48 protein-coding genes (2 of these 48 cut by a window edge) are annotated in these 57,671 nt (G+C 58.1%); 20 read left to right on the top strand and 28 right to left on the bottom strand.

Annotated elements, in window-relative coordinates:
- The 8 genes from QZ298_RS00500 to QZ298_RS00465 all read right to left on the bottom strand — a co-directional run.
- Positions 1 to 637, bottom strand: the start of a protein-coding gene (locus tag QZ298_RS00500) for a TonB-dependent receptor (protein ID WP_296004591.1). 2,522 nt of this gene lie to the left of the window's left edge; 637 of the gene's 3,159 nt are visible here — the first part of the coding sequence; the start codon lies at positions 635 to 637; the stop codon falls past the left edge of the window.
- Positions 638 to 667: 30 nt separating this feature from the next.
- Entirely contained in the window at positions 668 to 2,458 is a 1,791-nt protein-coding gene (locus tag QZ298_RS00495) for an L-fucose isomerase (protein WP_296004589.1), read from the bottom strand.
- Between the two features lie 27 nt (positions 2,459 to 2,485).
- Positions 2,486 to 3,931 (bottom strand): sulfatase, encoded by a 1,446-nt coding sequence (locus tag QZ298_RS00490; RefSeq protein ID WP_296004587.1) that lies wholly within the window; start codon positions 3,929 to 3,931, stop codon positions 2,486 to 2,488.
- Positions 3,928 to 5,415, bottom strand: coding sequence for a sodium:solute symporter (locus QZ298_RS00485; protein WP_296004585.1), 1,488 nt, complete (start codon positions 5,413 to 5,415; stop codon positions 3,928 to 3,930). The genes QZ298_RS00490 and QZ298_RS00485 overlap by 4 nt, the downstream gene beginning before the upstream one ends.
- 72 nt (positions 5,416 to 5,487) lie before the next feature.
- Entirely contained in the window at positions 5,488 to 6,399 is a 912-nt protein-coding gene (locus QZ298_RS00480) for a dihydrodipicolinate synthase family protein (protein WP_296004584.1), read from the bottom strand.
- A 9-nt stretch (positions 6,400 to 6,408) separates the two neighbouring features.
- Positions 6,409 to 7,290, bottom strand: a complete 882-nt coding sequence (locus tag QZ298_RS00475) for an alpha/beta hydrolase (protein WP_296004582.1) — start codon at positions 7,288 to 7,290, stop codon at positions 6,409 to 6,411.
- A 1-nt stretch (position 7,291) separates the two neighbouring features.
- The gene (locus QZ298_RS00470; protein ID WP_296004580.1) at positions 7,292 to 9,325 is read right to left on the bottom strand and encodes a VCBS repeat-containing protein; all 2,034 of its coding nucleotides are present in this window, start codon (positions 9,323 to 9,325) and stop codon (positions 7,292 to 7,294) included.
- A gap of 129 nt (positions 9,326 to 9,454) precedes the next feature.
- Positions 9,455 to 10,510 carry a LacI family DNA-binding transcriptional regulator gene (locus QZ298_RS00465; protein WP_296004578.1) on the bottom strand — a complete coding sequence of 352 codons (1,056 nt, stop codon included), beginning with the start codon at positions 10,508 to 10,510 and terminating at the stop codon, positions 9,455 to 9,457.
- Positions 10,511 to 10,624: 114 nt separating this feature from the next.
- On the opposite strand from QZ298_RS00465, the gene QZ298_RS00460 reads away from it, so the two are divergent.
- The 4 genes from QZ298_RS00460 (at position 10,625) to QZ298_RS00445 (ending at position 16,565) form a co-directional block, all read left to right on the top strand.
- Positions 10,625 to 11,755, top strand: coding sequence for a DUF6786 family protein (locus QZ298_RS00460; protein WP_296004577.1), 1,131 nt, complete (start codon positions 10,625 to 10,627; stop codon positions 11,753 to 11,755).
- A 14-nt stretch (positions 11,756 to 11,769) separates the two neighbouring features.
- Positions 11,770 to 13,392 (top strand): ribulokinase, encoded by a 1,623-nt coding sequence (locus QZ298_RS00455; protein ID WP_296004576.1) that lies wholly within the window; start codon positions 11,770 to 11,772, stop codon positions 13,390 to 13,392.
- Between the two features lie 2 nt (positions 13,393 to 13,394).
- Positions 13,395 to 16,244, top strand: coding sequence for an outer membrane beta-barrel protein (locus QZ298_RS00450; protein ID WP_296004575.1), 2,850 nt, complete (start codon positions 13,395 to 13,397; stop codon positions 16,242 to 16,244).
- Between the two features lie 147 nt (positions 16,245 to 16,391).
- Positions 16,392 to 16,565 carry a histone H1 gene (locus QZ298_RS00445; RefSeq protein ID WP_296004573.1) on the top strand — a complete coding sequence of 58 codons (174 nt, stop codon included), beginning with the start codon at positions 16,392 to 16,394 and terminating at the stop codon, positions 16,563 to 16,565.
- A 234-nt stretch (positions 16,566 to 16,799) separates the two neighbouring features.
- Here QZ298_RS00445 and QZ298_RS00440 read toward each other — a convergent pair whose 3' ends face one another.
- The 4 genes from QZ298_RS00440 to QZ298_RS00425 all read right to left on the bottom strand — a co-directional run bounded on the left by QZ298_RS00440 (position 16,800) and on the right by QZ298_RS00425 (position 20,784).
- Positions 16,800 to 18,509, bottom strand: coding sequence for a phosphoethanolamine transferase (locus tag QZ298_RS00440; protein ID WP_296004571.1), 1,710 nt, complete (start codon positions 18,507 to 18,509; stop codon positions 16,800 to 16,802).
- Positions 18,510 to 18,513: 4 nt separating this feature from the next.
- Entirely contained in the window at positions 18,514 to 19,731 is a 1,218-nt protein-coding gene (locus QZ298_RS00435; RefSeq protein WP_296004570.1) for a BamA/TamA family outer membrane protein, read from the bottom strand.
- A gap of 6 nt (positions 19,732 to 19,737) precedes the next feature.
- A complete protein-coding gene (locus QZ298_RS00430; RefSeq protein WP_296004568.1) occupies positions 19,738 to 20,259 on the bottom strand; it encodes a hypothetical protein in 522 nt (173 codons plus the stop codon).
- 111 nt (positions 20,260 to 20,370) lie between these two features.
- On the bottom strand, positions 20,371 to 20,784 hold the full coding sequence (locus tag QZ298_RS00425; RefSeq protein WP_296004566.1) for a DoxX family protein: 414 nt from the start codon (positions 20,782 to 20,784) through the stop codon (positions 20,371 to 20,373).
- Between the two features lie 158 nt (positions 20,785 to 20,942).
- Here QZ298_RS00425 and QZ298_RS00420 point away from each other — a divergent pair, with 158 nt between their 5' ends.
- Positions 20,943 to 21,431, top strand: coding sequence for a low molecular weight protein-tyrosine-phosphatase (locus tag QZ298_RS00420; protein WP_296004564.1), 489 nt, complete (start codon positions 20,943 to 20,945; stop codon positions 21,429 to 21,431).
- A 64-nt stretch (positions 21,432 to 21,495) separates the two neighbouring features.
- Here QZ298_RS00420 and QZ298_RS00415 read toward each other — a convergent pair whose 3' ends face one another.
- Both QZ298_RS00415 and fabG read right to left on the bottom strand, forming a co-directional pair.
- Complete coding sequence (locus QZ298_RS00415) at positions 21,496 to 22,368, bottom strand: PorV/PorQ family protein (RefSeq protein WP_296004562.1); 873 nt, start codon at positions 22,366 to 22,368, stop codon at positions 21,496 to 21,498.
- 492 nt (positions 22,369 to 22,860) lie between these two features.
- Positions 22,861 to 23,607 carry a 3-oxoacyl-[acyl-carrier-protein] reductase gene (fabG, locus tag QZ298_RS00410; protein ID WP_296004560.1) on the bottom strand — a complete coding sequence of 249 codons (747 nt, stop codon included), beginning with the start codon at positions 23,605 to 23,607 and terminating at the stop codon, positions 22,861 to 22,863.
- Between the two features lie 149 nt (positions 23,608 to 23,756).
- Here fabG and glyA point away from each other — a divergent pair, with 149 nt between their 5' ends.
- Positions 23,757 to 25,037, top strand: a complete 1,281-nt coding sequence (glyA, locus tag QZ298_RS00405) for a serine hydroxymethyltransferase (RefSeq protein ID WP_296004559.1) — start codon at positions 23,757 to 23,759, stop codon at positions 25,035 to 25,037.
- The gene (locus tag QZ298_RS00400) at positions 25,031 to 25,729 is read left to right on the top strand and encodes a DUF2461 domain-containing protein (protein ID WP_296004557.1); all 699 of its coding nucleotides are present in this window, start codon (positions 25,031 to 25,033) and stop codon (positions 25,727 to 25,729) included. The genes glyA and QZ298_RS00400 overlap by 7 nt, the downstream gene beginning before the upstream one ends.
- A 126-nt stretch (positions 25,730 to 25,855) precedes the next feature.
- Here the strand turns inward: QZ298_RS00400 and glmS are convergent, their stop codons facing one another.
- The 3 genes from glmS to glmM form a co-directional block, all read right to left on the bottom strand.
- The gene (gene glmS, locus QZ298_RS00395) at positions 25,856 to 27,700 is read right to left on the bottom strand and encodes a glutamine--fructose-6-phosphate transaminase (isomerizing) (RefSeq protein ID WP_296004556.1); all 1,845 of its coding nucleotides are present in this window, start codon (positions 27,698 to 27,700) and stop codon (positions 25,856 to 25,858) included.
- 86 nt (positions 27,701 to 27,786) lie between these two features.
- Entirely contained in the window at positions 27,787 to 29,148 is a 1,362-nt protein-coding gene (locus QZ298_RS00390) for a dipeptidase (protein WP_296004554.1), read from the bottom strand.
- A gap of 13 nt (positions 29,149 to 29,161) precedes the next feature.
- Positions 29,162 to 30,550 (bottom strand): phosphoglucosamine mutase, encoded by a 1,389-nt coding sequence (glmM, locus tag QZ298_RS00385; RefSeq protein ID WP_296004551.1) that lies wholly within the window; start codon positions 30,548 to 30,550, stop codon positions 29,162 to 29,164.
- 123 nt (positions 30,551 to 30,673) lie between these two features.
- On the opposite strand from glmM, the gene QZ298_RS00380 reads away from it, so the two are divergent.
- The 7 genes from QZ298_RS00380 (at position 30,674) to QZ298_RS00350 (ending at position 37,073) form a co-directional block, all read left to right on the top strand.
- Entirely contained in the window at positions 30,674 to 31,552 is an 879-nt protein-coding gene (locus QZ298_RS00380) for a nucleoside phosphorylase (RefSeq protein ID WP_296005123.1), read from the top strand.
- Between the two features lie 51 nt (positions 31,553 to 31,603).
- Positions 31,604 to 32,728 carry a DNA polymerase III subunit beta gene (dnaN, locus tag QZ298_RS00375; protein WP_296004550.1) on the top strand — a complete coding sequence of 375 codons (1,125 nt, stop codon included), beginning with the start codon at positions 31,604 to 31,606 and terminating at the stop codon, positions 32,726 to 32,728.
- 10 nt (positions 32,729 to 32,738) lie between these two features.
- Entirely contained in the window at positions 32,739 to 33,509 is a 771-nt protein-coding gene (locus QZ298_RS00370) for a 3'-5' exonuclease (RefSeq protein ID WP_296004548.1), read from the top strand.
- 2 nt (positions 33,510 to 33,511) lie between these two features.
- Positions 33,512 to 35,368, top strand: a complete 1,857-nt coding sequence (locus QZ298_RS00365; RefSeq protein ID WP_296004546.1) for a LysM peptidoglycan-binding domain-containing protein — start codon at positions 33,512 to 33,514, stop codon at positions 35,366 to 35,368.
- Between the two features lie 6 nt (positions 35,369 to 35,374).
- The gene (locus tag QZ298_RS00360) at positions 35,375 to 36,022 is read left to right on the top strand and encodes a redox-sensing transcriptional repressor Rex (protein ID WP_296004544.1); all 648 of its coding nucleotides are present in this window, start codon (positions 35,375 to 35,377) and stop codon (positions 36,020 to 36,022) included.
- A 4-nt stretch (positions 36,023 to 36,026) separates the two neighbouring features.
- Positions 36,027 to 36,587: an FAD synthetase family protein gene (locus tag QZ298_RS00355; protein WP_296004542.1), complete on the top strand. Its 561-nt coding sequence runs from the start codon at positions 36,027 to 36,029 to the stop codon at positions 36,585 to 36,587.
- A gap of 81 nt (positions 36,588 to 36,668) precedes the next feature.
- Positions 36,669 to 37,073 (top strand): thioesterase family protein, encoded by a 405-nt coding sequence (locus tag QZ298_RS00350; RefSeq protein ID WP_296004540.1) that lies wholly within the window; start codon positions 36,669 to 36,671, stop codon positions 37,071 to 37,073.
- A gap of 96 nt (positions 37,074 to 37,169) precedes the next feature.
- Here the strand turns inward: QZ298_RS00350 and htpG are convergent, their stop codons facing one another.
- The 4 genes from htpG to dnaE form a co-directional block, all read right to left on the bottom strand.
- A complete protein-coding gene (gene htpG / locus QZ298_RS00345; protein WP_296004538.1) occupies positions 37,170 to 39,230 on the bottom strand; it encodes a molecular chaperone HtpG in 2,061 nt (686 codons plus the stop codon).
- A gap of 327 nt (positions 39,231 to 39,557) precedes the next feature.
- The gene (locus QZ298_RS00340) at positions 39,558 to 40,550 is read right to left on the bottom strand and encodes an aldose 1-epimerase (RefSeq protein WP_296004535.1); all 993 of its coding nucleotides are present in this window, start codon (positions 40,548 to 40,550) and stop codon (positions 39,558 to 39,560) included.
- A 1-nt stretch (position 40,551) separates the two neighbouring features.
- Positions 40,552 to 40,866, bottom strand: a complete 315-nt coding sequence (gene trxA / locus QZ298_RS00335; protein ID WP_296004534.1) for a thioredoxin — start codon at positions 40,864 to 40,866, stop codon at positions 40,552 to 40,554.
- Positions 40,867 to 40,925: 59 nt separating this feature from the next.
- On the bottom strand, positions 40,926 to 44,582 hold the full coding sequence (dnaE, locus tag QZ298_RS00330) for a DNA polymerase III subunit alpha (RefSeq protein ID WP_296004532.1): 3,657 nt from the start codon (positions 44,580 to 44,582) through the stop codon (positions 40,926 to 40,928).
- Positions 44,583 to 44,724: 142 nt separating this feature from the next.
- Here dnaE and QZ298_RS00325 point away from each other — a divergent pair, with 142 nt between their 5' ends.
- Positions 44,725 to 44,934, top strand: coding sequence for a DUF2007 domain-containing protein (locus QZ298_RS00325; protein ID WP_363323904.1), 210 nt, complete (start codon positions 44,725 to 44,727; stop codon positions 44,932 to 44,934).
- Positions 44,935 to 44,979: 45 nt separating this feature from the next.
- Here the strand turns inward: QZ298_RS00325 and QZ298_RS00320 are convergent, their stop codons facing one another.
- Genes QZ298_RS00320 through QZ298_RS00310 form a run of 3 tightly spaced genes read right to left on the bottom strand, consistent with a single transcriptional unit; the run spans position 44,980 to position 47,410 of the window.
- Entirely contained in the window at positions 44,980 to 45,717 is a 738-nt protein-coding gene (locus tag QZ298_RS00320) for an energy transducer TonB (protein ID WP_296004529.1), read from the bottom strand.
- 14 nt (positions 45,718 to 45,731) lie between these two features.
- The gene (locus tag QZ298_RS00315; protein ID WP_296004527.1) at positions 45,732 to 46,469 is read right to left on the bottom strand and encodes a shikimate dehydrogenase; all 738 of its coding nucleotides are present in this window, start codon (positions 46,467 to 46,469) and stop codon (positions 45,732 to 45,734) included.
- A gap of 2 nt (positions 46,470 to 46,471) precedes the next feature.
- The gene (locus QZ298_RS00310; protein ID WP_296004525.1) at positions 46,472 to 47,410 is read right to left on the bottom strand and encodes a DUF368 domain-containing protein; all 939 of its coding nucleotides are present in this window, start codon (positions 47,408 to 47,410) and stop codon (positions 46,472 to 46,474) included.
- 240 nt (positions 47,411 to 47,650) lie between these two features.
- Here QZ298_RS00310 and QZ298_RS00305 point away from each other — a divergent pair, with 240 nt between their 5' ends.
- The 5 genes from QZ298_RS00305 to QZ298_RS00285 all read left to right on the top strand — a co-directional run bounded on the left by QZ298_RS00305 (position 47,651) and on the right by QZ298_RS00285 (position 54,075).
- Complete coding sequence (locus tag QZ298_RS00305; RefSeq protein WP_296004524.1) at positions 47,651 to 48,847, top strand: glycosyltransferase; 1,197 nt, start codon at positions 47,651 to 47,653, stop codon at positions 48,845 to 48,847.
- A gap of 119 nt (positions 48,848 to 48,966) precedes the next feature.
- A complete protein-coding gene (ettA, locus tag QZ298_RS00300; RefSeq protein ID WP_296004522.1) occupies positions 48,967 to 50,643 on the top strand; it encodes an energy-dependent translational throttle protein EttA in 1,677 nt (558 codons plus the stop codon).
- Positions 50,644 to 50,746: 103 nt separating this feature from the next.
- Complete coding sequence (hisS, locus tag QZ298_RS00295; protein WP_296004521.1) at positions 50,747 to 52,087, top strand: histidine--tRNA ligase; 1,341 nt, start codon at positions 50,747 to 50,749, stop codon at positions 52,085 to 52,087.
- Positions 52,088 to 52,271: 184 nt separating this feature from the next.
- A complete protein-coding gene (locus tag QZ298_RS00290) occupies positions 52,272 to 53,852 on the top strand; it encodes a S41 family peptidase (protein WP_296004520.1) in 1,581 nt (526 codons plus the stop codon).
- Positions 53,853 to 53,880: 28 nt separating this feature from the next.
- The gene (locus tag QZ298_RS00285; RefSeq protein WP_296004519.1) at positions 53,881 to 54,075 is read left to right on the top strand and encodes a hypothetical protein; all 195 of its coding nucleotides are present in this window, start codon (positions 53,881 to 53,883) and stop codon (positions 54,073 to 54,075) included.
- 113 nt (positions 54,076 to 54,188) lie between these two features.
- Here the strand turns inward: QZ298_RS00285 and rbr are convergent, their stop codons facing one another.
- The 4 genes from rbr to QZ298_RS00265 all read right to left on the bottom strand — a co-directional run.
- A complete protein-coding gene (rbr, locus tag QZ298_RS00280) occupies positions 54,189 to 54,767 on the bottom strand; it encodes a rubrerythrin (RefSeq protein ID WP_296004518.1) in 579 nt (192 codons plus the stop codon).
- 106 nt (positions 54,768 to 54,873) lie between these two features.
- Positions 54,874 to 55,956, bottom strand: coding sequence for a CapA family protein (locus tag QZ298_RS00275; RefSeq protein WP_296004516.1), 1,083 nt, complete (start codon positions 55,954 to 55,956; stop codon positions 54,874 to 54,876).
- 5 nt (positions 55,957 to 55,961) lie between these two features.
- Positions 55,962 to 56,264 carry a DUF4491 family protein gene (locus QZ298_RS00270; RefSeq protein WP_296004514.1) on the bottom strand — a complete coding sequence of 101 codons (303 nt, stop codon included), beginning with the start codon at positions 56,262 to 56,264 and terminating at the stop codon, positions 55,962 to 55,964.
- Positions 56,265 to 56,549: 285 nt separating this feature from the next.
- Positions 56,550 to 57,671: the 3' portion of a DcaP family trimeric outer membrane transporter gene (locus tag QZ298_RS00265; protein WP_296004512.1), read on the bottom strand. Its footprint extends 225 nt past the window's final position; only the last 1,122 of its 1,347 coding nucleotides appear in the window; its start codon lies beyond the right edge, outside the window; its stop codon occupies positions 56,550 to 56,552.

Raw genomic sequence — 57,671 nt, 5'->3', positions numbered from 1 at the left:
GCGAGGCGATGTCCGACGAGTTGATCGCCGCGCTCGAAAAGCTCTCCATCGGGAATCCGTCGATCACATAGAGCGGCGAGTTGCTTTGCGTCAGCGAGTTGGCTCCGCGGATCACAATATCCATCTCGGCTCCCGGCTGTCCGTCGGCCGACGACACCGAGACACCCGCCAGACGGCCCTGGAGCGCCTGGTCGAATCCCACCACGGGAGCCTTTACCAGATCATCCATCTTTACCGTGCTGAGCGTTCCCGTAATGTCTTTACGGGCCTGTTCGCCGTAGCCGATTTCGATTACCACGTCGTCGATCGAGTTTACCGCCTCCTCAAGCGTCACTTCGAAGCGGGTGCGGCTGCCTACCGCCACTTCCTTTTCCGTGTATCCCAGCAGCGAGAAAACCAGCACGTCGCCTGGTTTGGCTTGGATCAGAAAGCAGCCGTCGGCGCGTGTCGTCGTGCCCCGGGCCGTTCCTTTTACCAGCACCACGGCCCCCGCTATGGGTTGCCCGGCCGGGTCGATCACTTTGCCGCCGACTTCTCCGGTTCGTGCGGCCGGCTGCGCCGCCAGCTGGCCGCTTCCTGTCGAAAGCAGGAGGGCCAGCATGACGCAGCTCATTGCATTTTGTATTCTTCGTTTCATTTTGGTCAGGTTGGTTTTCAGGTTGTGCTTTTATCCGTAAATCGGCCCGTAGTTGCGGCAGGCGCGGTAGTCGGCGCCTTCGGGGTCGGAGCCGAACGCACCCCAGGCCGAGGGACGGAATAATTTCTCGGGCGCTACATTGTGCATCGCCACCGGAATGCGGAGCATCGAGGCCAGCGTCACAAGATCGGCGCCTACATGCCCGTAGCTGATGGCTCCATGGTTGGCGCCCCAGTTGTTCATGACCGAGTAGACGTCGCGGAACGCAGCATGGTCCGTCAGGCGGGGTGCGAACCACGTCGTCGGCCACGTGCGGTCGGTACGCCGATTGATAATGTCGAATATCTCTTCGTCCACATTCACGGCCCAGCCTTCCGCGATCTGAAGCACGGGGCCTAAGCCTTTTACCAGGTTGAGCCGGCACATCGTCATCGGCATTTCGCCGCGCGTCAGGAAGTGCGACGAGAAGCCGCCGCCGCGCATGTATTCGCGGCCCGCAGGATACCACGTCGTGGCTTTCAGACATGCCTCGGCTTCCTGCTCCGCAATTTCCCAGTAGGGTTTCATCGCCGGACTGCCCATCGCGTCCGACTGCCGCCCCGTAGCATCGAGCGTGCACGACCCCGAGTTGATCAGGTGGATGATGCCGCCCGCAGCCTTGCCCGTCAGTTTGCGGCCCGTCACGCGTTCCACCGCTTCGGGCGACCAGAACGTGCGCACGTCGGCAAAGAGCTGCGCCCGGTTGGTCAGCAGATGCAGCAGCAGCATCGAGGCACCGTTGAGCGTGTCGTTTTCCGTGGCGAATGTCACGGCTTCCCGGATTCCGTTCCAGTCGAACGACGAATTGAGGATCGCCTCTGCGAAGTCGCCGTCCGGACGGAAATCCGTCCATTGACGCTGGCCCTGGAATCCGCCCGCAAGGGCGTTGTGTCCCATCGCTTCTTCTTCGAAGCCCATTTCCGCCAGCTTCGGATTGCCGTGCATCAGGTCGCGGAAGATCATCGTCATCTTCACTACGTACTCCCACACCTCATCTTTCTTTTCGCGGCTGTATTTCAGGTGCTCCGGGTTGCAGTCGGCGCCTTCGTTGGGTTTGCAGTATTTTTCCACCCACTGCATCGCCCGCGCGAATTCCTCCTTGTCATAGATGCCCAGTTCCACACGGCGTTCGATTTCCGAACAGTCGACCGCTTCGTTGCGCATGCCTAAATAGTCCTGGAAGAAGTCCGGATCGGGCATCGACCCCGCGATCCCCATCGACACCGAGCCGATCGAGAGGTAGGATTTGCCGCGCATCTGCATGACAGCCAGCGCCGCACGTCCGAAGCGCAGCAGTTTCTCGCGCACGTCCTCCGGTATAGTCGTGTCCGTCATGTCCTGCACGTCGCGGCCGTAGATACCGAATGCCGGCAGTCCTTTCTGATTGTGGCCCGCCAGCGCCGAGGCTAAATAGACCGCCCCCGGGCGTTCCGTGCCATTGAAGCCCCATATGGCTTTGGGCATCAGCGGATCCATGTCTATGGTCTCCGCGCCGTAGCACCAGCAGGGCGTTACCGAAACGACGGCTCCCACATTGTTGTCGCGGAATTTCTCGGTCGCCGCAGCCGCTTCGGCTGCGCCGCCTATCGTCGTGTCGGCTATGACGCATTCCACCGGCGAGCCGTCCGCATAGCGAAGTTCTTCGCTGTACAGACGGGCCACACGCTCCGCCATGCCCATGGTCATGGCTTCGAGCGACTCGCGGATGCCGCCGCGCCGGCCGTCGATGATCGGTCGGATTCCGATTCTCGGATGCCGATCGGATTGGTTCAGGTCTTTCATTTGTCGAAGGTTTATAGGTTGGTTTTTCTATTCGTAAATTTTCGGGTGGGGCAGCGTGGCGAAATCTTCGTCTTCGATCATCTTGTAGGTCAGTTTCAGAATCAATTCGTCGCGTACGCTCCGCATTGCCGGGTCGTCGGCCAGATTGTGTTGTTCGAACGGGTCGTTTTCCAGATCGAAGAGTTCGAACATGGGGCGCGTGGGCGAGAAATAGAGTTTTCGAAACCGGGCTTCGAGTTCGCCGCTTTCATTCATGCGCGCCAGCTCCCGGAACATCGCCGTGCCCGAAAAATCCACCGGCACCCAGGGTTGCCCCGGCAGCAGGTTGTAGATCAGTTTGTAGCGTTCGCCCACGATACAGCGCATCTGGTCGAATACGGCCGTGCTCTTGGGCAGCGAGTTGGTCGCGTGGCAGCTGCGTATAGAATAGACATGGCGTTCGCCCGGCGTTTTGCCTTCCGTCAGCAGCGGCAGCAGGTTTTCGCCTTCGATCTCCTCCGGCACCGGCAAACCCGCCGCTGCCAGACACGTCGCCGCAAGGTCGACGTTCGAAACCAGCGCGTCGCTCACGGCTGCCGGAACACGTCCCGGCCAGCGGATCATCAGGGGCACCCGGATGCCGTTTTCGTAGAGCGTGCCCTTGGCCATGAATTGTGCGCCGCCGTTGTCGCCCATGAAAATGACGATCGTGTTTTCCGCCAGGCCATGTTCGTCCAGATAGCGCAGCACCTCGCCGAAATCCGAATCCAGCCGATGGATTTCATCATAGTAGGCAGCCAGGTATTCGCGCACCGCCCGCGTGTCCGGATAGAATTCGGGCAGCGTCAGCGTCGCCGGATCGTGCACCTCGGGCGCATCGTAGGGATGATGCGGATCGGAGTAGGAGAGTTGCAGGAAGAAGGGCTTCTCCTTGTCCCGGCGTTCCATGAACGTGCGGAACTGGGCGTTGATCCGTCCATGATAGGCCCCTTTGTTGGCGTTGGCCACCACCATGCAGGTGTCCAGCCGGTCGGGGAATGTTTTGTAGCCGTGTTCCCGGTAGTAGATTTCCACTTCCTTGATCTTGCCCACACGGCCGCTCACAGCGCCGTCCAGATGGTAGCCGCGGCCTGCCACACCCGTGTAGTAGCCCTTTTCGCGCAGATACTCCGGAAATGCCCGGAAACGACGGGCCAGCGTCACGTTGAAGCGTGTCATGTTTACCGCCACCGGCGAGCGGCCCGTCATGATCGAGGCGCGCGACGGCACGCTCTGCGGCGAGGTCGCATAGGCGCGGGTAAACCGCACGCCCTGCGATGCGAAACGGTCAAGATTCGGCGTCAGAATATCGTTGTTGTCATAGCACCCCACGGCAAAAGCACTCTGATCGTCGCTCAACACCAGCAAGATGTTGGGACGGTCGTCCGCCGCCATGACGGTGCTGCTCAACATGCTGCCGCAAAGCAGCATGCCGGTTTTGAATTGCGGTTTCATCGTTTTGTCGGTTTAGCTGTTGCAAATCGGGTCAGCAGGAAGCCGGTCAGGAAGATGACCGTAGTTCCGAATACGATCGTCAGATAAGTGTGCAGCGAGCTGCGCAGCACGTAGAAGGGCGATCCGTCGTTGATGAGCGGCGAGAGGCTCATCCAGGCGATCGTCAGCAGGCCAAGAATTACCGCCGCCACGGCATGCGGTCGCTTCACACGCTGGCACACCACGCCCAGCAGGAACAGCCCCAGCATGCCGCCGCTGAAGATCGACGCCAGCTTCCACCACGCATCCAAGATGCCGTCTATGCGCATCATCAGCAGGCCCACTACGATGCCGAGCGCTCCGATGACGAACGACGTTCCGTAGAGCGTCGTCATGCTCCGTTTTTCCGTGAATTCTTTCTTCGACAGCCGTTTCGCGAAGTCGGTCAGCACGATGGTCGCCGACGAGTTGATGCTCGTCGCTATGGTGCTCATTCCCGCCGAGAAGAGCGACGCCACCACCAGTCCCGTCAGCCCCGTCGGCAGTCCGTGTACGATGAACCACGGGAAAACCTGGTCCGACGGCACGCCTTCCGGCAGCAGTTCGGGCTGCGCCATGTAGTAGCTGAACAGCGCCGTTCCGATGTATACGAACACCAGCGACACCGGAATGTAGAGCAGGCCGCCGAACAGCGTCGATTTCACGGCTTCGGCCGTCGACTTGGTGGTCATGTAGCGTTGTACGTAGTTCTGATCGATGCCATAGTTCTGCATGTTCACAAAAAGGCCATAGATCAGCACCACCCAGAACGTCGGTTCGGTCAGCGACAGCGAGAAGCTGCCCAGGCTGAATTTCCCGTGCGCCGCCGCGATGTCGAACAGCTGCCCGGGGCCTTCGGGCATCGTGAACGTCAATATCGCCGCACATGCTATCGCTCCGAATATCAATATGATGCCTTGTATCGCATCCGTCCACACGACGGCCGCTATGCCGCCCAACAGCGTGTAGATCAGGGTCGCTATTCCCGTGCAGACTATGATCGTCTGAATGTCCCACCCGAACATCGTGTTCAGCGGCAGGGCCAGCAGCAGCAGAATCGAGCCGATGCGGGCCAGCTGCGTCAGCAGGTAGCACACCGCCACATAGCCGCGCGCCCAGTAGCCGAAGCGGAGTTCCAGGTAGTGGTAGGCCGATACGCTGTTCACGTTGCGGTAAAGCGGAATGAAGACCTTCGCCGCCAGCCACGTGGCGATGGGTATCGACAGGCTGAATACGAACGGATTCCAGTTGCCTTTATAGGCATCGCCCGGCAGCCCCAGGAAGCTGATGCTGCTCACGAACGTCGCGAATATCGACATGCCCACCACCCACGTGGGCAGCGAGCCTTCCGCCGCAGTGAATGCCGCGGCCCCTTTGCGGCTGCGGAAATAGAAGCTGCACCCGAAGAGGGCCACGCCGCCTACAAAGATGAAAAATACCAGATAGTCAAGTAATGTAATTTCCATAGTCGTTCTTTTTCATGCTGTTTTTCTCGTCTCGGCCTCGCTTTTCGCTCGGCTTTGCCGAAAATCTTCTCTCTATTCCGCGCATTTCGCGCCCAGCGCTTCGAGCGCCTGCCGGATGCGAGCACGTTCTTCGGTGCGGAATTTCCGATAGGGGTAGGAGAGGAAGTCGTCGCAGATGCCCAGGAGCGAAAGGGCGCACTTCACGCCTTTCAGATAGCTCGACCCATATTTCCCCACCGTGTAGATCGTCGTGCTGATCTGCATGATGCGGCGTTGCAGTTCCCGTACGCGGGCCACATCGTGTTTCGCCGCCGCTTCGTACATCTCTACATAGAGTTCCGGGAAAATGTTGGCTCCGCCGTTCACGCCGCCGTCGGCTCCCAGCAGTACGCTTTCGCCCGTCAGTTCCTCGGGGCCTACATAGAGCGAGAATTCGGGTTTGCCGCCCAGATGATAGAGCAGGGTCTGGAAATAGTTCATGTTGGCCGAGCTGTCTTTCAAACCCGCAATGTTCGGATGGTCGGCCAATCGCTTCACGGTCGCAGGCTCCAGGAACACCTTCACATGCGAGGGCATGTTGTAGAGGTAGAGCGGCAAGGGCAGTGCATCGGCCAGCGCCGTATAATACTCGATCAGCTCCTGCTGCGAGGGTGCAAAATAGTAGGGCGGAGCCGCCACCGCGCCCACCGCGCCGCATTGGGCCGCATGTCGAGCCAGCCGCACGCTCTCGTCGAAAGCCGTGTCCGTCACGCCCACCAGCACGGGTACGCGGCCTGCCACCTGCCCGCAGACGAGACTCACGAAATCGTAGCGCAGCCGATAGGTCAGGTTCTGCGCCTCGCCCGTCGTTCCCAGGATGAAAATCGCATGTACGCCGCCGGCTATCAGATGTTCCGTCAGACGGATCGTTCCTTCTCGGTCAAGTTCGTCGTTCCCCTTCAGCGGGGTAATCATCGGGGGGATGATGCCTTTGATTGGATTCATGTTCTTCGGTTATTTGGTTGTTCGTTTCGTTTTGTGTTGTTCGATCCATCGCAGGATCGTTCCGTAGGTCTCTTTGCCGTAGCGGTAGCGCTCCCGCATCCAGAAGCCGTGGCCTCCGGCAGGGTAGATGTGCATTTCGGCTTTTATGCCGTGTTGTTTCAGCGCTTTGTAGAACAGCAAGCTGTGCTCCGGCACCACCGTCTTGTCGTTGTCGCACAGCGCCAGCAGCACTTCGGGCATGTCTTCGTGCACTCGCTTGTGCGTCGAGTGTCGGTCGCAGCTCAGAATATCTTCGCTTGCTGCGCCCAGCAGATTCTCCCGCGAGCGGGCGCTCGAATAGTCCATCGAGATTACCGGATAGACCAGTACGGCGAAGTCGGGCCGCGTCTCCTTGTCCGGATAACCCGTGATGAGCGTCGACACGAAGTGGCCCCCGGCCGAGAAGCCCATCGCCCCGATATTCCGGGGATCGACATTCCATTGCGCTGCATTGCGGCGAATTACCCGCATCGCTTGCGCACCGTCTTCCAGCACCGTCTGCGGATGGCCGTTCGGCATCCGGTATTTCAGCACCATCGCCGCAATGCCCCGGGCGTTGAGCCATTCGGCCGTCTTGTAGCCTTCGTAGGTCACGCACACCTTTTCGTAGCCGCCGCCCGGCACCACCAGCACGGCCTGCCCCGTCGCGGTCGCCGCATCGGGCAGAAAGACTTCCAGTTCGGGATCGCTTACCGAGAAATAGTAGCCCCGCTCATCCACCGTCTCGGGCGTCGTCTCCAGCCCGTTGGACGAGGGCGTGCCTTCAGGGAACAGTTTTATCCGCAGCGGTTCGGCGGCAGGCAGCGACGTCCACACCATCGCCGCGCCTATGATCGATAGCAGTATCTTCATCTTATTTCGTGTTGTTGGGTACCAAATAGAAGTGCCCGTCTTCGGCGCCCAGCAGCAGTTCGGGCCGGCCATCGTTGTTCCAGTCCACGGGCGTCGGACAGGTCGTGTGTCCCGCCAGCACATGGTCGTTCACGTTGCCCATGTATTCGTACCGCACTTCGCCGTTTTCTTCACGGACATTGCGGAACCACGCCGCATTCTGACTGTCCACGATCAAATCCAGCCGGCCGTCGCCGTCCCAGTCCGTGAAGCAGATTTTGCGGCGTCCCGACTGACCGCCGATGCCGTCGTTCAGACGCAGCACCCCTTCCGAAGCGTCGAGCACCCCTTTTTTCGAGTTGTAGAGCGAGCAGTTGGTCGCATGGAATATGCGGCGGCCCGGTTTGAGCAGCAGTTCCCCGGTAGAAGCCCGGAAACGTTCGAAATAGGCCAAATAGCCTTCGTGGTCGAGTACGATCAGGTCGGTCAGTCCGTCGCCGTTCCAGTCCATCGCCACAGGCGTCGTGCGCCATTGCGTGGCCAGCGTGCCCGGTTCGGGATTCCACCAGTTCCACGCCGGCTTGGGTGCTTCGCCTTCCCAGGCCACGCGTACAGGTTGCGCCGGAGCGAGCGCCAGGCCATCTTTGGCCCCGAGGTTGCGGAACCATTCGATTTTGCCCCAGATCGAGTTGACGATGATGTCGGGAAGTCCGTCGCCGTCCCAGTCGGCCACCGAGAGTACCGTGTAGCCCCATTTGCGTTCGGCAGGCCCTTGTATCGAGCCGTTCTCGCCGGCTTGTATGCGGAGCGGCCGCCCCTCTGCCTTAAAGAGTTTCGGCGCGTCCCACACCGGATTTTCCCCGCCCGAAAGGTTGCGGATGAACGCTATTTCGCCGGCCGAATTTCCGGCTATGATGTCTTGTTTTCCATCGCCGTCCCAGTCGAATGCGCAGGGCGTGGACAGCGCGCCGAATTTTACCAGGTCGGCTTCCTGGCGGAAATAGCAGGGATCGTCGAACTGCGGCATGCCCCCACGGACTTTGCCCGTGTTGCGCACCCACGCCACACGGCCGTCTTCGTCGCCCACCACCAGATCGGGACGGCCGTCGCCGTCGAAGTCCGACACCACCGGCACGATCATCTCCAGATGGAGACGGATTTCGCCTTTTTTGTTTGCCAGACGCCGCCCTTCGGCAAAGCGCGGTTCGCTGCGGGTTCCCGTGTTCTCGAACCAAGTCAGTCCGTCGACGAATTCGCCGCAGATCAGGTCGAGGTCGCCGTCGCCGTCGAAATCGGCAATGCAGGGATTCGGCGCGCCGTATACGTCGATCGGCTTGCCTCCGGCTTCGATTTTACCGCGGTTCACATATTTTCCGTCTTTGTTTTCAAGCAGATATACATACCCGTGCAACGGGCCGCGCGTCCAGCGCCCTTGCTCATCGAACGCATTGTCCCAGCCGTAGTCGTCCCACGTGTCGATCCCCACCACGATATCCTTGTCGCCGTCGTTGTCCCAGTCGACATAGTTCCACATGTTGCTGCGCGACTTGTTGTAGGTGGCGCCCAGGACTTCGCCCGCATATTTGATCTTCCGTTTCCGAGCATAGGGAGCCTCGAAAAAACCGAGGTGTTCGGTCTCTTTCGACAGCACATGGGCTTTTCCGTCCACCTCCGAAAGGCGGATGTTGTTCATTCCTTTTCCGCTGATACGCACCGCCGGCGCAAAGAACGGTTTCTTCGCCGTGCCGATGTTCTTGAAGAAGTAAAGCCCTTTGTAGGGTCGGTCGGGGCACGAGACCAGCAGATCCTTCAGCCCGTCGCCGTCATAGTCGTAGGGGAGCGGAATGCCCCATAGACCGACTCCCAAGTCGACTGCCAGCCCCGGATTGTTGTAGCGAAGCGGCTCTACGCGCTCATCCGACCGGGGGGGGGATTGCAGGGCGGCGTTCGTGGCCGGGCGCTGCGATGTTTGCGCCGCCGCCGGCATCATGGGCTGCAAAAGCAGGGCGCCTGCCGCAAAAACGGCCGTGCGCAGAAAAGGGTTGCAAATTTTCATTTTATAATCGTATATATTATTTAAATCGTTTTAGCATCCTGACAAAAGTATCTCTTGCTCAATCTTTGAAGATTTCCTCTATTCGTATATTTTATATAAAACGTTTTAGCAATACGCTCGAAAAAATCGCTATACGGATTCTTTCGTTTCCTTGCGGGAAACCTCCGGCATACCGCATTCCACGATTTCTGGCGTCAATACGATCCGCGTGCAGTCGGCTGCCGGCCCGTCCTTCTGTTCGATCGCCTTGATAAGCAGGTCGAGCGCTTCTGTTCCGAAGCGTTCGATAGGCTGCCGCACATAGGCTACGGCCGTCTTGTAGATGTCGAACGTCTCGTTGCTGTCGAAACAGCCCATGGCGAAATCCTGCGGCACCTGCCAGCCGTTGCGGAAGATCGTCGTCAGACCGACGGTCGCCAGCGTGTTGGTCGCAAAGACGAAGGCTTCGACACCCCGGCTTTTCGCCTCCCGGATCACTTTTTCGATCCAGCCGAGCTTGTCGTGACGCAAATGGTGGATGCGGATATGATCCTCCAGCCCGGCCCGCGTCATGCTGGCCCGGTAACCGTCTTCGCGCTGTCGGATGTTCGACAGCGACATGGCGTAGGAGATCATCTCGATACGGGTAAAGCCCTGGCGAAGCAGCGCCGCCGTAGTTTGCAGACCGGCCCGACGGTTGTCGAGCACTACGCTGCTGAGTTCGGTGTCCGCCACCTCGCGGTCGAGCAGCACCAGCGGGATGTTCTGCTGCGCTATGTTGCGGATCACCTCGTCGGCGCCCTCGCAGGGCACCACGATCAGTCCGTCGATTCCCTTGTTGCGGAATACCTTGATGAGGTTCTCCAACTTTTGCGGATTCTCGTCCGTGCTGCCGAACAACACGGTATACTTATGCTTATATGCCCGATCCTCGATGCAGCGGGCGATGTCAGCGAAAAACTTGTTCGAGATGTCCGAGACGATCACACCGATCGTATTCGTCTTGCCGCTGCGCAGCGTGCGGGCCGCATTGTTGGGCTGATAGTTGAGCTTGGCCGCGATTTCCAGTATGCGTTGCGCAGTCTCCTTGTTGACCCGATAGTTTTCCTTTCCGCAGGCTTCGTTATTCATGACGAACGAGACCAAGGCGATCGAAACCCCTGCTTCCGTAGCAATATCTTTGATAGTAACCTTGCGTGTCCGCATATTTTTCGCTTTTTTTTGCAAAATCTGGAAATTCTCTTACCTTTGCAAAGGTAATTAAAACGTTTTAACCAACAAATTTTTTCCGATCTTTTTTTCATTCGGACTTTTCTTTCCATGAACGACTACGCGAGAGACCTCGATTTTTTGGCCGTCCACGCCATCGGAACGATCGAACTGACCGATCCGGCAGGCGAAGCGCGGGTGTGTCTCGTCCCTGCCTGGCAGGGACGCGTGATGACTTCGACAGCGGCCGGGCGGAGCGGAAGCAGCTTCGGCTGGCTCAACCGTCCGCTGATCGCATCCGGCGCCGTAAGGCCGCAGTTCAATCCGGTGGGCGGCGAAGAGCGCTTCTGGCTCGGCCCCGAAGGCGGCCCCTTCTCGCTCTATTTTGCACCGGGCGCGGCTCAGACCTATGCCGAATGGCAAGTTCCCGCAGCTCTGGACAGGGAGTCGTTCGAAGTGGCCGAGCAGAGTCGCAAGCATGTGCGCTTTACCCATAGGGCTGTTTTCCGAAATGCTTCCGGCTCCCGTTTCGATGCGGGCATCGACCGCCGCGTGACCCTTTTGCTGCCCGAAGAAACAAACATGGAATGGCCCGCCGAAGTGCATGCGGTAGGGTATCGGAGCGAAAACCGCATCATCAATCGAGGTGCGGAATCGTGGACGCCCCGAAGCGGCGCCCCCTCGATCTGGATGCTGGGCATGTTCCCGCCGTCGCCCGCGACGACTGTCTTCCTGCCCTACGACCCGACGGCCCCGGGCAAAACAATTGTCAACAGCGACTATTTCGGCGCGCTTCCCGCAGACCGGCTTGCCGTAGGAGACGGTTTGGTCTGCCTGCGCATCGACGGAGCTTTCCGCTCCAAAATCGGTCTGCCGTGCGGCCGGGATCGCGGCATCTGCGGCAGCTACGATGCGATGACCCGCACGCTGACTCTGATCCGCTACGAACGCTCGCGCCCTGGCGACCGCTATGTCGAAAGCCGATGGGGCGACCAAGCCGACCCGTTCGGCGGCGATGTGGTAAACGCCTACAACGACGGCCCGACCGAGACCGGCGAAGTGATGGGGCCGTTCTTCGAAATCGAGACCTCCTCGCCGGCCGCTTTCCTGCACCCGGGCGGCGAACTATGCCACACACAGGAGGTATTTCATTTCCAAGGCCCGGAGCAGGCGCTCGCAGAAATCGCACGGGAGCTGTTGTCCGCCAACCTGGGAAAGATTAAAAATTCGTTCAACTGCTAAAACGATATAACACCATGAAGAACGCAACTTACACCATAGGCGTCGACTTCGGAAGCGACTCCGTACGATGCCTTGTCGTAGACACGGCCGACGGCCGCGAAACGGCTTCGGCCGTCTGCGCCTATCCGCGCTGGAAAGCCGGACTCTACTGCGATTCCTCGCAGAACCGCTACCGTCAGCATCCGCTGGACTACATCGAATCGCTGGAACGGTGCGTGCGCGAAGCCTTGGCGATGTGCGACCGAACGGTCGTGGACAACATCTGCGGCATTTCGTTCGACACCACGGCCTCTACACCTGTGCTGACAGACAAACAAGGCACCCCGCTGGCCCTGCTTCCGGAAGAAGCCGAGAATCCAGACGCGATGTTCGTGCTGTGGAAAGACCACACGGCCCTGGCCGAAGCGGATGCGATCAATGCACTGGCCGCCCGCTGGGAAGTCGACTACACCCGCTACTGCGGCGGCACCTACTCCTGCGAATGGGTGTGGGCCAAGATGCTGCATTGCCTGCGCAACACCCCCTCGTTGCAGACGAAAGCCTACTCGTGGGTGGAGCATTGCGACTGGATCTGCGCCCTGCTGGCGGGAGACACGACCCCGGAGACGATCGCCCGCAGCCGCTGCGCGGCCGGGCACAAAGCCATGTGGCACGAAGCATGGGGCGGACTGCCCTCGTTCGAATTCCTCACGGCGGTCGATCCGTTGCTGGGCATCTTCCGAGGCCATCTGTACCGCCGCACGGTCACTGCCGACACGTGCATCGGCAACCTTTCCGCCGAATGGGCCGCACGGCTGGGACTGAAACCCGGCATAGCCATCGGCATGGGAGCCATAGACTGCCATGTAGGCGCCGTGGGAGCCGGCATCGTGCCGGGCACGATGGTAAAAGTAATGGGCACCTCGACCTGCGACATTCTGGTGGGCCGCCACGAAGAGATAGGCAACAAGGCCGTGCGGGGCATCTGCGGACAAGTCGACGGTTCGGTACTGCCCGGATACGAAGGGTTCGAAGCCGGGCAGGCCGCTTTCGGCGACATCTACGCATGGTTCCGCCGGCTGCTGGCATGGCCGCTGCAACGGATCGCGCAGAGCGACCCGGCACTGGAAGAACGCATTCTGGGAGAACTGACGACCGAAGCCGAACACCTTCCGCTGACGATCGACGATCCGGTAGCGCTCGACTGGCACAACGGACGCCGCACGCCCGATGCCGATCCCCGGGTGCGCGGGGCGCTCGACGGGCTGACGCTGGCCACTTCGGCGCCGGCGCTCTTCAAGGCGCTGGTCGAAGCCACGGCTTTCGGCTCGCGTGCCATAAACGAACGGATGCTCGAAGAAGGGGTGCCCATCGACAACATCATAGCCATAGGAGGCATCGCCCGCAAGTCGCCGTTCGTCATGCGGACGATGGCCGACGTCATCGGAGTGCCGATCCGGGTAACCGGCAGCGATCAGGCCTGCGCGCTGGGAGCCGCCATGTTCGCGGCGGTGGCCGCAGGCATCCATCCGTCGACAGCGGCCGCACAGCAGGCCATGTGTCCCGGATTCTCGGCCGAATACCGGCCCGATCCTGCACGACACGCCCTCTACGACCGGCTCTATGCGCGCTACCTGAAACTCGGAAGCTCCCGCTGACGATGGGACGGCACCTTTTTCTGTTACTGGCAGCCCTGGCAGGCATGCGGAACGCATCGGCCCAAAACGGCTCGCTGCGCCTGCGGCTCGTCGACAGCGAAAGGCAGGAACCGATCGTGGGAGCGGTAGTCGAATTGCGCTCGCAGAGCGACACCTTGCGGGCACCGCTCCACACGGCCTCCAACATCGACGGAGAGGCCCGGCTGCAACGGGTGGCGGCAGGGCCGTGGAGCATGCGCATCTCGTCGCTGGGCTACGATCCGCTGGAACGGCGGCTCGACATGGGCGGTGCGCCGCTCGATCTGGGCACGCTGGAGATGACGCCCGGAGCCGAAGCGATCGAAAGCGTGGTGCTGGAAGTTCCGGCGCTGCGCTCGTCGATCCGCGGCGACACGCTGAGCTATCGCGCCTCGGCCTACCAAGTGGCGTTCGGAGCCGACGCAGGAGCGCTGATCGGCAAGATGCCGGGACTGGAGATCGCCGACGGCGTGATCGAAGCACAAGGCCGCACGGTGCAACGCGTATTCGTGGACGGCCGCGAATTTTTCGGCAACGATGTGATGTCGGCCATCCGCAACATCCCGGCGGACATGATCGAAAGCATCAATGTCTACAACTCGCAAAGCGACCAATCGGAATTCACAGGCGTAGACTTGGGCGACGGCTACACGGCGATAAACATCGTGACGCAGCCCGACAAACGGCGCGGCGCATTCGGCCGTCTGTTCGCCGGATACGGCCTTACGGACAAATATATAGGCGGCGGAAACATGAATCTGTTCGACCAAACCCGGCGCTTGTCGGTCATCGGACTGGCGAACAACATCAATGTGCAGAACTTCTCGTTCGAAGACATTTTGGGCGCGACCGATCAAGGGCAGGAGAAAGCCCGCAGCGGCAACAACAACTTCATGGTGCGTCCGCTGGACGGCATATCGACGGTGCAGGCCGTAGGAGTGAATTACAGCGACGAATACGGCAAGAAAGCCAAGATCGCAGCGAGCTACTTCTTCAACCGGGCGGACAACCGCGACCTGACCGTTACCGACCGGCAGTCCTTTACCTCGTCGGACAAACTGGTGCTCTACAATGGAACGAGCGACGCGCATATGAAAAACACCAACCACCGGTTCAACCTGCGGTTCGACTACAAACTCGACGCGAACCATTCGCTGATGCTCCGTTCGGCCTTCACGATGCAGAATCATTGGCTCAACAGCAACACCTTCAGCCGCACGGACAACCGGCTTGCAACGGGCGAAGAACGGTTCGTCTACCGCCGCCGCAACTTCGCGCACAACGAAAACCTCGGCTACAACCTCTCCGGCACCCTGATCTACCGATACCGCCTGCCGGGAAAGACGATGCGCAACCTGACGTTCAGCATCGGAGGCCGATACAGCGACGGCGAGGCCCGCAACCGGCCGCGGCAATACACGTTCCGCGATCCGGACGACCTGCTGGCCGACACGGCCGATTACAGCTCGCGCAACATTACGCGCACCGACCGCCGGCAACCCGGCCATGCGGTCAACGGAAGCGCGACCTACACGCAAGCCCTCGGCCGCCGCTCGCGCATGAGCATCGAATACAGGCTCTCCCTTGCTGAAAACGACGTCGACCGCCGCACCCTGCAATTCGACAACAAACAAGAAGCGTTCGAACCCGAACCCGATCCCCGTCAATCGACGGTCTACGACTACTGCTACCTGACGCACCGGATCGGAGGAACCTATCAATATCTGTTCAAGAAAACCAAGGTCGCCGCATCGGTCTACTACCAACATGCAGGCTTCCGCGGCAACTACATGCTGCCCGTGCCGGCGCACACGTCGTCGTCGTTCGACAACTTGACCTACAACGTGACGGCCAACGTCCATTTCGACAACCGCAACCTACTGAAGATAGACGCATCGTCGCGCACGCGGCACCCGCGCGCGACCGACCTGCAAAACGTGGTAAACATGACCAACCGGCAAAACATCTTTGCGGGAAATCCAGGGCTGCAACCGGTCTACACCCATGACCTCGCGGCACAATACATTAGGACGAACGCGGCGAAAGGCCGGACATTCACTGTCGCCATGCGCTTCTCGGCGAGTCCCAACACCATAGCCGACTCGCTGGTGATCGACGTTCCGTCGTTCGTTGTCGACAAGGAGGGCACGCAACTGGGCGCGGGCAACCAATATGTAAGACCGATCAATCTATCGGGCTACTGGAACCTGCGGACGACGCTCAACTATGGATTCCCGGTGCGATGGCTGCGCAGCAATCTGAATGTCAAGGCAGGGATCACGACGGGGCAACTCCCGAGCATCATCAACGGCATGCGCAACCGGCTGAAAGGCAACTCCTACAATGCGGGGCTGACGCTCGGAAGCAACATTTCGGAAAAAACAGACTTCCGCATAAGCTACACGGCGTGCTACAACACCAGCCGCAACGACTCGCAGATCCGCACGACGGACAACGACTACTTCAACCAATATCTGAACGCGGAAGCGAACTTCATACTGGGACAGCGCATCATCCTGCGCGGAAGCGCGAACTACACCCACTACGAAGGCCTGACCGACCCCTTCCGCGAAGAACGGCTGATCTGCAACCTGCAAATCGGCTGCAAACTATTCCGCGGCCGGCTGGGCGAAGTGACGGCAGGAGTCAACGACCTGTTCGACCGGAACGGCACGACATTCCGCAGGACGATCACAGGCACCTACATCCGCAATGTGACCCATCTGGGACTGGGCCGCTGCTATCTTGTGCAATTTACCTACAATCTGCGCCTTTACCGCCGGCAAAGCAACGCGGTGGAACGGTTCCTGGAAAGGGGCGGAGCAAGCAGATAAAAAGCGTTTTTCGGAGGAAGAGGAAAGAAAAAACAACGTTTTTCTTGCATTTTTTTACATGAAAAACGCTATTTTTTTGCTTCGGGATTAGATATTTAGATAATTTTTATATCTTTGCGAAGAAAACAAACCCAAAAACCATTAGTCATGAAACAGTTGGTAGAAAAAATCAATGCCGAGTTCGAGGTATTCGCCGCTAACGCAACCGCTCAGGTAGAGAAAGGCAACAAGGCCGCAGGTACGCGCGCCCGCAAATCGGCCCTGGAACTCTCGAAGCTGATGAAGGAATTCCGCAAGGTTTCCGTAGAGGCTGCGAAATAATTCGCCCTCTCATCGACAAGCGACCAAAAAGGCCGTCCTTAGGGACGGCCTTTATTGATTGGGGTTTGTGCAAAACGCGGCGGGACTGCTTGCAGACAAGGCCCCATAAATGAGGATAGAAACGACCTGCATATCTCGGAAAGAACTGCAACCGACAAGCAAAATCCGGAAACGCAAGCGCTCTCCACGGGCCGCATGCGTTCGGCCCGGATTATCGGAGATGCGCGTCCGAAACTACAATTCGATGCCGCAACGCTCGAAATACTCCCTGTCCTGCCAACACAATCCGGTACTTAAGTAAGGCACGGCCTCGTTGTGGTCGTTCAGATAATAACGCGGCGCGGAACGGTCGAATTCGGCATCGACCAACGACACCGACCTCTTGATATAAGGACTGCGGATCGAAGCGATGCGGGCCATAGTGTGGAACAAGGCATGGGTGTTGGCCGGAGCGTCGGAATGGCTTCGGGCCATCTCGGCGACGCCGGGAAACGCGGCCTTGTAATCCTCGGAGAACCAAGCCAGCGAAGCGACCCACAACTGGTAGACGGTGGTCGTGGGGGAGGCATGGAGGAAACGCCCCCGCTCATCGTCCAACAAATCCTCGCCATGATCGGCGCAATAGAGAACGGCTGACGACACGCCGCTGAGCGAACGCAGATAAGAAATAGTCTCGGTAAGGAAATGATCGGTATACAAGACCGAATTGTCGTAGGCATTGCGCAAAATTTCGGCGTTCTGCTCGGCGATCGCCACGTTGTCGTCGGGCAAGAAACGAGCGAACGACCGAGGATAACGCTGATGGTAACAGAAATGCGAACCGTAGCAATGGAGGATGAAGAACAAGCGCGGCGAAGTGCTTTTTCGGATGGTCTTCTGCATCTCCTCCAACAACTGCATGTCGTGGCGCGGCGACCGGATATAGACCAGGTGCTGCGCATCGTGGGCCAGATGGTCGATCATCGCCCCCTGCTGCGACTGGTTGGAAATGAACCAGGTCTCGAACCCGACCTCATTGAAAAGCGCCGGCAACCCCTTGCGGCGAAAGAGTTCCTCGTGCTCGTCGGTAGCGACGGACGAAAGAATCAACGGCACGCTCTTATGAGTGGTGTTGCTCTGGGTAAGCATGTTGCGGAAAAGCACGACATCCTGCTCCTGCGACAGGCGCGGATTGGTAGGGCGGTCGTAGCCCCACAACTGCCAGCTCATCGCCCGGGACGCCTCGCCGATGACATATACGTAGATCTCCCGGGCGGGCAGCGTATCGGGCCGCACGGCCGAATAAGCAAAGTGCTCGGAGGTCTTGTCGAAATGGTAGGCCTTGCGGAACTCGGAACCGCACAATCCCATGTTATAAAGCACGTTGACCGGGAAAATCTCGTCGCGCAATACGTGTTTGCGCTCGCTGACGTGGTAAGCAGGCCACAACGCCAAGGCTCCCAGAACAAACAAAGACGCGCCGGTCAACCCGATGGTAACGCGGGCCGTGCGCGAAATGTAACGCTTATGCCCGATTTCGCGGGCGGCGAACCACAACAACGGCAAATAAATCGCCAATACCAGCACCACGGCAGGGTAGATGTTGCCCAACAACTCGCCGGCCTCGCCCGGATTGGTGGTAAGCAAGTTGGTAAACATGTCGGTGGCGATGATCGAATTGCCGAACAGATAAAGCAACACGATCTGGAACGTACAAAAGAAGATGAACGGGAATCCTGCCCAGATCATCACGCCCGAACGCCGCAACAACACGCTCCACATCATGTAGAACCCCAAAGGCATGAGGATCAGCGCCTCGACCGTCCATAGGGAATAAGGCTCCGTATTGGCCAGGACGCAATTGGGGATGATCAACGCGACGAAAAAATAGATGGTCAGCAAGGTCGTGAAACGACTGCGCTTATGGCGCCACACTTTTTTCCTTATGTTCGGATCGGCACTCATACCGTTAGAAAGCTTCGTTTATGTTCAGCAAAAAACCGCTTGTCTTGCGGCCGAAACCATAGTCGACACGCACGTTGACCCGCTTCTTCAACTCCCAACGCAACCCGATGCCGTAGTTGGGCAACGTATGCGCCCAATCGAAACGATCGTCGGTACGCTCGCTGAAGATGTTGCCTGCGCCGCCCCAGACCACGCAACCGATCCGCCGCCAGATCCGCTGCCGCAACTCGATCTGCGCGGAGAGCATGCAATTGTCCGTACAACGTCCCTGATAATACCCGCGCATGCGCTGGCTGCCGCCCATGCGGGCCAACATAGGCCACGGCATGTGGGAGGAATTGAATTCGCCGTAAAGATCGAACGCCAGGATGCAATCTTTCCACACGCGCCGATAGGCGTCGAACGTGAAAGTAGCCCGGTAGAGGTTATAGCCGCAATTGCCGAGTCCTTTGGGGAAAACGGTGCCTTGCAGACTGAGATAGATGCCGCGCCACGGATTGGGCACGAAGTCGCGCGAATCGTATTCGGCGATGAGGCCGACACCTGTCGCGGTATAACTATGTTTCTGGAAATCGATGTACTGCTCGCCCATGGCGTCGAACTTCTTGCCGTCGGTGTGCTCGAAGCTGAGGTTGGCGCCGAGAAAAGTGTTGGGCAGAATCCGATGCAGGTAACGGGTGTTGATCTTGTATTGCTTCTCCACGTAATCGACCTCCTTGTTGTAACGGCCCGCCATGTAACCGATGCCCCATAGATCGCGGGGCGCGGAAGAAAACACGGCCTTGTAGTCGAACTTGCTGCGTCCCCGGGAGAAATAGGTGTTGCCCTCGACGCCGACCGAATAAAACCCGGAAATGGCGACGCTGGCGAAGATGGAGATGTCGGAAGGGGGTGTGAGCGAATCGGTGCGGTCGACGCGGTAAAGCCCTGCGGCGAGCAAGCCGATCCCCAGGCTGGTGCTTTTCGAATAACTCGGGCCGCCGGCGAACGTGAAGTCGATCTTCTTCTCGAACGTGCGGTCGACGGTCGACTTGCCGAAATAGTCGATGACCCGCCGGAAGAACGACGGACGCGGTGCAACGACCGTATCGGCCGATACAACATGGGGGACGGCGCCCATCGCAGCAAGCGTATCGGAAAGTCCGCCGCGATCCGTTGTGCCGGCATATCCCTGCACGCAGCACCCCGACAACAACAAAAATACGACAACCTTACGGATCATCCGGACTTATCGGTACTGATCGACCGTCTTATAGAAAGCCTCCTTGTCCGCCTCGGAAAGCAGGCCCTTGCGCAAGAAGACCAATTCGCCCTCCTTGGAAACCAACATCAGCACGAACCGATTGTTGCAATCGCCCAAATCCCAGGCTGTGCTCAAGACATGCGCCTGGTCGGCCAGGACGGTAGCGCCGTTCTTGGCCGTGCGCTTCTTGGCCATGCTGCGGGCCATGCCGTTGGGGATCATAGGAGCATCCGCAAGGTTCATAACGCCGAACCCATAGAGATTGTCGCCCGAAGCACGATGATTTTCCTCCAACTCGATCGTAAAATCCTCGTTCTGCTTATGCCGGTCGGGATCAACGTAAAATATCATCAGATTCTTTTCGCCCCAATGCGGAAGCCGAGCAGGCGTGCCGTCGAGATCGAGCAACTCGACGTTCGGCACCTTGCGCGGCAATTCCTGGGCCGGAGCGAACGATGCGTGGAGCGAAAAAACCGCGGCAAGCATCATGATAAGTCTCATCTTCATGGTCTTCTGTCTTTCATACGTCATGCGGCACGCATGGCGGATATGGCAACAAAGGTACGATTTTTCCCTGAAAACAAGGATCATCCGAATCCGGAATATTGTTCTGAAAGTTCAATTTTCTCCTTCCCGAGCGGAATCCGTCCGATCGAAAGCATAGGTACCGCCGCCCGAAATGACCAAAAACAGGTAAACTCCGAGCCACACGAACCTTAATTCCCCGTCCTCGAAACCGCTCCATGCCAACAAGGCCAATATACCCGCCGCCATCCAGAAAGCAGCCGCACGCACCCACAAGCCCACGACGATCAACAACGCAAGCAAAACTTCGACCGTGGTAACGATGGCGAAAACCGCCTGCTGCTCGATGAAGAGAAACGATGGGTAAGAACCTATTATTTCGTTGTAATTCTGAATCTTGCCTATGTTATGCAATAACATCATACCCCCAGCAAAAAGCCGCATGAAAAGCACGGCGAAATCCATACTGCCGGAACGGGCGATACATTCGCGGAAAAACTTCATCATGATGCCCAATGCTGCAATTCGCATTCCAAAAAAAGAAAGCATCCGGCAACCGATATCCACGAACAACACAGCAAACCGGGCGCTCTTGAAAAGAACCGTACAAGTTTTGCTTTTACTCCCGGCCTTTCGTATCTTCGCATTCCGAAAACTTCATTGCCATGACCGATAAATACAAAATTCTATTCGTCTGCCTGGGCAACATCTGCCGTTCGCCGGCTGCCGAGGGGATCATGCGACATATGGCCGAAAGGGAAGGTATCGGCGACCGGCTCGAAATAGACTCGGCCGGCACCTATGCAGGACATCGGGGCGAACTGCCGGATGCACGGATGCGCCAAGCCGCAGCCCGCCGGGGAGTGACGCTCACGCACCGCTCGCGGCCCCTCTGCGAAGAAGATTTCGAACGCTTCGACCGGATTATCGTGATGGACGATATGAACTACGAAAACGTTCATCGGCTGGCCCCGTCGCGCGAACTGGCCGAACGGATTTACCGCATGACGGAATTCTGCCGCCGCCACCCGCACCGCAGCTACGTACCCGATCCCTACTACGAAGGACGCGAAGGCTTCGAACTGGTGCTCGACATGCTGGAAGACGGCTGCACGGGGCTGCTGGAAACACTGAAAAAAGAGGGGCGGATATGAATCCGTCCCTCTGAAGGTCTGTACATCGCAGCGCCCGACGTCGGGCGGAAGCACCGGCATCCGGTCAAAAATCGAACCCGAAACTGATGCTGTAAGTATTGTGCAAGAAAGTCTCTTTCCCGGCGAAAAGATAGGCGAAGTCGAGACGCAGATGCAAAATCCGTAAACCGGCACCGACGGACGCATAAGAAGGAACGACCTGCCGCTCGCCGTAGTGGTACCCGGCCCGGAACTGAACGAGCTGCATCAGATTGTACTCGGCGCCCAGGGCGACCTGGCATCCGCGCGCGGCCGAAGGAGAAAAACAATATCCGAAATCGGCACCGACGGTAATTTCATGCGCATCGGACAAATAAGTATCCAACGCAGCACCGACCGTGAAATTCATGGGCAACGAATAATCCTGCTTCTTGAAATAACCGCCCAAATTACTCAATTTGGCACCGGCTCGCACCGAGGAGAAAGCACCGAGCCGCACCGGCAGCATCCAACCGACGCTCAAATCGGCTGCGAGGGCATCGGACGAACCCTCCGGACGTTTGAGGTGCATATAACGGGTAATGGCGCCGACGGCCCACCGGTCGCCGATACGCCGCGAATAACCCAGATCGACAGCCATATCGTTGTTGCCCCGCTCGCGGAGAAACTGCCGCCAACCGATCTGCGTCAAGTTGAAATTATCGAAACGCCAATATCCGGTAACGGCATAATAATCGGCATCGCCGGCACCGCAATAAGAAGAAGCGATCTGCGCAGGTGTAGAAGAAAAAGCCGCCATCGCAGGGTTGTCGTAGATGGCATGCGCCCCGGAGAGAGTCGTCATGCTCAAACCGCCCATGCCGAGCGACTTGGCATCGGGCGAGGGGAGGAGTGCCACCTGCGCACGCCCCGGGACAAAAATCGAGACAAAGATCGAAAGGAGGAAAAAACGTTTCATGCGGAAGTTTTGAAGATACAAAGATAGTGCAAGGCGAGAGCAAAAGCAAACTTGTTTGCATTTTGCCGAGCCGCAGCCGATCTTCTGGAAAGATAGTGCAAGGCGAGAGCAATGCCAAATTTATTTGAGCATGGCCGAGCCGCAGCCGATCTAAACCGAAGTGCAGCTTCGGTAAAGTGCAAGGCGAGAGCAAAAGCAAACTAACGGTTCGATGCCGGCATGCTGCAAACGAAAATCCCCGAACCATCTACGGCCGGATATAAAAAAACACCCGCCCGAATAAATTCGCCAGGAGCTTTTCTCCAACAAGCAATTACCTCGCTTTGCTCCGTGTTTGCTGTCGTCGCGGCGGCAAAGAATCGGACACGGAAATTCCTTTCGGGAAACGCTTCGCACAAAAATACCTGCTCAAGTAAAACTTGGCAGGCATTTTTGCACGAATCAAAGCCTAACGGCTTCTTTCCGTGTCTGATTCTCTGTTCGTACCGCTCCTTAGCAATTCATCGCGCCGCAGCAGTGGATTACCTGGCCGCTGACATACGACGAAAGATCGGAAGCGAGGAACAGAGCGACCTTGGCAACATCTTCGGGCGTGCCGCCGCGACGCAGAGGAATCTGCTTATACCAGCCCTCCTTAACCTCGTCGGGCAACTTGTCGGTCATGTCGGTAATGATGAAGCCCGGAGCGATGGCGTTGGCTCGGATGCCGCGCGGCCCCATCTCCTTGGCGATCGACTTGGCCAAACCGATCATGCCGGCTTTCGAAGCCGAGTAGTTGCACTGGCCAGCATTGCCGCTGACGCCGACCACCGACGACATGTTGATGATCGAACCGCTCTTCTGACGCGCCATGACAGGCGTCACGGCATGGATGAAGTTGAAAGCCGACTTGAGGTTTACTGTCAGCACGGCATCCCACTGCGCCTCGGACATGCGCATCATCAGACCGTCCTTCGTGATGCCGGCATTGTTGACCAAAATATCGATGCGGCCGAAATCCTTGACGATCTCGTCGATCACTTTGTGGGTCTCCTCAAAATTGGCTGCATTCGACGCATAGCCCTTGGCCTTGACGCCCAGGGCGGCCAACTCGGCTTCGGTAGCCTTGCCGTTTTCGTCGATCGCCAAATCGGTAAAAGCCACGTCGGCGCCCTCGGCGGCGAACTTCAACGCGATGGCCTTGCCGATACCGCGTGCAGCGCCCGTCACGACAGCCACCTTTCCTTCGAGTAATTTCATAGTCTTCAATTTATTTTATCGTTGAATCATTTTGTTTCAGCGACACAAAGGTACGAAAAATATTTTAAATATGTTCGTCGGGGCTATTTTCGTCGAATTTGATTATCTTTACGCATCCGAAACGCCAACACTCAAAAAAACTTACGATAATGAAAAAAGATTCCCGGATTTTCGAGTTGATCGCCGCCGAGCGCAGCCGCCAAATGCACGGCATCGAACTGATCGCATCCGAAAACTTCGTGAGCGACCAGGTAATGGAAGCCATGGGGTCGGTGCTGACCAACAAATACGCCGAAGGCTATCCTGCGGCCCGCTACTACGGAGGCTGCGAAGTGGTCGACCAAGTGGAGAACCTGGCCATCGAACGGCTCTGCCAACTCTACGGTGCGGAATACGCCAATGTACAGCCCCACTCGGGCGCACAAGCCAACATGGCCGTATTCTTCGCCTGCATGCAGCCGGGCGACACTTTCATGGGGCTCGATCTGGCACATGGCGGCCATCTGTCGCACGGCTCGCCGGTAAACATGTCGGGCAAGTATTTCAAGGCCGTAGGGTATCGGCTGGACGAGGCGACCGGACGCATCGACTACGATGCGATGGAACGCCAGGCCATGGAATGCAAACCCAAACTTATCGTAGGCGGCGCCTCGGCCTACTCGCGCGAATGGGACTACAAGCGCATGCGCGAAATAGCCGACAAGGCTGGCGCGCTGCTGCTGGTCGACATGGCCCACACGGCCGGGCTGATCGCCGCCGGGCTGCTCGACAACCCGGTAAAATATGCCCACATCGTTACCTCGACGACCCACAAGACCTTGCGCGGCCCGCGCGGCGGCATCATCCTGATGGGCAAGGATTTCGAGAATCCGTGGGGTCTCACGACCCCTAAGGGCGCCGTCAAGATGATGTCGCAGATTCTCAACTCGGCCGTCTTCCCCGGCATTCAGGGCGGGCCGCTGGAGCATGTGATCGCGGCCAAGGCCGTGGCGTTCGGCGAAGCGCTCGATCCGAACTACAAGGAATACCAGAAACAAGTGCAGAAAAACGCCCGGGCGATGGCCGAAGCCTTCGCCAAGCGAGGCTACAAGATCGTTTCGGGCGGCACGGACAACCACCTGATGCTGGTCGACCTGCGCACGAAATTCCCCGAACTGACGGGCAAACAAGCCGAAAAATGCCTCGTGGCGGCCGACATCACGACCAATAAGAACATGGTGCCGTTCGACAGCCGGTCGCCGTTCCAGACTTCGGGTCTGCGCTTCGGCACGCCGGCCATCACGACCCGCGGTCTGAAAGAAGACAAGATGGGGTATATCGTCGAACTGATCGACCGCGTGTTGAGCGACCCCGAAAACGAGGAGAACATCGCTGCCGTACGCAGCGACGTCAATGCGCTGATGGCCGACTATCCGCTCTTTGCATGGTAATCCGTCCGGACATGGAGGAGATCATCGACTTTTTCCGCCGGCTGAGCGACAACAACGACCGCGACTGGTTCGATGCGCACCGCAGCGAATGGACTCATGTAAAAGCCCGTGCGGCGAAACTTACCGAAGAACTGATCGACGGCATAGCGTCGTTCGATCCCTCGGTGCAGGGCCTGCGCGTGCAAGACTGCACCTACCGGATCGCGCGCGACACGCGCTTCTCGAACGACAAAAGCCCTTACAAGAACTGGCTGGGCATCTTCGTGGCGCCGCATGGCAAGAAATCGGGATATGCGGGCTACTACCTGCATATCGCCCCGAAAGGCGACCGGCTGGTTGGCGAACACATGCTCATTTCGGGCATCTACTGCCCGGATGCCACGCTGCTGCGCTCCGTACGCGAGGAAATCCTCGACAATGGTGCAGAGTTCGCCAAGGCCATTCGTGCAGCCGAAGGGTTCCGGCTTAACACGGACAACAAGCTGAAGCGCATACCCCAGGGATTTCCGGCCGACAGCGAACATGCCGAACTGTTGAAGCAGAAAGACTGGTGCGTCGAACAACCGATCGATGAAAAATTCTTGCTGGCCGAGAATTTCGTGCAACGGGCCGTAGCGGAATTCCGAAAGACGCAAGAGTCCATCGGGATCATCAACCGTGCGGTGCAATATGCCTATGAAGAGATGATGTAAGAAGAAACACCGGTACTACCAAGAAATCGCCCCTGCGCATGATTGCGGCAGGGGCGATTCGTAATTTACAGACGACACCCGAACCCGTTTTCGGGGCGTGCCGGCGTTCAAGAACGGGGCAACCCGCTATTCCACCGTTACCGATTTGGCCAAGTTGCGCGGCTGGTCGACATTGCGCCCCTTGTAAACGGCGATGTAGTAAGCCAGCAACTGCAACGGAATCGACACCACGATCGGCATGAGACACTCGGTAATAACCGGCACCTCGATGCAGTAGTCGGCCGACTTGCGGACATGCTCGTCGCCGCGTGCCGTCACGGCGATGATCTTGCCGCCACGCGCCTTGATCTCCTCGATATTGGAAGCTGTCTTTTCATAGGTATGATCCGGCGTGGCAATCGCCACGGTCGGCATCTCGGCGTCGATCAGAGCGATGGGGCCGTGTTTCATCTCGGCGGCAGGGTAGCCCTCGGCATGGATGTAGGATATCTCCTTGAGCTTCAGTGCACCCTCCAAAGCCGTGGGGTAGTTGTAACCGCGCCCCAGGTAGATGAAATTATGGGCATAGGTAAAAATCTTCGCCAGATCCTTGACCTGGCCGCCCACCTCCAACACTTCGGTAAGCGTTGCGGGCAACTCCAGCAAGGCTTTGGAGACCTCGCGGTAGTAATCCTCCGAAACGGTGCCCTTCTCGCGGCCCACGGCCAAGGCGAGCATCGCCATGACGGTTACCTGTCCCGTGAACGCCTTGGTCGAAGCCACGCCGATTTCCGGCCCGACATGGATGTAGGCACCCGAATCGGTGGCGCGGGCGATCGACGAACCGACCACGTTGCAGATGCCGAAGACGAACGCTCCGGCCTTGCGGGCCAACTCCACGGCGGCCAGCGTGTCGGCCGTTTCGCCCGACTGCGACACGGCGATGACAATATCATCCTTGCGGATGATGGGATTGCGGTAGCGGAACTCCGAGGCATATTCCACCTCGACGGGAATGCGGCAGATCGACTCGATCAAGTGCTCGCCGATCAACGACGCGTGCCACGACGTGCCGCAAGCCACGAAGATGATGCGGCGCGCATCGACGAACTTGCTGCGGTTGTCGATCACGCCCGAGAGTTTGACCTCGTAGGTATCGGCATTGATGCGGCCGCGGATGCAGTCGATCAACGTACCGGGCTGCTCGTAGATCTCCTTGAGCATGAAATGGGGATAACCGCCCTTTTCGAGCTGGGAGATCGAAAGCTGCAACTTCTTGATGTCGACATGGCTTTCGTGGTTGTCGAGCGTGACGACCTTCAAAGGCTTATGCCGGTTGATGACGGCGATCTCGCCATCGTTGACGTAGACGAAATCCTCGGTATATTCGATGATCGAAGCAGCATCGGAACTCAAAAAATACTCGTCCTTGCCCAGACCGACGACCATCGGGCTGCTCTGACGCGCGGCAATGATTTCATCGGGGTTGCTCTTCTCGATGATGGCGATCGCATAGGCGCCGACCACCTGCTTGAGGGCCTGCTGCACGGCTTCGAGCAACGAACAATCGTTGGTCCGGCGCACGTACTCGATCAAATTGACCAACACCTCGGAATCGGTGCTGCTGCGGAACGTATAGCCGTTCTCGATCAAAGCGTCCTTCAACACCCGATAGTTCTCGATGATGCCGTTGTGGATCAACGCGATGCTTTCCGACTCGGAATAATGGGGATGGGCATTGACGTCGTTGGGCACGCCGTGCGTAGCCCAGCGCGTATGGGCGATGCCGATCGACCCGCACAGATCCTTACCTTCGAGGAAATGCTCCAGGTCGGTCACCTTGCCCTTGCACTTGTAGACGTTCAACGCGCCGTCGGCGCCGACCAACGCGACGCCGGCGCTGTCATAACCGCGATATTCGAGCCTGTGAAGCCCTTTGAGGAGGATCGGGCAAGCATCGCGCCCGCCCACATAACCGACAATTCCGCACATATGGTTTCAATAATTGGGGTGCTAAATTAAGAAAAAAATCCGAATTACCCTGCAAAAAGGCCCGAATTCGCATCGAACTCCGGACGCTATTGTGCGAAATATTTGTAAAACAGCGGAATAGTTTCCAAACCCTTATAAAACTGCTCCAGGCCGTAACTCTCGTTCGGCGAATGGATCGCATCTTCGGACAAGCCGAACCCCAAAAGCAACGACTTGATACCCAAAATGGACTCGAAACCGCTGATAATCGGAATCGAACCGCCTGAATAGAACGGCAAGGGCTTGCATCCGAAGCTCTCCTCGACGGCCCGTTCGGCCGCCTTGTAAGCCGCCATGTCGACGGGGGCGACGTAAGGCATGCCGCCATGCAGGAAGCGAACGTCGACCCGGACGCTCGCAGGCGCAATGCGGCGGAAATGCGCCTCGAAAAGCTCGGCGATCTTGCGGTAATCCTGGTGGGGCACCAAACGCATGGAGATCTTAGCCGTGGCTTTCGACGGAATCACGGTTTTCGTGCCCTCGCCGGTATAACCGCCCCAGATGCCGTTGACGTCGAGCGACGGACGCACGCCCGTACGCTCCAAGGTAGTGAAGCCGGCTTCGCCCTCGACGTCGCCGATCTGCAATGCACGCTTGTACTCTGCGATGTCGAACGGCGCCCGGTTGAAGGCGCGGCGCTCGTCGTCGGTCAATTCGCGCACGTCGTCATAGAACCCGGGGATCGTGACCCGGCCGTTTTCGTCGATCAAGCCTGCGACCAACCGGGCCAGCACATTGGCCGGATTGGCGACCGCACCGCCGAAGAGTCCGGAATGCAAATCCTTGTTGGGGCCGGAAACTTCGACCTCCATATAAGTTAATCCGCGCAACCCGCAGGTTATGGAGGGAGTATCCATCGACAACATCGAAGTATCCGACACCAGGATGATGTCGGCGGCGAGCAACTCCTTGTGCTCCTCGCAGAAGCCGTAAAGACTGGCCGAGCCGATCTCCTCCTCGCCCTCCAACATGAACTTGACGTTGCAAGGCAGCGAACCGGTGGCGCACATCGCCTCGAACGCCTTGGCGTGCATCCACAACTGCCCCTTGTCGTCGTCGGCACCGCGGCCCCGGATGCGGCCGTTCTCGATGACCGGCTCGAACGGCTCCGTACGCCACTCCTCGCGCGGGTCGACCGGCATCACGTCGTAATGACCGTAGACCAGGACGGTTTTCGCCTTGGGGTCGACGATCTTCTCGGCGTAGACCACCGGATTGCCGTCGGTAGGCATCACATCGGCCCGGTCGGCCCCCGCCTTGACCAGCGCGGCGGCCAACCATTCGGCACACCGCTGCATGTCGGGCTTGTGCTCCGACACGGCGCTGATCGACGGAATGCGGAGCAATTCGAACAATTCGCTAATAAAACGATCTTTATTCTGGTCTATATAAAGTTTTACTTTGTCCATATCGCACGAAGTTTCAGAGGTTGCAGATCGTTTTGATTTCGGCGATGAACCGCTGGGCCAACGCGTCGGCTTCGGCCATCGATTTCGCCTCGGTATAGATGCGGATGATCGGCTCGGTGTTGGACTTGCGCAAATGCACCCAACTATCCGCAAAATCGATCTTCACGCCGTCGATATCGTTCACATTTTCACTTGCATATTTAACCCTTACCTCATGCAACACTTTATCTACATCGATCGCCGGAGTCAGGGCGATTTTATTCTTCGAAGCGAAGTAGGCCGGATAGGTGGCCCGCAGTGCGGTCATGGTCGTATTTTTCGAAGCCAGCCAAGTCAAGAACAGCGCCGTGCCGACCAACGCATCGCGGCCATAGTGCAATTCGGGGTAGATCACGCCGCCGTTGCCCTCGCCGCCGATCACGGCGCCGACCTCCTTCATCTTGGCCACCACGTTTACCTCGCCGACGGCCGAGGCATGGTATCGGCCGCCGTGACGCTCCGTGACATCGCGCAAAGCACGCGACGAGGAAAGGTTAGACACCGTATTGCCGACCTTGTGCGACAAGATATAATCAGCCACAGCAACCAACGTATATTCCTCGACGAACATGCTGCCGTCCTCGCTGACGAACGCCAGGCGGTCGACATCGGGATCGACCACGATGCCCAAATCGGCTTTTTCACGCACGATGACCTCGGCGATTTCGGTAAGATTCTCGGGCAGCGGCTCGGGGTTGTGGGCGAATTCGCCGGTAGGGTCGCAATTCAGTTCGACCACCTCGCAACCCAACTCGCGCAACAAACGCGGCATGACGATGCCGCCGACCGAATTGACTGCATCGACGACGACCTTGAACCGCCGCCTGCGCACGGCCCCGACATCGACCGAGGGCAATGCCAACACACGCCGGATATGCTCGCCATTGAAATCCTCGCGCGAAACGACATGACCGATGCCATCGACAGCGGGGTAATCGAAATTCTCCTCCTCGGCCAAGGCCAGGACACACTTGCCCTCGGCATCGGAGAGGAACTCGCCCTCGGAATTGAGCAACTTCAAGGCGTTCCACTGCCGAGGATTGTGCGACGCCGTGATGATGATGCCCCCGTCGGCCTTGCGGTCGATGACCGCCATCTCGGTGCCCGGCGTAGTGCACAGACCGACGTCGATCACATCGACCCCGCATGCCAACAACGTGCCGATGACCAGATCGGCGACCATTTCGCCCGAAATCCGGGCATCGCGGCCTACGACTATGGTAAGTTTTTTGCCCGCATGGCCACGGGCGATGAATCGGGCATAGGCCGTAGTAAACTTCACAACATCGGGCGGCGTGAGATTTTCGCCCGTGCAGCCGCCTATGGTGCCGCGGATGCCCGAAATGGATTTGATAAGCGTCATATTCGAACGGTTTGCTGTTACAAAATCGGATACCTATAATAAATGAAAAATTCGCGTCGAAGTTTTGTTATTCGATGTAAATATATTACTTTTATGCCAATTATAAAAATCAAAAAACCGACAATTATGCGTACCATCCCCGCTTCCGAATTGATAATCAACGACGACGGATCGATTTTCCACCTCCACCTTCGCCCCGAGCAACTGGCCGACACCGTGATTCTGGTCGGCGATCCCGGCCGCGTGGCCCTCGTAGCCGAACATTTCGAAAACATCGAGTGCAACGTGTCGAACCGTGAGTTCAACACCGTGACCGGCACCTACAAGGGTAAACGCCTGACGGTGCTGTCGACCGGCATCGGCATCGGCAACATCGACATTTCGGTAACGGAACTGGATGCGCTGGCCAATGTGGATTTCGCCACGCGCCAGGAAAAAGCCGAGAAAAAACAACTTACGCTGGTGCGTCTGGGCACATCGGGCGCCATACAACCCGACATCAAAGTGGGCGACTTCCTTTTCTCGCGCACCTCGGTGGGCTTCGACGGTCTGCTGAGCTACTACAAGGGCCGCGACGCAGTTTGCGACCTGGAGCTGGAAGAAGCCTTTGTGAAACACACCGGCTGGTACGAGAAGATGCCGCGTCCCTATTTCATCGATGCGGACAAGACGCTTTTCGAACACTTCAAGGATTCGACGGTCGAGGGCATGACCATCGCGGCACCGGGATTCTATGCACCGCAAGGCCGCTGGGTGCGACTCGAACCCCATGACGCCCGGCTGAACGAGAAGATCGAATCGTTCGACTTCAACGGCCGCCGCATTACCAACTTCGAGATGGAAGGCTCGGCACTGGCCGGGCTGGCCGCCCTGATGGGCCACCGGGCTGCCACGATCTGCACCATCATCGCCCAACGCATCGCGCTGGACGCCTGCACGGACTACAAACCGTTCGTGCAGAAGATGATCGCCATGGCGCTGGACAAACTCGCGGCCCTGTAAAGAACACCCTGAACGAGAAAAAACCATAACAGAATAAACAGAAGAAAACGTATGAAATTTTCAGTATCCAGTTCTGCACTGCTTTCGCTGCTGGCCACCACCGGTAAAGTCATCAGCAACAAAAATACGCTGCCCATCCTCGACTATTTCTTGATGGAACTCCAAGGCGGCGAACTCAAAGTGACCACCTCCGACCTGGAGACGACGCTCGTCGGCTCGATTCAAGTCGACAGCGTAGAGAGCGAGGGCACCATCGCCGCACCGGCCAAACTGATGCTCGACTCGCTGAAAGAATTCCCCGAAATGCCGCTGACGATCGACGTGAACGACAAAAACTGGGAGATCAAGATCAACTGGAAAAGCGGCTCGCTCTCGATCCCGGGTGCCAGCGCTGTAAGCTATCCCGCCGTGCCGCAGCTCAGCGCCGAGAAGAAAGAATTGAAGCTGGATGTCGACACGCTCGTGGCCGGCATCAACAAGACGATCTTCGCGACGGCCGACGACGAGCTGCGCCCCGTGATGAACGGCATCTACATCAGCCTGACGCCTGGCGCCCTGACGTTCGTCGGCACCGACGCCCACAAGCTGGTAAAGTACGAATCGGAAATGGAGAACGAAGTGAACGCCTCGTTCATCCTGCCCAAGAAACCGGCCAACCTGCTCAAGTCGGTGCTGCTCAAGGAAGACGACGCCATCGAAGTGGCCTTCGACTCGAAAAACGCGCTCTTCAAGCTCAAGAGCCACACGCTGGTCTGCCGGCTCATCGAGGGCAACTATCCCAACTACAACGCCGTGATTCCGGACAATAACCCCAACAAGGTGCTGGTGGACCGCATCGAGCTGCTGAACGGCATCAAACGCGTGGCCGTCTGCTCGAACCCCACGACGAACCTTATCCGCATGGACATCGCCGACAACAAGATCGCACTCACGGCGCAGGACATCGACTTCTCGGTATCGGCCAACGAAACCATTTCGTGCAGCTACGACGGGCAGCCTATTTCGATCGGCTTCAAATCGACGTTCCTGGTCGAAATCCTGGCGAACATGGAGACCCCGACCGTGATGGTGGAACTGGCCGACTCGACCCGTGCGGGCGTGTTCAAGCCGGTATACGACGAGAAACAGACCAACTCGTCGCTGATGCTTCTCATGCCCATGATGATCAACGCTTAAGCGGGCGCATATGAAGCTCAACCTGAAGCGGCCGATCGTCTTCTTCGACCTCGAAACCACGGGCGTAGACGCCTCGAAAGATCGCATCGTCGAAATCTCGATGGTCAAAGTCATGCCCGACGGCGAAGAGATCGTGAAGACCCGGCGGATCAATCCGGGAATGCCCATTCCGCCCGAAGCGACAGCCATACACGGCATTACCGACGCCGACGTGGCCGGCGAACCCAAGTTCGCACAGATCGCCCGGTCATTGGAACAATTCATCCGGGGCTGCGACTTCGGCGGATTCAACTCCAACCGCTTCGACCTGCCGATGCTGGTCGAAGAATTCATGCGTGCAGGCGTCGAAGTCGACGACTTCAAGCGCCGCAAGTTCATCGACGTGCAAAACATCTTCCACAAGAAAGAACAGCGCACGCTGGTGGCGGCCTACAAATTCTACTGCGACAAGGAACTCGAAGACGCCCACTCGGCAGAAGCCGACACGCGCGCGACCTACGAAGTGCTCAAGGCGCAGCTGGAACGCTACGACGACCTCGAAAACGATGTCGATGCGCTGGCTGCTTACTCGTGCCGTGCAGAATCGGCAGACTATGCCGGGCGCATTCTCTATGACGAAAAGGGCCAGGAAGTATTCGGATTCGGGAAATACAAGGGGCGTTCGGTTGCCGAAGTGTTCCGCATCGAACCGAGCTATTATGCCTGGATGATGAACGGCGATTTTCCGCTCTACACGAAGAAAGTAATTACGGAAATACGCATGCGCGAGAAAATGCAATGACCATGAAACGATTCTGTGCGGCGATTCTGCTTACGATCGGATGGCTGTGCGCCGCCTTGGCGGCCGAGAAATCCGGTACGATCGTCTACATCAACGGTTCGAAATACTATATCCACACGGTACAGCCCGGCGAAACGCTCTACGGACTGGCCAAGACCTATGCTGTGGCCGAAAAGGCGATCGTGGCGAACAATCCGTCGGCGGCCGAAGGGTTGCAGGCCGGAGCAAGTCTGAAAATTCCGTTCGTTGCCGACGTTGCGGAACAACAATCCGAGAAGAAGCTCCGCAAAAAATTCGACATGCACTATGTAGCCAAGGGCGAAACCCTCTACGGCGTATCGCGCCAATATGAAATCCCGATTCCCACCATCATGGAGGACAACCCGTCGCTCGACCCGATCCACCTGCGGCCCGGCGAACGGATTCTGATCCGCAAGAAGCAGATCGGCTCCGAAGATGCGGCGGACATCCAGGCCCAATGGGAGCGCTACCGCGCCTCGCTCAACAGCGTGGCGGCTCCGGGCGATGCCTACCACATCACAGCACCGGGCGAGACGTTCTACTCGCTATCCCGGCGCTTCGGGATCAGCGAAGCCGAATTGTCGCAGCTCAACGACGGCCTGCAACCGGCCGACCTGAAAGCCGGGGCCATGCTTCGGGTTCCGGCCCAAGCCGCCGTAACGCAACACCCCGATGCCGACACGCTGGGCACCGACACTCCGCAGCCCCAGGCACCCGATCCGTTCGCCGACCGGCAGGTCGAGGAAGTCGAATTCCGCGCCCTGCACCCGTCCCAGACCCTGAACATCGCCCTGCTGCTGCCGCTGATCAAAGAAGACAGCACGGTAAACAACAATTACATCGAATTCTACCAAGGGTTCCTCCTGGGGCTGGACAGCGTAAAGCTGCGGCACGGTCGGTCGGTCGACCTGACGCTTTTCAACACGGGCCGCAATCCGAAGAAGATCGAAGAAATCGTGGAAACCGACGAATTCCGAAAAGCCGACCTGATCGTCGGGCCGATTTACGAAGAAGGCATCTACCCGGTAGTGCGGTTCGCCGAGCAGAAAGGGATTCCGGTGGTATCGCCCCTGGCTCATATCGAACGCATGAACAGCGACGTGCTGTTCCAGCTGGCGCCCGACCCGACGACCAAATATGAAAAGGCGGCGGAACTGCTCTGCGGAGACCGCAAGGTAACGCTAATCTACACGGACAACACCGATGAAGAGTATGAAGCGGAAATTCTGGCCCTGCTGGGCGACAAGGAATACCGCACGCACAAATACAGATACGAACACCCCAACGACATCGCCCGCCGCGGCCCCTATTCGGTCAGCCCGGCCGACCTGACGCGTCTGCTGCACAACGACAAGCAGAACGTGTTCGTCATCATGGCGGACAACGAAATCGACGTGGATCGGATTCTGGCGGCGATCGCTTCGGCCGACACCAGCATTACCACCCGCACGAACACGGTGCCCGACTTCGTAGTGCTGGGCAATGCGCGCTGGAACCGCTACAACAGCATCGACCGGACGATGTTCTTCAAGGACAGGGTAGTATTCATCCCGACCTACCACGCCAAGCGCGACACCGAAAAGGTGGTCATGTTCGACGGAGCCTACATCCGTGCGTTCGGCGCCCTGCCTACGCTCTATTCCTACCGCGGCTACGACACGGCCATGATCTTTGCCCCGGCGATGTACAACGACATCGAATACGATCTGGAAGGCCGCCGCTACACGCCGCTGCAAACCTCCTACATTTTCCGCCAGGGAGAAGGGCGCCATACCCACATCAACAGCAACTGGACTCGGGTGGACTATCGATCCGACTTTACCATAACCATCGAATAGAACGACATGGGAACTTTGAACAACGGAATTCCCGAAAAAACCATCGAACGCCTGAGCGAATACCGCCGTACGCTGCTGGCGAGCCACCGCCAGGGCATCACGCACATCTTCTCGCATGTGCTGGCCGGCATCCACGGAATCACGGCCGTGCAGGTGCGTCGCGACCTGATGCTGATCGGATTTTCGAGCGACACGAAGAAAGGCTACGACGTCCAGGTGCTGATCGACTACATCGGCAAGATCCTGGACAGCCCGACCCCGATGAACATCGCCGTACTGGGCATGGGACACCTGGGCCAGGCCATTACGAAATATTTCAACGGCAAGGGACTGAATCTGAAGATCACGGCGGCGTTCGACATCGACCCCGAAAAAGTGGGCAAGACCATCGACGGCATTCCGTGCTACCACATGAATGCGTTCGAAAGCATGGTCGAGAACAAGGACATTTCGATCGTGATCGTCTCGTCGCCGACGAAAGTCGCGCCCCAGCTGGTCGTGCCGATCATCAATGCGGGCATCAAGGGGGTGCTGAACTTTACCTCCACGCCGCTGAACTTCCCGCAAGGCATCGTGGTGGAGAACTACGACATCACGACCCTGCTGGAAAAAGTCGCCTACCTGGTCAAGGAAAACGACAACTCGAATCCTTGATCCGATGCGCATCTTCCAAGGCTTCGCCTCGCTTCCGGACTTCGGACGCGCCGCCGCGACGATCGGGTCGTTCGACGGCGTGCACGCGGGACATCGCGCCCTGCTGGAACGGCTGACGGACGAAGCCCGTGCGACCGGCGGCGAAAGCGTGGTGCTGACATTCGAACCCCATCCGCGCATAGCGCTGGGCCGCGCCTACGGGCTGCGTCTGCTGACGCCGCTCGACGAAAAGATCGAACTGCTGGCCCAAATCGGCGTGGATAACTTGATCGTGATCCCATTCGACCGCTCGTTCAGCGCACTTTCGGGCCGCGAATTCATCGAACGCTACATTTGCGGGACGGTGGGGGCCGAGACGCTGATCGTAGGCTACAACCACCGGTTCGGCCACGACCGGATCGGCGCAGACGAAATCGAAGCCCAAGGCATCATCCGGGTCGTACGGGTAGCCGAATGCCGCGTCGACGACCGCCATGTCAGCTCCACGGTCATCCGCCGCCTGCTCGACGAAGGCAGAGCCGAGGAAGCCGAACGGCTGCTGGGGCACAGCATAAGAAAATCATAATCGGAGACTCAAGACGGCAGCGATGCCCCCGGGCTGCCAAAAACAAATTCCGGATCGGAGCAATCGTGAATAAAAAAAGATATGAATTCTTTCGACTGTCATATCCGCGTGTGGTACAAACACACAGACCAGATGGGTATCTGCCATCACTCGAACTACATCTGCTACTATGAAGCGGCACGGAGCGAATGGATGCGCGCCCTGGGACTGCCGTTCGCGGAAGTCGAACGCCGCGGCATCATGATGCCGATTCTGGAAGTGCGATCCAAGTATCTGCGCCCTGCGCACTACGACGAACTGCTGACCGTACGCATCATGCTTGAAGAACGTCCTACGGCCCGCATCACGTTCAACTATGAGATCTACAACGAACGCGGCGAACTGCTGAACACGGGCATGACGCAACTGGGGTTCATCCACAGCGACACGCGCCGTCCCTGCCGCTGCCCGGAATGGTTTCTGGAACTGCTCGACGCAAAAAAATAGCCGTCTCGACAGTCATGCCGCTTCCCTTCGACAAAAAAAAGAGAGGCGGAAATATTCGCCCCTCTTTTCAGTACTTTTCAAGACTCCGGCAGCGGGTTATTTCTCGATCAGAGTGATCGACCGCTGGATGAAGTCCGTCAGGTTCTTGCCCTTGAGCATGCCGTTGGTCAGCAGCGCCAAGTCGATGATCTGCCGCACCAGCCGGTTGTCGCTGCCGATCTCCTTCAAACGCTCGTTACGTTCGTCGCGCAAGGTAACGATCTTCTTGGAAAGATCTTCGCGCGTCGACTTCTCCTCGGCGCTCAACTCCTCCTCCTTTTTGCCTTTGACCACTTCGTCGAAGCGCTTCTCCTCGTTCACGGCCGCGTCGATCTTCTTCGTGATGGTCTTGAGCTTGTCGCCGTAGGCTTTCTCCACGTCGGACAAAATATCGATGACGATCGGGTGATTGGCATTCACGGCAATGGTAAAATTGTCGGGCATCTGACCATAGAACTGGCTCATACCGCCGCCTCCGACCTGGGCCATCTCTTTCATGCGGCGCATGAACTCGTTTTGAGTGATGACAACCGGAGCTTCCTCGGGCGCCATGGCCTCGAACGAAATGTTGTAACGGATTTTCTCGTCGACGGGCATCTGGCTTTCGAACACGGGCATGAGAATCTCCTGCTGCGCCTCGGTAAGCGCCATTTTGAGCTGCTCGTCTTTCTGAATCAACTTGTCCACCACGTCGCTGTCGACCCGCACGAAACGAGTACCTTGGTTCTTCGACTCGTACCAATTGATGTAGTGATTGTCCAGCTGGCCGTTCATTTCGAGCACGTCGTAACCCTTGTTGCGGGCCGCCTCCAAAAACGTATGCTTCTCCTCGGCATCGTCCACATAAAGGAACACCAGATTCTTGTTCTTGTCGGTCTGGTTCTCCTTGACCAGATCGGTGTACTCCTTGGGCGTGAAATACTTGCCCTCGACGTTCTTCCATAACATGAAGTCCGTGGCTTTCTCCGCGAACTTTTCGTCGGTAAGGATGCCATACTGGATGAAGATTTTCAGATCGTCCCACTTGGCCTCGTAATCAGCCCGCATGGTGGAAAACAACTCCTGCAAACGGTCGGCAACCTTGCGGGTAATATAACTGGAAATCTTCTTCACGTTGCTGTCGCTCTGAAGATAACTGCGCGAGACGTTCAACGGAATGTCGGGCGAGTCGATCACGCCGTGCAACAGCGTGAGGTACTCGGGCACGATGCCCTCGACCTGATCCGTGACGTAGACCTGGTTGGAATAGAGCTGGATCTTGTTTTTCTGAATCTCGAAATTGTTGCGGATTTTCGGGAAATAGAGGATACCCGTCAAGTGGAACGGGTAGTCGATGTTCAGATGGATATAGAACAACGGATCGTCGCTCATGGGGTAGAGTTCGCGGTAGAACTCCTTGTACTGCTCCTCGGTAATCTCGGTAGGCTTGCGCGTCCAGAGCGGATCGATATTGTTGATGACGTTGTCCTTGTCGGTGTCGACATACTTGCCGTCTTTCCACTCCTTGACCTTGCCCGAAACGATGGGCACAGGCAAGAAACGGCAATACTTACGCAACAAATCGTCGACTTTCGACTGCTCGGCGTATTCGAGCGCATCCTCGGAGAGGTGCAGCACGATCGTCGTGCCGCGGTCGCGCCGCTCGTCCAACTCCTCCATGTCGAACTCGGGCGTACCCTCGCAACTCCAATGCACAGCCTTGGCACCCTCCCGGAACGACTGCGTAAAAATCTCTACCCGGTCGGCGACCATGAACGAAGAATAGAAACCCAAACCGAAATGGCCGATGATAGGCTGGTTCTGGTATTTGGCCATGAACTCCTCGGCTCCCGAAAAAGCGATCTGATTGATGTATTTGTCCACCTCGTCGGCCGTCATGCCGATGCCGCGGTCGGTTACCGTCAGCGTTTTTTTCTCCTTGTCGACCGCGACTCTCACGGCCAGGTCGCCCAACTCGCCCTTCATTTCGCCGATCGACGAAAGGGTCTTCAACTTCTGGGTAGCGTCGACAGCATTGGAAATCAACTCACGCAGGAAGATTTCATGGTCTGAGTAAAGGAATTTCTTGATCACGGGAAAGATATTCTCCGTCGTAACTCCGATTTTTCCGTTTTTCATAGTTTTATCGTTCGTTTTCAAGCACTTTAACATCCAGGCTGTCCCCTTTGGGAACTCGGAGGCGCATATCCGGCACACCAGGGCAACCCCATGCGGCAGATGCGCCCGTCTCTATTTCTTTTGCACAAACGGTGTGCCAACGCCCGCAGTCTGCCAGAATGGCAGAAGGGACTGACAAAGAGCACGAAAATCAACCGTTCCGCCCCCTATTATGACCGATCCGACGAGGGACGAAGCAAGGAGCACACGAGAAAGCGAAGCGATCGGGAACAAAAAGACCGCCCGAAAACGGACGGTCTCCTATAATGACCTTGCGTCGTACAGGGGTTACTTTACGTACAACCGGAACTTCATCCGCCATTTGTCGCCGGGAGCGACGGCCTGGAATCCGGCAGCCGCAGGATCGGCGGCATTGGGGGCATTGGTCGTCCACGACTGCGGCTCGGGACAGCAATAGGGCACCTGTCCGCCATTGTTCCAGATCGTCCAATAAGTCGTCTGCCCATCGACCTCGTAGAACGTGCGGACGCCGGTCTGCAAGTTCTCGACCAAGGCCCCGCGGAACGGCTTGCCGTCGACGTCGATCTCGTGCAATGTGAACCCGGCCTCGATGGCCTCGCAACCGGTCACACGCAAACCGCCGTCGCGCAACTTGGCGAACTGCCCGGACAAGGGCAGCGTCTTGCCGGTCGGCAGATTACGGTCGTTCAACTCAACCTGCTCGCCGACCGCGACACGCATCACGTAATCGGCATCGCTGCCGCCGGCGAACGGAATGCGCAACGGCGTATGGAACCCGACGCCGACGGGCATCGGCGTGCGGCTGCGGTTGGCCAACACGACCTCCTGCTCCAACCCCTCGGCCGTGAGCCGATAGATGATCTTGCACTTGAACTCGTGGGGAAAATCGCGGAAAATAGCGTCGCAAGCGGCGTTCGAATAGAACCGGCACTCGATCAACACCTCGCTATCGGTCTCGACGGCTTTCGACACCACGAACGGCTGGCTCTTAAGGATGCCGTGGTGGTAGTTGTGCTCTTTCTCCACCGTGATGGGGTAGCGGTATGTGCGCCCGTCGAACGTATAGCACCCGTCCTCGATCCGGTTAGGCGGAAAGAGGATCGGAAGCCCGAAAATCTGGGGCCGGCTGCAAAAGGTCTCCACCTCGTCGGCCGCGGGCGTACGCAACATCTCGACCCCCAACCGGATATTGGCCAGACGCACCAGATTGGCGCCGACCGACGGAACGAGCAGCGCCTCGTAATCTCCTTTGGAGAACTCCACGGCCCGCAAACCGTGGAAATCGACACAACGGATCATCCTACAAGAGATTTTCGATCTTGGACTTCAAAACATCCTTGGACACGGCGCCGACCTGCTTGTCGACCACCTCGCCGCCCTTGAGGAAGACGATCGTGGGGATGTTGCGCACACCGTATTTCATGGTGATGTCGTCGTTGTCCTCCACGTCGCATTTGCCGATGACGACCTTACCCTCGTACTCGGCGGCCAATTCGTCGACGATGGGGGCGATCATACGGCAAGGGCCGCACCATTCGGCCCAGAAATCGATGACCACAGGCTTCTCCTGCGAAACGATCTGCTGGTAATTGTCTTTGTTGATTGCTAAAGCCATAATTAAAAAAATTAAAACGTATGTTTGAATCCGACCCCGGCAAAGGGGTTCTGTTATTTTTATGCTATCGAATACTTGATATCGTTCTCGTCCAGAAAACCGATCAGCGACTGCGTAAGGCTTACCTTATAGCTTTTCGAAAAAAAACGGCTCGAAACCCCTGTCGCCGGATCGTAGAGGTTGACCCGGAAAACGGTATCGCCCTTGGCCTCGCGCACCTTTTGTGTCAAGTCGTGTACCAAATCCTGCGTCACGTCGCCGACAGACAACCGAACGCTCATCTCCTTGATCATCGTATCGCGCAACTCCTGGAGCTGCACCATGGAAATGATCTTGAACTCCAACTCCTGGTCGTTGTAGGGACGCGGCTGCACCTTGCCGCGGATGAAGAGGAAATAATCGGGGAAGAGGTATTTGCGGAAATTCTCGTAATCCTTGCTGAAAAGCGTGAATTCGTGCGTGCCGTTGTAATCCTCCAACAGGAACTTGCCCCATGGCCTGCCGCTCTTGGAAATCAAGTTCTGCACGCTCACGACCATACCGGCCACGGCGATCTCCTGCCCGCGCAGCGATTCGAGGTTTTCGAGATCGGAAAGCTGCGTCTTGCACATGTGGTCGATGATGACCTTGTAGTCGTCCAGAGGGTGGGCCGAGAGGTAAAGACCGATCATCTCGCGCTCCTTGGCGAGGGTCTCCAACTGGGTCCAGTCGGCGCAGGCCGGCAACACGGGGCGCTGGATGTCGACCTGCCCGCCGCCCCCGAAAAGGCTCTGCTGGGCGTTGTTCTTCTCGGCCTGGAAACGTTGGCCGTAACGAATCAACAGCTCGATGAAAGTCAAGCTGTTGGCATCGCGCAGATCGGCCCCGAAAAACTTGCCGCGATGAAACCCTGAAATCGAATCGAACGCTCCGGCATAAGCCAGATTTTCGAAACATTTGCGGTTGATGACCGTGAAGTTGACCCGCTCCATCAAGTCGTAGATATCCTTGAAACGCCCGTTCTCCGCACGCTCGGCGATCAGACTGTCGACAGCCGCCTCGCCCACGCCCTTGACCGCAGCCAGACCGAAACGCACGTCGCCGGCCTCGTTGGCCGAGAATGTCCGCATCGACTCGTTGATATCGGGACCTAAAACTCGGATACCCATGCGCTTGCACTCGTTCATGTAGAGTGTCAGCTGCTTGATGTCGGCCAAGTTTCGGCTGAGCAACGCGGCCATGAACTCCGACGGGTAATGCGCCTTCAGATAACCGGTCTGGTAGGCAACGTAGGCATAGCATGTCGAATGCGACTTGTTGAACGCATAAGATGCGAACGCCTCCCAGTCGCCCCAAATCTTCTCGCAGACGGCCATGTCGTGCCCGCGCTCACGGCATCCGGACAAAAACTTGGGCTTCATCTTGTCCAGCACGTCGCGCTTCTTCTTACCCATGGCCTTGCGCAGGGTGTCGGCCTCGCCGCCCGTGAATCCGGCGAGCTTCTGCGACAACAACATGACCTGCTCCTGGTAGACGGTAATGCCGTAAGTGTCGCTCAAATACTCCTCCATGTCGGCAATGGGGTAGGTTACCGGCTCGTAACCCTGCTTGCGGGCGATGAAGCTGGGGATATACTCCATCGGGCCGGGCCGGTAGAGGGCATTCATGGCGATCAAGTCCTCGAAGCGGTTGGGCTTCAAGTTCTTGAGGTGCTTCTTCATACCGGGGGACTCGAACTGAAACAACCCGGTGGTCTCGCCGCGGGCGAAGACCTCGTAGGTCGGGGCGTCGTCGAGGGGAATTTCGTCGATATCCACCTCCTCGCCGCGCACGGACTTGACATTGGCGACGGCATCCTTGATGATCGAGAGGGTACGCAGCCCCAGGAAGTCCATCTTGATCAGGCCGACGCTCTCGACCTCCTTACCCTCGAACTCCACCACGTTCAGATCGGCATCCTTGGCGATGGCCATAGGCGCGAACTTCTCCAAGTCGTCCTGGCCGATGATGACGCCGCAGGCATGCACGCCGGTCTGGCGGATCGAACCTTCGAGTTTCTCGGCATACATCAACGTATTGCGGATCAACTGGTTCGGCGACTCGCGCTCGGCGGCCAGCTCGGGCGACTCCTTATAGACGAAATCGAACGGCGTTTCGCCGTGCTTCTTGTCGGGTGTGATCTTATCGGGCACCAACTTGGAGAGGCGGTCGCTCTCCGAAAGGGCCAGCTTCTGCACGCGGGCCACGTCCTTGATGGCCATCTTGGGAGCCATGGTGCCGAACGTGACGATCTGGGCGACACGCTTCTGACCGTATTTTTCCACACAATAACGCAACACGTCGGCACGGCCGTCCTCATCGAAGTCGACGTCGACATCGGGCAGCGAGATACGCTCGGGATTCAAGAAACGCTCGAACAGCAGGTCGTACTGCAAAGGATCGATGTTGGTAATCTTCAAACAATAAGCCACGACCGAACCGGCGGCCGAACCGCGGCCCGGCCCGACCGAGACGCCCATTTCGCGCGCGGCACGGATGTAATCCCACACGATGAGGAAGTAACCCGGGAATCCCATCCACTCGATGGTCTCCAACTCGTATTTCAAACGCGCCTCGACCTTCTCGCCCAACACCTCGCCGTAACGGCGGTGCGCCCCCTTGTAGGTAATGTCCTTGAGGTAGCAGAACTGCTTGGCGATCATCAATTTGTCGGCCAAATCCTTATCGTCGGACACGAACCGCTCCAACTCCCCGACCGAAGCGCAGGCATCGATCTTGCCCAATAACTCCTTGTCCTCCAATTTCTTGACGAACGAAGCGCGCAACTCGTCCAGCACCAAGGGAAAATCGTCGGGCGGCGGAAAGTTGGGCATCAACGGAGCATGGGCCAACGAATAGGTTTCGCACTTGTCGGCGATCTCCACCGTGGTGGCCAGCGCCTCGGGATGATCCGGAAAGAGCGCCGCCATCTCGTCGGGCGACTTGAGGAACTCCTGGAACGTATAGCGCATCCGCTTGGGGTCGTCGAGGTCGCGGCCCGTATTGAGACAGATCAGATGGTCGTGCGCCACGGCATCCTCGGCGAGGATGAAATGCACGTCGTTGGAACAAATGTATTTCACGCCGTACTTGGCCGCCAACTCCAACAACGCCTTGTTGACCCGCACCTGGTTCTCGTAGACGTCGGCATCCTTCTGCGGATCGCCGGAGGGGTGGAGCTGCATTTCGAGGTAGTAATCGTCGCCGAAAATCCCTTTGAACCACTCCACGACCCGCTCGGCCTCGGCCATGTCGTTGCGCATGATGGCCTGCGGCAACTCGCCGCCCAAGCAAGCCGAACAACAGATCAACCCCTCGTGGTACTGCTCCAACAACTGCTTGTCGACGCGGGGCTTATAATAGAAACCCTCGGTAAAGGAGTAGGAGACCATTTTGCAGAGGTTATGATAACCTTCGAGGTTCTTGGCCAACAAAATGAGGTGGTCGCCCGCCTTTTCGTCTTTGTCCTTCTCGAAACGGTTCTTTACCACGTAGACCTCGCATCCGAGGATGGGCTTGATCTCGTTGTCGGTGGCCGTGTCGTGGAAGTTCTTGACGCCGTACATATTGCCGTGGTCGGTAATCGCCAGAGCCTTCATACCTAACGCCTTGGCCCGCTTGATGAGCGGCTTGATGGCTGCGGCGCCGTCGAGAATCGAATACTGGGTATGTACGTGCAGATGAACGAAATCGGGCATAAGTCAAAAAAAATAAAGGCAGAAAAGCTGCCGGGGCTAACTTTTGCAAATATACGGAAATTTATACGAGAATCCTTGGCAAGAGTCTTGCAATTTATCAACAAAATGCTTAACTTCAAGTAACCAATCGAACCCCACCGACATGCAAGACGAAACTATGGTTGTATTGGCGGAATACAACACCCCCACCGAAGCCGAAATCGCCAAGTCGATGCTCGACAGCGCCGGCATCTGGTCTACGATCCGCAACGAATACATGGCGTCGATCTATCCCCTGGGCACGATGCCCGCACAAGTGGTCGTGCGCTCCGAAGACTACGAAAAAGCGCAGGCCATGCTGCGCCACCGATAAGCCGCCGAACGCCGCGTCGCCCGCCTATATCCCCGCACCGGCGGATTACCAGGCCGCGAAATCGACCAGCATCTCGTAGGGCATTCGGGCCGCTATGCCGTCGACCTTGCGGGGCGTCCATTTGCCGCGGCTGTTGCGAATGACGCGCACCACTTCCTTAGCAAGTTTTTCGTCGGGCGTTTCGACCACCTCGTCGATCGTAATGCCGCCGTCGGATTCGATGAAAAAACGGACATGCACCCGGCCGCCGGCATTGTTGCGGAAACGGTCGTTGTAGCGGATATGTTTCCGCAGCCAAGGATGAAAACTCTCGCGCGGATCTTTACCCATGAAAAGCAGCGGATCGGGATTCAGCGCCTGCTCGATCCGCTCCAGCGGCAGCCGCAGCCGCAACCGCACCTGGTAGGGCACCTTGCGATCGCCTTGCCGGGCCGGCTGCCACTCGCCCTCCAGACTTTCGAACGCATCGGCCACCAGTGCACGCGTCGCGGCGCTCGCCGGCTCGATGTCGATATGATCGCGCCCCTGGCTCGTGCTGTCGGCGAACCGCCAACAAGAGATGCCTCCCGCCGTATCGACCCGGAACGCCACAGCCACATGCTCGGACAGCTCGGCATAGGGGTAGCGCTTCTCCACGGCCAGATTCTTGATCCGGGCAGCCAGCCGAGCACGAAAAAACCGCACCTCGCCGCCATTGAAAGTAGGTGGCACAACATCTTCATTTTGTGCATATCCTACTCCACTCAAAAGCAATGCGATGATAAGAGTTGCGATGCGTTTCATACGGATTCTGTTTTTCATGCGTTCCATATTTCCCACGCCGCTTCGGCCTGGGCGCGGAACATCGTTTCGCCGTTCAAAATCCGGGCCTGACGCTGCCGCCCGTAATCCAGAAACTGCGTAAGCGGCGGATTATAGACCAGGTCGAGCAGTCGATGCGCCGGCGTGACATAAGCATAGGGAATGCGCGGCGCCTCGCCGACGGCAGGGTAGGTGCCCACGGGCGTGGCGTTGACAATCAAAGGACTTTGCTCCACGACCTCGCACGGGAGGTTGTCGTAAGTATAATTGCCTTTGCCCGCATCGCGCGAGACCAGAAAAAACGGGATGTTCCGCTCCGTCAAGGCATATTGCACCGCTTGCGAAGCACCGCCCGTACCCAACACGAGGGCCTGCCCGGGCAATTCGTCGCCCAACAACTCGTCGAGCGCGGCACGCAATCCGACAATATCCGTATTGTGCCCGACCAACCGCCCGCCGGTCTCGCGCCGCACGCAATTGACTGCGCCGATCATACGGGCGTCGAACGAAAGGTCGTCGAGGTAGCGCATCACTTCGCGCTTGTAAGGAATCGTCACATTGAAGCCCTCCAATTCCGGCATCGCCTGCAACAACTCGGGCAGCGCATCGATGGAAGGCAGCTCGTGGAGCGCGAAAACGCAATCGGCGATCCCCTCGCGCCCGAATTTCGCCGTAAAATAGGCAGCAGAAGCCGAATGGCCCAGCGGCCTGCCGATCAAACCGAAACGCCGCATCGTCATTGCTGTTTCTTCGCCATCGCGCGGGCCGCCGCCTCGATTCCATAGATGGCAAGGAATCCGACGACGCACAACGCCGCAGCTACGGCGACCGACGCCGGACGATCGTAGAGCGCCTCGAAGCGCCCGGGCCAGATGTTGGCCTCGACCAAAGGCTGCACCTTGCCGTGGCTGTCGACATAAGTTTCGAGCACCTCTTTCCACGGCCACACCTTGTTGAGCGAACCGATCATGAAACCCATCAATGTAGCGACCGTCATGTCGTGCCAATGCTTGAGCAACCAAGCCAACAAATGCGAGAACGAAACGATGCCGATCACGGCGCCGACCAGAAAAACAGCGATCACGGGAAGATTCAAATCGCCGACAGCCTGCAATATATATTGGTATTTGCCCAACAACAAGAGGATGAATGCACCCGAAATACCCGGCAGGATCATAGCGCAAATGGCTATGGCCCCGGCCAGCATCACGAACCACCAAGTGTCGGGCGTCTCGGCCGGCGTGGCGACCGTGATCCACCAAGCGACGGCAGCCCCCACGATCAACGCGGCAACGCTCCGCCAGTCCCACTTCCCGATCTGCCGGGACACCAGCCAGGCCGAGGCGACGATCAACCCGAAGAAGAACGACCACACGGCGATGGGATGGTGGGCAAGCAGATAAGTCATCAACCGGGCCAACGAAAAGACTGCGACACCGATCCCGAGCAGAACGGGCAACAGAAACGGCCCGTTGATATGGCGCCAAAAGTCGCCCAACCGCAATTTAGCCAACAACCGCAGCGCAGTGGCGTCGACGCGGCGGATCGAGCCGATCAACTCCTCGTAGATGCCCGAAATGAAAGCGATCGTGCCGCCGGAGACGCCCGGCACGACATCGGCCATCCCCATGGCGCACCCCTTGAGCGCCAAAACGATGAAACGGGAAAAATTCATGATACAACGTAATTTAAAACATACAAAGATAATGATAAGCGAGGGCAAAAGCAAGCTCGCTTGCATTTTGCCGAGCGAGAGTATCTTTTAAAAACCGAGAACAGAAGACGGGGGAGGTTCGTTTCTTGGGCAAAATAAGATCAATAATTAAGCATCGTTTTTTGAAGCCTTGCTTTAAGTTTTTTTGCGTATTCTGCACATTTTTCGTACTTTCGCAATTTCGGAACTCCGAATCTGTCTATGAAGAATATCGCATTTATCCACAGCACGTTCCCCATGGGCGGTGCCGAACGCGTCAGCGCCGACATCGCGGCGGCCCTTTGCGGGGGAGGGTACAAGGTATATCTGCTGGCGGAAAAGATCGACGAAGCGATTCTGCGTCCGATAGACCGGCGCTCCATGACATTCGTCGAGCTGCCGGACAAAAAGTCATGCAGCAAAAAGACCTGGGCACGTACCGTGGCCGAACGTCTGCGCGACCTGCACATCGACTGCTGCATCATTCCGATCGACCCGATGCCCTGCATGACGCTCGTGCGCCGCATCGTCGGGCCGCACTGCAAATTCATCTTCCACGACCACGGCATGCCGTTCTGGTGGGTCGACTGCAAAATGGCCCGGCAAGAGAGAAAAGCTCTCGAAAACGGATCGTTGTGGGAGCGCTTCATGTGGTATTGCATAAAACGTCCCAAAGAACGGGTTTTCAAAATCTACACGCGCCGGTTCGAACGGATGTACCGCCGAGTCTATGCGCAAACCGACCGTTTCGTCGTGCTCTGCGAAGGCTACCGCCGTACCCTCGAATCGGTCGTGGGCGCCGAACACGCCCGCTCGAAAATCCGCGCCATGCTCAACCCGCTTTCCGAAGTTGCGGAGTCCGATCCCGAAAAGCGGCACGAAGTTCTTTACGTGGGCCGCATGAGCTACGAAGACAAACGCATCGACCGGCTGCTGCGCATATGGGCACGGGTGCAAGATCGCTTTCCGGACTGGGAACTCAAACTCGTCGGCGACGGCCCCGAACGTGGAAACCTGGAGCGCATGGCCTCGGAACTCGCATTGCAGCGGGTGCAGTTCTGCGGATTCTCGACTTGTCCGAGCGAGCACTACGACACGGCCGCCATTCTGTGCATGACTTCGACGTTCGAAGGATGGGGGCTGGTTCTGGCCGAAGCGCAGGCTTCGGGCGTCGTGCCGATCGCTTACGGCTGTTCGGACGGCGTGCGCGAACTGCTGGGCGAAGACGGCACGACGGGCATCGTGATCGAGCCGTTCGACGAAGAAGCCTACGTCCGTGAACTCGCGGCCCTGATGGAGGATTCCGAACGGCGCCGGCGCATGCAGCCCGCCATGAAAGCCCGGGCCGCCGAATTTTCGCCCGAAGCATGCGGACGCCGCTGGATCGGATTGTTACAGGAACTGGCAACCGAAGCATAGGCCTCGCCACGCCGGCGGAATGCAGTTTTTCCGGTTTCGTGCGGATTTTTCGTTATTCCGTCGTATATTTGCAGAATATGCAAAGCTATTCCATCTGACAAAACAACGACCTCAGTTATATGGCAGACGAAAAAATCATCTTCTCGATGGTGGGCGTTTCCAAGATGTTCACCAACCAGAAAAAAGTACTCAACAACATCTACCTCTCGTTTTTCTATGGCGCCAAGATCGGCATCATCGGTCTGAACGGCTCGGGAAAATCGACTCTGATGAAGATCATCGCCGGCGTGGACAAAAACTTCCAGGGCGAAGTGGTCTTCTCGCCGGGCTACTCGGTGGGCTACCTGGAGCAGGAGCCGCAGCTCGACCCCGAAAAGACGGTGCGCGAAGCGGTCGAAGAAGGCTGCGCCGAGACGATCGCACTGCTGAAAGAATACGAAGAGATCAACATGAAGTTGTGCGAGCCGATCTCGGACGACGAAATGGCCCGCATGATCGAACGCCAGGGCGAACTCTACGAAAAGATCGACCACGCCAACGGCTGGGAGATCGACAGCGTGCTGGATCGCGCGATGGACGCCCTGCGGTGCCCGGAGGCCGACCAGAAGATCGCCGTGCTGTCGGGCGGCGAACGGCGCCGCGTGGCCTTGTGCCGCCTGCTGTTGCAGCAGCCCGACGTATTGCTGCTGGACGAGCCGACCAACCACCTCGACGCCGAGTCGATCGACTGGCTCGAACAACACCTTCAACAATACAAAGGCACGGTCATCGCCGTGACGCACGACCGCTACTTCCTGGACAACGTGGCCGGGTGGATCCTCGAACTCGACCGCGGCGAAGGCATCCCCTGGAAAGGCAACTACTCGGGCTGGCTCGAACAGAAGACCGCCCGCATGGCCATGGAAGAGAAGCAGGAGTCGAAGCGTCGCAAAACCCTGGAACGCGAGCTGGAGTGGGTGCGCATGTCGCCCTCGGGCCGTCATGCCAAGTCGAAGGCCCGACTTTCGGCCTACGACAAGATGATGAACGAAGACACGAAGCAGAAGGAGGAGAAACTCGAAATCTTCATTCCCAACGGCCCGCGTCTGGGCGACGTGGTAATCGAAGCCCAGGGTGTGAAAAAAGCGTTCGGCGACCGGGTGTTGTACGAAGGTCTCAACTTCTCGCTGCCCCCGGCAGGTATCGTGGGCGTCATCGGCCCCAACGGCACGGGGAAAACCACCCTTTTCCGCATGATCATGGGACTGGACACGCCTACGGAAGGATCGTTCCGCGTGGGGCCGACCGTGAAGCTGGCCTACGTCGACCAGCAGCACCAATCGATCGATCCCGAAAAATCGGTCTACGAAGTAGTTTCGGGCGGCGCCGACCTCATCACGCTGGGCAACCGCCAGATCAACGCCCGGGCCTACATCGCCCGCTTCAACTTCACGGGAGCCGACCAGGAGAAGAAGTGCGGCATGCTCTCGGGCGGCGAACGCAACCGCCTGCATCTGGCTCTGGCACTCAAGGAAGAAGGCAACGTACTGCTGCTGGACGAGCCGACGAACGACATCGACGTGAACACGCTGCGGGCGCTGGAGGAGGGTCTCGAAAACTTCGCCGGCTGCGCCGTGGTCATCTCGCACGACCGCTGGTTCCTCGACCGCATCGCTACGCACATCCTTTCGTTCGAGGGCGACTCGCAAGTGGTCTTCTACGAGGGATCGTACAGTGAATTCGAAGCCTGGAAACGCGCCCAGGGCGGCGACACGGAACCGCACCGCGTGAAATACCGCAAACTGATAGAAAACTGACATCCAAATTCTTCGGCGGCGGGAGGGCGATCGGCCGGCGTCCGGTCTCCACGGACAGCAGGTTCTCCCGACTTCCGTCCGCACACAAAGTTCATTTAGCAAGATGCAGAAACCTTCGATTCCCAAGGGTACGCGCGACTTCTCCCCGCTGGAGATGATGCGCCGCAACTACATATTCGACACCATCAAAGGGGTGTTCCGGCTCTACGGCTTCGCGCCGCTCGAAACCCCGTCGATGGAGAACCTCTCGACGCTGCTGGGAAAATACGGCGACGAGGGCGACAAGCTGCTGTTCAAGATTCTTAACTCGGGCGACTACGCCGCGGGCCTCGCCGACGAGGAAGTGCGGCAAGCGTCGAAAATCTGCGAAAAGGGCCTGCGCTACGACCTGACCGTGCCGTTCGCACGTTACGTCGTGCAACATCAGGGCGAGTTGTCCTTCCCGTTCAAACGCTACCAGGTGCAGCCCGTATGGCGCGCCGACCGACCGCAGAAAGGGCGCTACCGCGAATTCTACCAATGCGACGTCGACGTGATCGGCACGCGGTCGCTGCTGTGCGAAGTGGAGCTGGCCGAAATCGTGGAACGCGTCTTCCGGGCCTTGGGCATCCGCGTGACGCTCAAGATGAACAACCGCAAGATTCTCTACGGCATCGCCGAAACCATCGGCCATGCCGACAAGATGACCGACATCACGGTAGCCATCGACAAACTGGAAAAGATCGGACTGGACAACGTGAAGGCCGAACTGCTCGACCGCGGGCTGGAACCGCAGGCGATCGATCGGCTGCAACCGATACTTGAACTAACGGGAGACAACAGGCAGAAACTAACCCATTTGCGCCAAGCAATCAGCACCTCGGAAACCGGGCTGCAAGGCATCGAGGAGATGGAGACCGTCCTGGGCCACATCGAACGGCTGAAATTGCAGCTGCCCGTCGAAATCGACCTTTCGCTGGCCCGCGGACTGAACTACTACACAGGGGCCATCTTCGAAGTCAAGGCGCTCGACTACGCCATCGGGTCGATCTGCGGCGGCGGACGCTACGACGACCTCACGGGCATCTTCGGCATGCCGGGCATGTCGGGCGTGGGCATTTCGTTCGGCGCCGACCGCATCTACGACGTGATGACGGGGCTGAACCTTTTCCCCGAGGAGGTCGACAACTCGACCCGGGTGCTGTTCGTCAACCTCGGAGCCGACGAGGAGGCCGCCAGCCTCGAACTGCTGCGCGGGCTGCGCGACGCAGGCGTCCCGGCTGAAATCTACCCCGAAGCGGCCAAGATGAAGAAACAGATGGAATATGCCAACCGCCGCTCCGTGCCGTTCGTGGCGATCGTCGGATCGCAAGAACTGGAAACACAAGCCGTAACGCTCAAGGACATGCGCTCGGGCGAACAACGGCAGGTGCCGTTCGGCGAACTGGCGCAACACCTCCAATAAAACGGACACACCGCAGACGGCGGCAAAAAGTGCGGCATGCCGTTTGCCGACACATGCCCGTCGCAACTCCGGCCCCATGAAAGCGCAAACTTTGTGGTTGCGCTTTCATACACCGTCCGGCAGTCGCTTGCGGGTCGCCCAGACGGCAACCGCCCACGCTTCATTCCTTTAACCGTTCGCTCCGATGCGCTGTATCTTTGCACTTCTCGTTTTGCAGACCCTGGTTTGTCTCCGGGCCTATGGCCAGACGCCCGCGGGCGACCCGGCTGGCGAACAATTGCAAAAATTCACGCAGATCTACCGCTATCTGAACCGGTTTTATGTCGACGAGGTGGAACCCGGCCCGCTGATCGAAGGGGCCATCGAAGGCATGCTGGGCAAACTCGATCCCCATTCGGCCTACATCGACGCCGAAGATATGCAACAGGTCGACGCCAGCGTCGAAGGCGAATTCAGCGGCGTAGGCATCGAGTTCGGCATCCTGCGCGACACAGCGATCGTAGTAGGTATTCTCGACGGAAGTCCGGCACAACGTGCCGGCGTACTGCCCGGAGACCGGATTATAAGGATCGACACGCTCGACGCCATAGGCATCGCCCGAGACGCCGTGCCGGGACATCTGCGCGGCAAACGCGGATCGCGCGTGGGGATCGACATCGTGCGGCGGGGGCACTCCGCACCGCTGCATTTCGACATCGAACGCGACATGATCCCCCTGCGGACGGTCGATGCGGCCTACCTGACCGAAAACGGAATCGGCTACATCAAGGTAAACCGCTTCGGGCGCACGACCTCGACGGATTTCCGCCAGGCCTACAAAAAACTGGGCGCCCCTGAACGCCTGATTCTCGATCTGCGGGGCAACAGCGGAGGACTGCTCCAACAAGCCATCGAACTGGCCGGCTTCTTCCTGCCGCGCGGCGCGCGGATCGTCTCGACCGAAGGCCGGGCGGTCAAGGATATGATGTACGAAGCACCGGCCAACGGCCCGGCCCGGCACTGCAAACTGGCCGTACTGATCGACGAAAAATCGGCTTCGGCCTCGGAAATCGTAGCCGGAGCCATCCAAGACTGGGACCGGGGCGTCGTCCTCGGCCGCACGAGTTTCGGCAAAGGACTGGTGCAAAGGCAAGTGCGCCTGTCCGACGGATCGGCTATCCGAATTACGACAGCCCGCTATCGCACCCCCTCCGGACGGATCATCCAACGCCCCTACGAAAACGGCAACCGGCGCGAATACTATCTCGATCATCTACGCGATCATCCGCAGGCGACCGATTCGCTCCAGACGGCACCGGCCTATCGGACGCTGCACAGCGGACGCACGGTCTACGGCGACGGAGGTATCCGGCCCGACATCGTGATCGCGGCCGACACGGCAGGGTACACGCCATATTATACGACCTTGCTGCGAAACGGCATCGTCAACGACTATGCGATCGACCGCATGGAACGCGAACGCGGAGTCATGGAGACATCCTATCCTACGGAAGAACTTTTTATCCGGGACTATCCGGTCGGCGACAGCATGCTTTATGAGTTGGCAGAAGCCGGCGCCCGACAAGGCATCGACTTCGACGAAAGCGGGTTCGTCCGTGCCGCACCGCGCATGCGCACCGATCTGAAAGCGCTCTTGGCCCGATATCTTTTCGGCGCAGAAGCCTATTATCGGGTGGTCAACACCTCGGCAGACCGGACATACGGACAAGCCTTGGCGATACTCGACGATTGGGAGAACCTGGGCCGCCCCATACTGGAACCGTAAAATCGACACGAACGCCGCAAACCTAAAGTTGGTCGACGCCTATCGACACGAACGCCGCAACTACGCAAAGCATAACAAAGAAACCATCAAAACGGAAAACTGCGAATTTGCAAAAGCAATCGTCCTGCAACAGACGCTGAAACGATCGCCCGCATGGACACCCGCCGTCCAGCGCGGACGCAAGGTCAAGATAAAATACAGTCTGCCCGTCCGCGAGCGATAATCCCGCGGCTCGACGAAAACAGAGAAAGACCTTGCCGCAGTGCGGCAAGGTCTTTCCTTATAACCGTCGCCCGACACGGATCAACGGCAAAAAAGTGCAGACGGGATACGGGGTCAATAGTTGGTCTTTTTCGGCTCGAAATAAGCCTGCGAATGCTGACATGCAGGGCAGACTTTCGGAGCCTCGGAGGCTTCGCAGACATAGCCGCAATTGCGGCACTGCCACCAGATTTTGCCGTCGCGCTTGAAGAAATCGCCCTCCGAAAAACGGCTCAACAGCTTCAGATAGCGCTCCTCGTGCTGCGCCTCGACGGTCGAAATCATGCGGAACGCCGTGGCGATCTCCGGAAAACCCTCCTCCTCGGCCGTGCCGGCGAAATCGCGGTAGAGCACGTCCCACTCCTCACGCTCGCCATGCGCCGCAGCCAACAGATTCTCCGGCGTGGTGCCGATCGGTTCAGCAGGGTAGGTGGCTGTGATTTCGACATGCCCGCCCTCCAGAAACTTGAAGAACCGCTCGGCATGTTCTTTCTCCTGCTCGGCAGTCTCCAGAAAGACGCCGGCGACCTGTTCGTACCCCTCCTTCTTGGCTTTGCTCGCAAAAAAAGCATAGCGGCTGCGCGCCTGACTCTCGCCGGCGAAAGCCTTGAGCAGATTCTGCTCGGTGCGGGTACCCTTGATACTCTTTCCCATGATCGATGATGTTGGTTGTTGATGTTTGCACGCACCTCTGCTGCAAATATCGCAACAAACCAAGGCCCAATAAGCCTGCAAGGCCTCATCGGCCCTTAAGGCGCACTTATAAACCCTTTCCGAGGAGTGCGCCGGTATCTTCGCGGAACAACCGATAGGCCGGCGGCAGGGACAAGGTGTCGGCCGCCTCGGGAGGCAGCACCCGAAAGCCGGGCATCGCCACCCACACCGGCACCGTCCGCAGCGCATAGGTCATCCGTCCGTCGGGATGACGCACGGCATCGATCTCCGCCACCAACCCTCCGTCGCAATAACGTTTACGCTGATTCGAGACGAAATTGCCGAGCGAGAACAGCACGACATGCGTCGAATCGGCCTCGCAGGGCTGCACCACATGGGGATGGTGGCCGATGATAAGGTCGGCTCCATGCCGCCGCAAGAAATCGGCCAAACGCCGTTGAGAAGCATTGGGCCGCCGCTGGTACTCGTTGCCCCAGTGGATGCAAACCACCGTACAATCGACACCCTCCCGACCGGCGGCGGCCAAATCGCGAGCCATACGCACCGTGTCGATGAAGTTGACCGTCGTGCCGCGCGGCACCGGCATGCCGTTGGTGCCGTATGTATAGTTGAGAAAGGCAAAGCGTATACCCTGACGCTCAACGTATAACGGATGATTTACCGCCCGGTCGAGACTGTCGGCGAAAACGCCCGTATGCCGCATGCCGCAGCGCGTCAACTCCTCGACGGTCGTCCGCACCCCGGCACCGCCGCCATCGCAACAATGGTTGTTGGCCAGCGTTGCCACATCGACTCCGGCCCGGGCCAGAGCATCGGCCAACGCAACAGGAGAACGGAAAAGAGGGTAGCCCGTATAACGAGACGAACGGGTAAGCGTGGTCTCCAGATTGACCACCACCAAATCAGCCGCCCGAAAACGAGGCAACATGGCGGCGAGCATTTCATCATAATCGAATCCGTCGTCCCGCCGGGCAGCAGCGATCTGCGACATGTGCTGCATCACGTCGCCCGTAAAAAGCAACCTGACCTGCACGGGCGCAGGCTCCTCCGCTTCGCGACACGCTCCGGACGGCGACGACCGGCCGCAACCGACCAAACAACAGAAAAACAGGCACAAGCCAACCGACAGACATCCTGGTTTCATCCTCCTGCAAACGATGGATTTCACTCCGTTCAACCTTGTTTTTCTTTTTTGGGGAACCACCCCCTGGCCACGCGCCGGCGCTGCTCGAACAACTCGCCGATCGACCAGAACGATGAAGCGCCCCACACGGCCAGCAGCGTCGACCACAGAATATGCCGCACGGCGACCGATGCCGTGACAGCCGCGATGCCCATCACGAGAAAAACCCACCAGCACCGCACGCCGAAATGATATTCCCCCTTGATGACCAAAGGATGGAACAACCCGATGATGAGGAATGTAACCACCCCGATGACCAATCCGGTCAAATTATATTGAGCCAAAAAATCCATAATCGAATATTCGAATAAAAATCCGCAGGCATGTCCGCCGACCGACGATCGGATGTGAGCACCCCCGCTGAATCGTACAAAGATAATAATAAGCCGAGGGGCAAACAAATAAAATTTGTTTGCCCGAGGCGAAGTATCTTGGGCAAAGCCAATATACAAATAAGCGAGAGCCAAAGCAAGCTCGCTTGCATTTTGCCGAGCGCGAGTATCTTATGCTGAACCAAAATATAAAAAAGCGGGCGATTCCAAGAGGAACCGCTCGCAAAAAAGGAATAGGATGCGAAATCAGAAGTTGTACTGCACCATCACGTTGACACGGTTGGCGTGGTTCTGGACGCTGTTCATGTCGTAACGACGGCCGTAGAGGTATTCGGCGGCCAGACGGCAGCGTGCGGAAGCCTTGTAGAAGATATTGCCGAAGATATACTGGCCCTGGCGATACTCGGTCTCGGAGAAATAACCGTGCTTATGCTCTACGCGCACCATCGAATAACCGCCCGAAAGGAAGACCTTGCGCGAGAGATTGATCTGTGCGGCGGCCTGCCAACCCCACATGGGCATGGTCTGGATCTGCTCGGCGTTCTGCGGATTGGGCGTGAAGTCGAGACCCGAACCGGTAAGATCCTGGATGTAAGGCGTGATGCCCTGGCCGTAGACGCCGTTCATAAAGAGTACGACGGGACGAGCTACCTTGATGCGGCCGCTGAACTGAGCGCCCCAACCCAACAACGAAGTGTTGTTGCCGGTGCGCACGTTGTGCAGGTACATGTTGCGGACGACACCCGAAGCGCGGATGTGGCTCTCGCGGTTGTTGCCCCAAGAAAGCTGGAGGAATGCCGGGAAGTCGGGCACGCGCTGACGCAGCGCAGAGAAGTTATCGTTGTAAGTGCCGCTCACATGGGGCATTTCGGCAGCCACACCGAACGTCAGCCGGTCGCGGGCGAACGTTACCTCGTAGCGGATCATCGTGGCGAAGTTGAAGTTGTAGGCGTTGGGACCCAGGTAATCGATGGTCGTGGGCGCCGCCTGCAAATCGCAGAACGTCGTCACGTCACGACCCAACGTGAAGCCCTTGGCCGATACATAAGCCGAACGCACACGAGGCGTGTAGCTGCCCTCGCGACCGCCGCGGAAGTCGGCATCGAAGAACACCACGACACGGCCTGCACCCGTATTGGTAATGGCTTTCAGGAAGACGCGCGAGGTGGTGGCGTCCATCATCAGCTTCTGGCGCGTGCTGTAATTGCCCGGAATGGGAATGTCGTAAGGCACGAAATCGATGTTGTCCGAAATGCCCTTGAAGTCGTAACCGGCGCGCAGAGCCACCGTACCGCCCACGGCGAACGAGAAACGGTTATTCTTCGTGGCGAAGACGAACTGCGGTTTTTCCACCTGCTGGAACCCGGG

This window comes from uncultured Alistipes sp. (assembly GCF_910580175.1).
Taxonomy (GTDB): domain Bacteria; phylum Bacteroidota; class Bacteroidia; order Bacteroidales; family Rikenellaceae; genus Alistipes.
The sequence above is the reverse complement of the archived record's forward strand: the minus strand, read 5'-3'. Positions and strand labels throughout refer to the sequence as shown.

Coding starts and splice junctions, on each gene's coding strand:
- QZ298_RS00460 (WP_296004577.1), top strand. CDS start 10,625: ATGAACGACTACGCGAGAGACCTCGATTTTTTGGCCGTCCACGCCATC.
- QZ298_RS00450 (WP_296004575.1), top strand. CDS start 13,395: ATGGGACGGCACCTTTTTCTGTTACTGGCAGCCCTGGCAGGCATGCGG.
- QZ298_RS00400 (WP_296004557.1), top strand. CDS start 25,031: ATGGTAATCCGTCCGGACATGGAGGAGATCATCGACTTTTTCCGCCGG.
- dnaE (WP_296004532.1), bottom strand. CDS start 44,582: ATGCCCGATTTCGTTCATCTGCACGTACATACCCAGTATTCGATTCTC.
- glmS (WP_296004556.1), bottom strand. CDS start 27,700: ATGTGCGGAATTGTCGGTTATGTGGGCGGGCGCGATGCTTGCCCGATC.
- QZ298_RS00425 (WP_296004566.1), bottom strand. CDS start 20,784: ATGATGAAGTTTTTCCGCGAATGTATCGCCCGTTCCGGCAGTATGGAT.
- QZ298_RS00390 (WP_296004554.1), bottom strand. CDS start 29,148: ATGGACAAAGTAAAACTTTATATAGACCAGAATAAAGATCGTTTTATT.
- QZ298_RS00495 (WP_296004589.1), bottom strand. CDS start 2,458: ATGAAAGACCTGAACCAATCCGATCGGCATCCGAGAATCGGAATCCGA.
- rbr (WP_296004518.1), bottom strand. CDS start 54,767: ATGGGAAAGAGTATCAAGGGTACCCGCACCGAGCAGAATCTGCTCAAG.
- QZ298_RS00325 (WP_363323904.1), top strand. CDS start 44,725: ATGCAAGACGAAACTATGGTTGTATTGGCGGAATACAACACCCCCACC.
- htpG (WP_296004538.1), bottom strand. CDS start 39,230: ATGAAAAACGGAAAAATCGGAGTTACGACGGAGAATATCTTTCCCGTG.
- QZ298_RS00340 (WP_296004535.1), bottom strand. CDS start 40,550: ATGATCCGTTGTGTCGATTTCCACGGTTTGCGGGCCGTGGAGTTCTCC.
- hisS (WP_296004521.1), top strand. CDS start 50,747: ATGCAGAAACCTTCGATTCCCAAGGGTACGCGCGACTTCTCCCCGCTG.
- dnaN (WP_296004550.1), top strand. CDS start 31,604: ATGAAATTTTCAGTATCCAGTTCTGCACTGCTTTCGCTGCTGGCCACC.
- glyA (WP_296004559.1), top strand. CDS start 23,757: ATGAAAAAAGATTCCCGGATTTTCGAGTTGATCGCCGCCGAGCGCAGC.
- ettA (WP_296004522.1), top strand. CDS start 48,967: ATGGCAGACGAAAAAATCATCTTCTCGATGGTGGGCGTTTCCAAGATG.
- QZ298_RS00435 (WP_296004570.1), bottom strand. CDS start 19,731: ATGATCCGTAAGGTTGTCGTATTTTTGTTGTTGTCGGGGTGCTGCGTG.
- QZ298_RS00440 (WP_296004571.1), bottom strand. CDS start 18,509: ATGAGTGCCGATCCGAACATAAGGAAAAAAGTGTGGCGCCATAAGCGC.
- QZ298_RS00420 (WP_296004564.1), top strand. CDS start 20,943: ATGACCGATAAATACAAAATTCTATTCGTCTGCCTGGGCAACATCTGC.
- QZ298_RS00455 (WP_296004576.1), top strand. CDS start 11,770: ATGAAGAACGCAACTTACACCATAGGCGTCGACTTCGGAAGCGACTCC.
- QZ298_RS00270 (WP_296004514.1), bottom strand. CDS start 56,264: ATGGATTTTTTGGCTCAATATAATTTGACCGGATTGGTCATCGGGGTG.
- QZ298_RS00490 (WP_296004587.1), bottom strand. CDS start 3,931: ATGAAACCGCAATTCAAAACCGGCATGCTGCTTTGCGGCAGCATGTTG.
- QZ298_RS00470 (WP_296004580.1), bottom strand. CDS start 9,325: ATGAAAATTTGCAACCCTTTTCTGCGCACGGCCGTTTTTGCGGCAGGC.
- QZ298_RS00365 (WP_296004546.1), top strand. CDS start 33,512: ATGAAACGATTCTGTGCGGCGATTCTGCTTACGATCGGATGGCTGTGC.
- fabG (WP_296004560.1), bottom strand. CDS start 23,607: ATGAAATTACTCGAAGGAAAGGTGGCTGTCGTGACGGGCGCTGCACGC.
- QZ298_RS00445 (WP_296004573.1), top strand. CDS start 16,392: ATGAAACAGTTGGTAGAAAAAATCAATGCCGAGTTCGAGGTATTCGCC.
- QZ298_RS00360 (WP_296004544.1), top strand. CDS start 35,375: ATGGGAACTTTGAACAACGGAATTCCCGAAAAAACCATCGAACGCCTG.
- QZ298_RS00480 (WP_296004584.1), bottom strand. CDS start 6,399: ATGAATCCAATCAAAGGCATCATCCCCCCGATGATTACCCCGCTGAAG.
- QZ298_RS00465 (WP_296004578.1), bottom strand. CDS start 10,510: ATGCGGACACGCAAGGTTACTATCAAAGATATTGCTACGGAAGCAGGG.
- QZ298_RS00475 (WP_296004582.1), bottom strand. CDS start 7,290: ATGAAGATACTGCTATCGATCATAGGCGCGGCGATGGTGTGGACGTCG.
- QZ298_RS00350 (WP_296004540.1), top strand. CDS start 36,669: ATGAATTCTTTCGACTGTCATATCCGCGTGTGGTACAAACACACAGAC.
- QZ298_RS00430 (WP_296004568.1), bottom strand. CDS start 20,259: ATGAAGATGAGACTTATCATGATGCTTGCCGCGGTTTTTTCGCTCCAC.
- QZ298_RS00370 (WP_296004548.1), top strand. CDS start 32,739: ATGAAGCTCAACCTGAAGCGGCCGATCGTCTTCTTCGACCTCGAAACC.
- QZ298_RS00310 (WP_296004525.1), bottom strand. CDS start 47,410: ATGAATTTTTCCCGTTTCATCGTTTTGGCGCTCAAGGGGTGCGCCATG.
- trxA (WP_296004534.1), bottom strand. CDS start 40,866: ATGGCTTTAGCAATCAACAAAGACAATTACCAGCAGATCGTTTCGCAG.
- QZ298_RS00485 (WP_296004585.1), bottom strand. CDS start 5,415: ATGGAAATTACATTACTTGACTATCTGGTATTTTTCATCTTTGTAGGC.
- QZ298_RS00305 (WP_296004524.1), top strand. CDS start 47,651: ATGAAGAATATCGCATTTATCCACAGCACGTTCCCCATGGGCGGTGCC.
- QZ298_RS00355 (WP_296004542.1), top strand. CDS start 36,027: ATGCGCATCTTCCAAGGCTTCGCCTCGCTTCCGGACTTCGGACGCGCC.
- glmM (WP_296004551.1), bottom strand. CDS start 30,550: ATGACGCTTATCAAATCCATTTCGGGCATCCGCGGCACCATAGGCGGC.
- QZ298_RS00290 (WP_296004520.1), top strand. CDS start 52,272: ATGCGCTGTATCTTTGCACTTCTCGTTTTGCAGACCCTGGTTTGTCTC.
- QZ298_RS00415 (WP_296004562.1), bottom strand. CDS start 22,368: ATGAAACGTTTTTTCCTCCTTTCGATCTTTGTCTCGATTTTTGTCCCG.
- QZ298_RS00320 (WP_296004529.1), bottom strand. CDS start 45,717: ATGAAACGCATCGCAACTCTTATCATCGCATTGCTTTTGAGTGGAGTA.
- QZ298_RS00315 (WP_296004527.1), bottom strand. CDS start 46,469: ATGCGGCGTTTCGGTTTGATCGGCAGGCCGCTGGGCCATTCGGCTTCT.